Source organism: Streptomyces sp. NPDC059897, from assembly GCF_042730865.1.
GTDB lineage: Bacteria > Actinomycetota > Actinomycetes > Streptomycetales > Streptomycetaceae > Streptomyces.
This window is the reverse complement of sequence record NZ_JBHWKQ010000009.1, coordinates 170546-226256: the sequence shown is the minus strand read 5'-3', so window position 1 is coordinate 226256 and position 55711 is coordinate 170546. Positions and strand designations below refer to the sequence as shown.

At 70.7% G+C, this 55711-nt stretch carries 55 protein-coding genes and 2 tRNA genes (2 of these 57 cut by a window edge); 25 read left to right on the top strand and 32 right to left on the bottom strand.

The genetic code is table 11. The annotated features are described in order from the left end of the window. Window positions 1-94 carry the final stretch of a D-alanyl-D-alanine carboxypeptidase family protein gene (locus ACFV9W_RS13485; RefSeq protein WP_385759303.1) on the top strand. 764 nt of this gene lie to the left of the window's left edge, so only the last 94 of its 858 coding nucleotides appear in the window; its start codon lies beyond the left edge, outside the window; it ends in the stop codon at window positions 92-94. A 104-nt stretch (window positions 95-198) separates the two neighbouring features. On the opposite strand, the gene ACFV9W_RS13480 is transcribed toward ACFV9W_RS13485, so the two are convergent. Genes ACFV9W_RS13480 through pdhA (ACFV9W_RS13470) form a run of 3 tightly spaced genes read right to left on the bottom strand, consistent with a single transcriptional unit; the run spans window position 199 to window position 3948 of the window. Further along, window positions 199-1527, bottom strand: a complete 1329-nt coding sequence (locus ACFV9W_RS13480) for a dihydrolipoamide acetyltransferase family protein (RefSeq protein WP_385759228.1) — start codon at window positions 1525-1527, stop codon at window positions 199-201. Window positions 1528-1543: 16 nt separating this feature from the next. Further along, a complete protein-coding gene (locus tag ACFV9W_RS13475; RefSeq protein ID WP_385759226.1) occupies window positions 1544-2524 on the bottom strand; it encodes an alpha-ketoacid dehydrogenase subunit beta in 981 nt (326 codons plus the stop codon). Window positions 2525-2529: 5 nt separating this feature from the next. Beyond that, the gene (gene pdhA / locus ACFV9W_RS13470) at window positions 2530-3948 is read right to left on the bottom strand and encodes a pyruvate dehydrogenase (acetyl-transferring) E1 component subunit alpha (RefSeq protein WP_385759223.1); all 1419 of its coding nucleotides are present in this window, start codon (window positions 3946-3948) and stop codon (window positions 2530-2532) included. Between the two features lie 193 nt (window positions 3949-4141). Between pdhA (ACFV9W_RS13470) and ACFV9W_RS13465 the strand changes: the two genes are divergently transcribed. Continuing rightward, a complete protein-coding gene (locus ACFV9W_RS13465) occupies window positions 4142-4798 on the top strand; it encodes a response regulator (protein ID WP_385759220.1) in 657 nt (218 codons plus the stop codon). A gap of 148 nt (window positions 4799-4946) precedes the next feature. Beyond that, the gene (locus tag ACFV9W_RS13460) at window positions 4947-5402 is read left to right on the top strand and encodes a pyridoxamine 5'-phosphate oxidase family protein (protein ID WP_385759217.1); all 456 of its coding nucleotides are present in this window, start codon (window positions 4947-4949) and stop codon (window positions 5400-5402) included. Window positions 5403-5424: 22 nt separating this feature from the next. Here the strand turns inward: ACFV9W_RS13460 and ACFV9W_RS13455 are convergent, their stop codons facing one another. Next, window positions 5425-7008 (bottom strand): protein kinase, encoded by a 1584-nt coding sequence (locus ACFV9W_RS13455; RefSeq protein ID WP_385759214.1) that lies wholly within the window; start codon window positions 7006-7008, stop codon window positions 5425-5427. Window positions 7009-7347: 339 nt separating this feature from the next. After that, window positions 7348-7893, bottom strand: a complete 546-nt coding sequence (locus tag ACFV9W_RS13450) for a bacterial proteasome activator family protein (RefSeq protein ID WP_385759212.1) — start codon at window positions 7891-7893, stop codon at window positions 7348-7350. A 160-nt stretch (window positions 7894-8053) separates the two neighbouring features. Between ACFV9W_RS13450 and ACFV9W_RS13445 the strand changes: the two genes are divergently transcribed. Further along, window positions 8054-8458 carry a hypothetical protein gene (locus ACFV9W_RS13445; RefSeq protein WP_385759209.1) on the top strand — a complete coding sequence of 135 codons (405 nt, stop codon included), beginning with the start codon at window positions 8054-8056 and terminating at the stop codon, window positions 8456-8458. 10 nt (window positions 8459-8468) lie between these two features. Here ACFV9W_RS13445 and ACFV9W_RS13440 read toward each other — a convergent pair whose 3' ends face one another. The 7 genes from ACFV9W_RS13440 to pdhA (ACFV9W_RS13410) all read right to left on the bottom strand — a co-directional run bounded on the left by ACFV9W_RS13440 (window position 8469) and on the right by pdhA (ACFV9W_RS13410) (window position 16825). Then, on the bottom strand, window positions 8469-9449 hold the full coding sequence (locus tag ACFV9W_RS13440) for an NAD(P)H-quinone oxidoreductase (RefSeq protein WP_385759207.1): 981 nt from the start codon (window positions 9447-9449) through the stop codon (window positions 8469-8471). Between the two features lie 81 nt (window positions 9450-9530). Then, entirely contained in the window at window positions 9531-10628 is a 1098-nt protein-coding gene (locus tag ACFV9W_RS13435; protein WP_385759205.1) for a potassium channel family protein, read from the bottom strand. Then, window positions 10625-12190 carry a molybdopterin molybdotransferase MoeA gene (locus ACFV9W_RS13430; RefSeq protein WP_385759202.1) on the bottom strand — a complete coding sequence of 522 codons (1566 nt, stop codon included), beginning with the start codon at window positions 12188-12190 and terminating at the stop codon, window positions 10625-10627. The genes ACFV9W_RS13435 and ACFV9W_RS13430 overlap by 4 nt, the downstream gene beginning before the upstream one ends. After that, complete coding sequence (locus ACFV9W_RS13425; protein WP_385759199.1) at window positions 12187-13143, bottom strand: DUF6457 domain-containing protein; 957 nt, start codon at window positions 13141-13143, stop codon at window positions 12187-12189. The genes ACFV9W_RS13430 and ACFV9W_RS13425 overlap by 4 nt, the downstream gene beginning before the upstream one ends. Before the next feature lie 81 nt (window positions 13144-13224). After that, window positions 13225-14661: a dihydrolipoamide acetyltransferase family protein gene (locus tag ACFV9W_RS13420; RefSeq protein ID WP_385759197.1), complete on the bottom strand. Its 1437-nt coding sequence runs from the start codon at window positions 14659-14661 to the stop codon at window positions 13225-13227. Window positions 14662-14675: 14 nt separating this feature from the next. Continuing rightward, window positions 14676-15686, bottom strand: a complete 1011-nt coding sequence (locus tag ACFV9W_RS13415; RefSeq protein ID WP_385759194.1) for an alpha-ketoacid dehydrogenase subunit beta — start codon at window positions 15684-15686, stop codon at window positions 14676-14678. Then, entirely contained in the window at window positions 15683-16825 is a 1143-nt protein-coding gene (pdhA, locus tag ACFV9W_RS13410) for a pyruvate dehydrogenase (acetyl-transferring) E1 component subunit alpha (protein ID WP_385759191.1), read from the bottom strand. The genes ACFV9W_RS13415 and pdhA (ACFV9W_RS13410) overlap by 4 nt, the downstream gene beginning before the upstream one ends. Window positions 16826-16999: 174 nt before the next feature. On the opposite strand from pdhA (ACFV9W_RS13410), the gene ACFV9W_RS13405 reads away from it, so the two are divergent. Continuing rightward, window positions 17000-17509 carry an Lrp/AsnC family transcriptional regulator gene (locus ACFV9W_RS13405; RefSeq protein WP_385759188.1) on the top strand — a complete coding sequence of 170 codons (510 nt, stop codon included), beginning with the start codon at window positions 17000-17002 and terminating at the stop codon, window positions 17507-17509. 16 nt (window positions 17510-17525) lie between these two features. Here ACFV9W_RS13405 and ACFV9W_RS13400 read toward each other — a convergent pair whose 3' ends face one another. Together ACFV9W_RS13400 and ACFV9W_RS13395 are read right to left on the bottom strand one after the other, a co-directional pair. After that, entirely contained in the window at window positions 17526-18134 is a 609-nt protein-coding gene (locus ACFV9W_RS13400) for a TetR/AcrR family transcriptional regulator (RefSeq protein ID WP_385759185.1), read from the bottom strand. After that, on the bottom strand, window positions 18131-19639 hold the full coding sequence (locus ACFV9W_RS13395) for a 3-hydroxyacyl-CoA dehydrogenase (protein WP_385759182.1): 1509 nt from the start codon (window positions 19637-19639) through the stop codon (window positions 18131-18133). The genes ACFV9W_RS13400 and ACFV9W_RS13395 overlap by 4 nt, the downstream gene beginning before the upstream one ends. A gap of 228 nt (window positions 19640-19867) precedes the next feature. Here ACFV9W_RS13395 and paaN point away from each other — a divergent pair, with 228 nt between their 5' ends. Beyond that, on the top strand, window positions 19868-21565 hold the full coding sequence (gene paaN, locus ACFV9W_RS13390; protein ID WP_385759180.1) for a phenylacetic acid degradation protein PaaN: 1698 nt from the start codon (window positions 19868-19870) through the stop codon (window positions 21563-21565). Between the two features lie 4 nt (window positions 21566-21569). Here the strand turns inward: paaN and ACFV9W_RS13385 are convergent, their stop codons facing one another. Genes ACFV9W_RS13385 through ACFV9W_RS13375 form a run of 3 tightly spaced genes read right to left on the bottom strand, consistent with a single transcriptional unit; the run spans window position 21570 to window position 24533 of the window. After that, complete coding sequence (locus ACFV9W_RS13385; protein ID WP_385759301.1) at window positions 21570-22361, bottom strand: TrmH family RNA methyltransferase; 792 nt, start codon at window positions 22359-22361, stop codon at window positions 21570-21572. Between the two features lie 55 nt (window positions 22362-22416). Beyond that, entirely contained in the window at window positions 22417-23604 is a 1188-nt protein-coding gene (locus tag ACFV9W_RS13380; protein WP_385759177.1) for an HTTM domain-containing protein, read from the bottom strand. Between the two features lie 32 nt (window positions 23605-23636). Next, window positions 23637-24533 carry a DUF5819 family protein gene (locus tag ACFV9W_RS13375; protein ID WP_385759175.1) on the bottom strand — a complete coding sequence of 299 codons (897 nt, stop codon included), beginning with the start codon at window positions 24531-24533 and terminating at the stop codon, window positions 23637-23639. A 286-nt stretch (window positions 24534-24819) separates the two neighbouring features. On the opposite strand from ACFV9W_RS13375, the gene paaA reads away from it, so the two are divergent. From paaA to ACFV9W_RS13345, 6 genes are all read left to right on the top strand, one after another. After that, window positions 24820-25839 (top strand): 1,2-phenylacetyl-CoA epoxidase subunit PaaA, encoded by a 1020-nt coding sequence (gene paaA, locus ACFV9W_RS13370; RefSeq protein ID WP_385759172.1) that lies wholly within the window; start codon window positions 24820-24822, stop codon window positions 25837-25839. Beyond that, on the top strand, window positions 25836-26159 hold the full coding sequence (gene paaB / locus ACFV9W_RS13365; protein WP_385759168.1) for a 1,2-phenylacetyl-CoA epoxidase subunit PaaB: 324 nt from the start codon (window positions 25836-25838) through the stop codon (window positions 26157-26159). The genes paaA and paaB overlap by 4 nt, the downstream gene beginning before the upstream one ends. After that, window positions 26156-26911, top strand: a complete 756-nt coding sequence (gene paaC / locus ACFV9W_RS13360; RefSeq protein ID WP_385759166.1) for a 1,2-phenylacetyl-CoA epoxidase subunit PaaC — start codon at window positions 26156-26158, stop codon at window positions 26909-26911. The genes paaB and paaC overlap by 4 nt, the downstream gene beginning before the upstream one ends. Continuing rightward, the gene (gene paaD, locus ACFV9W_RS13355; protein ID WP_385759163.1) at window positions 26905-27465 is read left to right on the top strand and encodes a 1,2-phenylacetyl-CoA epoxidase subunit PaaD; all 561 of its coding nucleotides are present in this window, start codon (window positions 26905-26907) and stop codon (window positions 27463-27465) included. The genes paaC and paaD overlap by 7 nt, the downstream gene beginning before the upstream one ends. Beyond that, window positions 27465-28556: a 1,2-phenylacetyl-CoA epoxidase subunit PaaE gene (gene paaE / locus ACFV9W_RS13350; RefSeq protein ID WP_385759160.1), complete on the top strand. Its 1092-nt coding sequence runs from the start codon at window positions 27465-27467 to the stop codon at window positions 28554-28556. The genes paaD and paaE overlap by 1 nt, the downstream gene beginning before the upstream one ends. A gap of 177 nt (window positions 28557-28733) precedes the next feature. Beyond that, a complete protein-coding gene (locus tag ACFV9W_RS13345) occupies window positions 28734-29894 on the top strand; it encodes an acyl-CoA dehydrogenase family protein (protein WP_385759157.1) in 1161 nt (386 codons plus the stop codon). Window positions 29895-29972: 78 nt separating this feature from the next. Here the strand turns inward: ACFV9W_RS13345 and ACFV9W_RS13340 are convergent, their stop codons facing one another. The 4 genes from ACFV9W_RS13340 to ACFV9W_RS13325 all read right to left on the bottom strand — a co-directional run bounded on the left by ACFV9W_RS13340 (window position 29973) and on the right by ACFV9W_RS13325 (window position 33429). Beyond that, a complete protein-coding gene (locus tag ACFV9W_RS13340) occupies window positions 29973-30302 on the bottom strand; it encodes a rhodanese-like domain-containing protein (protein WP_385759299.1) in 330 nt (109 codons plus the stop codon). Between the two features lie 65 nt (window positions 30303-30367). Beyond that, the gene (locus ACFV9W_RS13335) at window positions 30368-31198 is read right to left on the bottom strand and encodes a hypothetical protein (RefSeq protein WP_385759296.1); all 831 of its coding nucleotides are present in this window, start codon (window positions 31196-31198) and stop codon (window positions 30368-30370) included. A 129-nt stretch (window positions 31199-31327) separates the two neighbouring features. Then, on the bottom strand, window positions 31328-32767 hold the full coding sequence (locus ACFV9W_RS13330; protein ID WP_385759294.1) for a DUF2252 domain-containing protein: 1440 nt from the start codon (window positions 32765-32767) through the stop codon (window positions 31328-31330). 272 nt (window positions 32768-33039) lie between these two features. Continuing rightward, entirely contained in the window at window positions 33040-33429 is a 390-nt protein-coding gene (locus ACFV9W_RS13325; RefSeq protein WP_385759292.1) for a winged helix-turn-helix transcriptional regulator, read from the bottom strand. Window positions 33430-33577: 148 nt separating this feature from the next. Between ACFV9W_RS13325 and ACFV9W_RS13320 the strand changes: the two genes are divergently transcribed. Beyond that, window positions 33578-34231, top strand: a complete 654-nt coding sequence (locus ACFV9W_RS13320) for an FMN-dependent NADH-azoreductase (RefSeq protein WP_385759154.1) — start codon at window positions 33578-33580, stop codon at window positions 34229-34231. Between the two features lie 170 nt (window positions 34232-34401). On the opposite strand, the gene ACFV9W_RS13315 is transcribed toward ACFV9W_RS13320, so the two are convergent. After that, window positions 34402-34484, bottom strand: a tRNA-Leu gene (locus ACFV9W_RS13315). Between the two features lie 334 nt (window positions 34485-34818). Here ACFV9W_RS13315 and ACFV9W_RS13310 point away from each other — a divergent pair. From ACFV9W_RS13310 to ACFV9W_RS13275, 8 genes are all read left to right on the top strand, one after another. Continuing rightward, window positions 34819-35676 carry an FhaA domain-containing protein gene (locus ACFV9W_RS13310; RefSeq protein ID WP_385759151.1) on the top strand — a complete coding sequence of 286 codons (858 nt, stop codon included), beginning with the start codon at window positions 34819-34821 and terminating at the stop codon, window positions 35674-35676. A gap of 10 nt (window positions 35677-35686) precedes the next feature. After that, window positions 35687-36208: an FHA domain-containing protein gene (locus ACFV9W_RS13305; protein WP_385759148.1), complete on the top strand. Its 522-nt coding sequence runs from the start codon at window positions 35687-35689 to the stop codon at window positions 36206-36208. 158 nt (window positions 36209-36366) lie between these two features. After that, a complete protein-coding gene (locus tag ACFV9W_RS13300; RefSeq protein ID WP_385759146.1) occupies window positions 36367-37887 on the top strand; it encodes a Stp1/IreP family PP2C-type Ser/Thr phosphatase in 1521 nt (506 codons plus the stop codon). 25 nt (window positions 37888-37912) lie between these two features. Then, entirely contained in the window at window positions 37913-39340 is a 1428-nt protein-coding gene (locus tag ACFV9W_RS13295) for an FtsW/RodA/SpoVE family cell cycle protein (RefSeq protein ID WP_385759143.1), read from the top strand. Beyond that, the gene (locus ACFV9W_RS13290) at window positions 39337-40797 is read left to right on the top strand and encodes a peptidoglycan D,D-transpeptidase FtsI family protein (RefSeq protein WP_385759140.1); all 1461 of its coding nucleotides are present in this window, start codon (window positions 39337-39339) and stop codon (window positions 40795-40797) included. The genes ACFV9W_RS13295 and ACFV9W_RS13290 overlap by 4 nt, the downstream gene beginning before the upstream one ends. Window positions 40798-40996: 199 nt before the next feature. Then, window positions 40997-42994: a Stk1 family PASTA domain-containing Ser/Thr kinase gene (gene pknB, locus ACFV9W_RS13285; protein ID WP_385759137.1), complete on the top strand. Its 1998-nt coding sequence runs from the start codon at window positions 40997-40999 to the stop codon at window positions 42992-42994. A 207-nt stretch (window positions 42995-43201) separates the two neighbouring features. Next, the gene (locus tag ACFV9W_RS13280) at window positions 43202-43891 is read left to right on the top strand and encodes a restriction endonuclease (protein ID WP_385759134.1); all 690 of its coding nucleotides are present in this window, start codon (window positions 43202-43204) and stop codon (window positions 43889-43891) included. Then, window positions 43843-44253: a restriction endonuclease gene (locus tag ACFV9W_RS13275; protein WP_385759131.1), complete on the top strand. Its 411-nt coding sequence runs from the start codon at window positions 43843-43845 to the stop codon at window positions 44251-44253. The genes ACFV9W_RS13280 and ACFV9W_RS13275 overlap by 49 nt, the downstream gene beginning before the upstream one ends. A 105-nt stretch (window positions 44254-44358) precedes the next feature. On the opposite strand, the gene ACFV9W_RS13270 is transcribed toward ACFV9W_RS13275, so the two are convergent. From ACFV9W_RS13270 to ACFV9W_RS13245, 6 genes are all read right to left on the bottom strand, one after another. Next, complete coding sequence (locus ACFV9W_RS13270; protein WP_385759128.1) at window positions 44359-45102, bottom strand: class E sortase; 744 nt, start codon at window positions 45100-45102, stop codon at window positions 44359-44361. Window positions 45103-45163: 61 nt separating this feature from the next. Next, window positions 45164-46405: a class E sortase gene (locus tag ACFV9W_RS13265; protein ID WP_385759125.1), complete on the bottom strand. Its 1242-nt coding sequence runs from the start codon at window positions 46403-46405 to the stop codon at window positions 45164-45166. Continuing rightward, window positions 46402-47049, bottom strand: coding sequence for an aminodeoxychorismate/anthranilate synthase component II (locus ACFV9W_RS13260; RefSeq protein WP_385759122.1), 648 nt, complete (start codon window positions 47047-47049; stop codon window positions 46402-46404). Before ACFV9W_RS13260 ends, ACFV9W_RS13265 begins: the two co-directional genes overlap by 4 nt. Beyond that, window positions 47046-47207, bottom strand: coding sequence for a hypothetical protein (locus tag ACFV9W_RS13255; RefSeq protein WP_385759119.1), 162 nt, complete (start codon window positions 47205-47207; stop codon window positions 47046-47048). The genes ACFV9W_RS13260 and ACFV9W_RS13255 overlap by 4 nt, the downstream gene beginning before the upstream one ends. 41 nt (window positions 47208-47248) lie before the next feature. Beyond that, window positions 47249-47944 carry a class E sortase gene (locus ACFV9W_RS13250; protein WP_385759116.1) on the bottom strand — a complete coding sequence of 232 codons (696 nt, stop codon included), beginning with the start codon at window positions 47942-47944 and terminating at the stop codon, window positions 47249-47251. A 38-nt stretch (window positions 47945-47982) separates the two neighbouring features. Then, window positions 47983-48750: a DUF881 domain-containing protein gene (locus ACFV9W_RS13245; RefSeq protein WP_385759113.1), complete on the bottom strand. Its 768-nt coding sequence runs from the start codon at window positions 48748-48750 to the stop codon at window positions 47983-47985. Window positions 48751-48903: 153 nt separating this feature from the next. Between ACFV9W_RS13245 and crgA the strand changes: the two genes are divergently transcribed. Further along, window positions 48904-49161 (top strand): cell division protein CrgA, encoded by a 258-nt coding sequence (crgA, locus tag ACFV9W_RS13240; protein ID WP_385759110.1) that lies wholly within the window; start codon window positions 48904-48906, stop codon window positions 49159-49161. A 297-nt stretch (window positions 49162-49458) separates the two neighbouring features. Here crgA and ACFV9W_RS13235 read toward each other — a convergent pair whose 3' ends face one another. After that, entirely contained in the window at window positions 49459-50358 is a 900-nt protein-coding gene (locus ACFV9W_RS13235) for a rhomboid family intramembrane serine protease (RefSeq protein ID WP_385759107.1), read from the bottom strand. A 139-nt stretch (window positions 50359-50497) separates the two neighbouring features. Continuing rightward, complete coding sequence (locus ACFV9W_RS13230) at window positions 50498-51025, bottom strand: peptidylprolyl isomerase (RefSeq protein ID WP_385759104.1); 528 nt, start codon at window positions 51023-51025, stop codon at window positions 50498-50500. A gap of 281 nt (window positions 51026-51306) precedes the next feature. Here ACFV9W_RS13230 and ACFV9W_RS13225 point away from each other — a divergent pair, with 281 nt between their 5' ends. Then, window positions 51307-52005: a DUF5324 family protein gene (locus ACFV9W_RS13225; RefSeq protein ID WP_385759290.1), complete on the top strand. Its 699-nt coding sequence runs from the start codon at window positions 51307-51309 to the stop codon at window positions 52003-52005. 61 nt (window positions 52006-52066) lie between these two features. Here ACFV9W_RS13225 and ACFV9W_RS13220 read toward each other — a convergent pair. Further along, window positions 52067-52139, bottom strand: a tRNA-Ala gene (locus tag ACFV9W_RS13220). 183 nt (window positions 52140-52322) lie between these two features. On the opposite strand from ACFV9W_RS13220, the gene ACFV9W_RS13215 reads away from it, so the two are divergent. Then, window positions 52323-52871 (top strand): helix-turn-helix domain-containing protein, encoded by a 549-nt coding sequence (locus ACFV9W_RS13215; RefSeq protein ID WP_385759101.1) that lies wholly within the window; start codon window positions 52323-52325, stop codon window positions 52869-52871. A 54-nt stretch (window positions 52872-52925) separates the two neighbouring features. Beyond that, entirely contained in the window at window positions 52926-54455 is a 1530-nt protein-coding gene (locus tag ACFV9W_RS13210; RefSeq protein ID WP_385759098.1) for a protein kinase, read from the top strand. A 74-nt stretch (window positions 54456-54529) separates the two neighbouring features. On the opposite strand, the gene ACFV9W_RS13205 is transcribed toward ACFV9W_RS13210, so the two are convergent. Continuing rightward, a protein-coding gene (locus ACFV9W_RS13205; protein ID WP_385759095.1) for a hypothetical protein crosses the window boundary here: on the bottom strand, window positions 54530-55711 show its 3' portion. The gene runs 303 nt beyond the window's last position; only the last 1182 of its 1485 coding nucleotides appear in the window; its start codon lies off the right edge, out of view — the gene reads right to left on this strand; the stop codon is at window positions 54530-54532.

The window sequence follows — 55711 nt, the reverse complement described above, 5'->3', positions numbered from 1 at the left end:
GAAGACCGTGATCGGGACGGTGCTGAAGTCGACGTCCGTCAACGCGCGGACGTCCGACGCCAAGAAGCTGATGGATTACGGGTTCAAGAAGTAGGGCCGGGTAAACCAAGCCCCTCCGGCGATTGAGGAGCGGGGTCCGGGGCAGAGCCCCAGGCCGCAACCCCGTCGCCGGAGGGACAGGCGATCAGGCCCAGGTGATCAGGCCCAGGTGATCAAGCGCTTCGGACGCTCCAGGATCGCCGCGACGTCCGCGAGGACCTTGGATCCCAGCTCCCCGTCCACCAACCGGTGGTCGAAGGAGAGCGCCAGGGTGGTGACCTGGCGCGGCTTGACCTTGCCCTTGTGGACCCACGGCTGAAGCTTGATCGCTCCGACGGCGAGGATCGCCGACTCACCGGGGTTCAGGATCGGCGTACCGGTGTCGACGCCAAACACACCCACGTTGGTGATCGTGACGGTCCCGCCCTGCATCGCGGCCGGGGACGTCTTGCCCTCGCGCGCGGTGGAGACCAGCTCGCCCAGCGCGGACGCCAGTTCGGGCAGGGTCTTGGCCTGCGCGTCCTTGATGTTCGGCACGATCAGCCCGCGCGGGGTGGCCGCGGCGATGCCCAGATTCACGTAGTGCTTCTGGACGATCTCCTGGTTGGCCTCGTCCCAGGCGGAGTTGACCTCGGGGTTCCGCTTGATCGCGACGAGCAGCGCCTTGGAGATGAGCAGCAGCGGGTTGACCCGCAGCCCCGCCATGTCCTTGTCGCCCTTGAGCTCCTCAACAAGCTTCATCGTGCGCGTCACGTCGATGGTCACGAACTCCGTGACGTGCGGCGCCGTGAACTTCGAGTTCACCATCGCCTGCGCGGTCGCCTTGCGGACCCCCTTGATCGGAATCCGGGTCTCGCGGACGGAGTCGTACGAGGCGGGGGCGGTGGCGGGAGCCGCCGTCGGCGCGGGGGCCTGGGCGGGCACCTCGGGCGCGGGCGCGACGGCCGCGTGCACGTCCTCGCGCGTGATGATCCCGTCGCTGCCGGACGGGATCACGGCGGCGAGGTCCACGCCGAGGTCCTTGGCGAGCTTGCGCACGGGCGGCTTGGCGAGGGGCCGGGTCAGCGTGGCCGTGCCGTTGGTGGCGGGCACCGACTCTGACTCGGCCCCCTTGCGGGCGCGGCGCTTCGTGGAGGACTCGGCGACGCCGTACCCCACGAGCACGGGCTGCCGGCCCTGGGGCGCCTCGGCCTCGCCTTCGGTCTCGGCCTCCGGCTCCGCCGCGGGTGCGGCCGGCTCGGGCGCGTCCCCCGCCACGTCCACAGAGATGATCACCTGGCCGACGTCGACCGTGGTCCCCTCGGGGAAGAGCAGCGCCTTGACCACCCCGTCGTACGGGATCGGCAGCTCGACGGCCGCCTTCGCGGTCTCGACCTCGCACACGACCTGGCCGTCCTCGACGGAGTCGCCCGGCTGCACGTACCACTTGAGGATCTCGGCCTCGGTCAGGCCTTCGCCCACGTCGGGCATCTTGAACTCACGAGCCATGATCTACAGCCCCCTCTCAGTACGCCAGCGAACGGTCGACGGCATCGAGCACCCGGTCAAGACCCGGCAGGTACTCCTCCTCCAGGCGCGCCGGCGGATACGGCGCGTGGTACCCGCCGACCCGCAGCACGGGCGCCTCCAGGTGGTAGAAGGACCGCTCGGTGATCCGGGCCGCGAGCTCCGCGCCGGAGCCGAGGAAGACGGGTGCCTCGTGCACGATGACGAGGCGGCGGGTCTTCTCCACCGACTTCTGCACGGTGTCGAAGTCCATCGGCGAGATGGAGCGCAGGTCGAGGACCTCCAGGGACTTGCCCTCCTCCTCGGCGGCCGCGGCCGCCTCCAGGCAGACCTTCACCATCGGCCCGTACGCGGCGAGCGTCAGGTCGCTGCCCTCGCGCGCGACGGCGGCCTTGTGCAGGTCGCCGGGAACGGCCTCGGTGTCGACCTCGCCCTTGTCCCAGTAGCGCCGCTTGGGCTCGAAGAAGATCACCGGGTCGTCGCTCTGGATGGCCTGCTGGAGCATCCAGTAGGCGTCCGACGCGTTCGAGGGGCTGACCACCTTGAGGCCCGACACGTGCGCGAACAGCGCCTCGGGCGACTCGCTGTGGTGCTCGACCGCGCCGATGCCGCCGCCGTACGGGATCCGGATGACGACGGGCGTCTTGACCTTGCCGAGCGCGCGGGCGTGCATCTTCGCGAGCTGCGTGACGATCTGGTCGTACGCGGGGAAGACGAAACCGTCGAACTGGATCTCCACGACCGGCCGGTAGCCGCGCAGCGCGAGGCCGATCGCGGTGCCGACGATGCCGGACTCGGCGAGCGGGGTGTCGATGACCCGGTCCTCGCCGAAGTCCTTCTGCAGGCCGTCGGTGACGCGGAAGACGCCGCCGAGCTTGCCGACGTCCTCGCCCATGACGAGGACCTTCGGGTCGTTGTCGAGCGCCGTGCGCAGCGACTCGTTGATCGCCTTGGCGATCGGAAGCTTCTGTACCGCCATGATCGTCAGGCCTCCCCGTCCGCGAACGACGCCTGGTAGGCGGCGAATTGAGCGCGCTCCTCGTCGACGAGCGCGTGCCCGTCCGCGTACACGTTCTCGAAGATCGCCATGAGGTCCGGGTCCGGCATGGCCCGTACGACATCGCGTACTCGCTTGCCCAACGTCTCGCTCTCGGCGTCGAGTTCCGCGAAGAATCCCTCATCCGTGTCGGTTTGGGACTCCAGGTACGCGCGCAGGCGCAGGATCGGGTCCTTCACCTCCCAGGCGACGCGCTCGTCGTCGGACCGGTACTTCGACGGGTCGTCGGAGGTGGTGTGCGCACCCATCCGGTACGTGAACGCCTCGATCAGCGCGGGGCCCTCGCCCTGCCGGGCCCGGTCGAGGGCCCAGCGGGTCACGGCGAGGCAGGCCAGCACGTCGTTGCCGTCCACGCGTACGCCCGGGAAGCCGAAGCCCTGCGCGCGCTGGTACAGCGGCACACGCATCTGGCGCTCGGTCGGCTCGGAGATCGCCCACTGGTTGTTCTGGCAGAAGAACACGACGGGGGCGTTGTAGACGGCCCCGAAGTTGAAGGCCTCCAGGACGTCGCCCTGGCTGGAGGCGCCGTCACCGAAGTACGCGATCACCGCGCTGTCCACGCCGTCCTTGGCGACGCCCATCGCGTAGCCGGTGGCGTGCAAGGTCTGCGAGCCGATGACGATCGTGTACAGGTGGAAGTTGTTGCTGTTCGGGTCCCAGCCGCCGTGGTTCACGCCGCGGAACATGCCGAGCAGGTTCGTGGGGTCGACCCCGCGGCACCAGGCGACGCCGTGCTCGCGGTAGGTCGGGAAGACGTAGTCGTCCTCGCGGGTGGCCCGCCCGGAGCCGATCTGGGCCGCCTCCTGGCCGAGCAGCGAGGCCCACAGGCCCAGCTCGCCCTGGCGCTGCAGGGCCGTGGCCTCGGCGTCGAAGCGGCGCGTGAGGACCATGTCGCGGTACAGGGCGCGCAGCTCGTCGTCCGTGATGTCGGCGACGTACTTGTCGTACTCGGGGTTCGGGACGCGCTCGCCCTCAGGGGTCAGCAGCTGCACCAGGTCGCTCTGCGGCGCGGCGGCCTCGGCGGCCTTCTTGGTCACCCGCTTCGCGGGGGCCTTGGCGGCGGCGGTCTTGCCGGGGGACTTCTTCGCAGACTTCTTCGCAGCGGTCCGCTTGCGCGGCGGCTGTGCCTTCTGCGCTGCGGCAGTGCTGTCGGCACTGTCTACGGTCACGTGTGCTCCTCCGTCGGTCCGGCCCCGGGATTGCCGGATGGCCAGTCGGCTCGGCTCGCCTGATCCGTCCACGCACGGGGTGGGTGCGAGGTGCCGGCGACAGGCGTGACAAATGCTCCGGCAAGCACCCTTCACCCAGCACGTTACCCAGTGGGTCACACATCTGCGAAACCCCATCTGACCTGCGATTTTGCTTGGATTTCCAAGTAGTTCGTTGGTTGGATTTCCTAGTATCGCGAGGGAAGACGAAGCGTCGCAGGTCACAGCTGTGCGACAGGTACTGGATCTCAGCCTGGCAGGGGGCCGGAACACCGGCACGTTATCCCGGTCACCCAGCGCGCGGGAAGGGTTCGTGTGTGAGACTGAGGCCGTGCGCGAAGACGGAAAAATCCATGTATTTCTGCTCGACGACCACGAGGTGGTCCGCCGCGGCGTCCATGAGCTGCTGTCGGTCGAGGACGACATCGAGGTGGTCGGAGAGGCCGGAACGGCCGCCGACGCCCTGGTGCGCATCCCCGCGACCCGGCCGGACGTGGCGGTGCTCGACGTGCGCCTGCCGGACGGCAGCGGGGTGGAGGTGTGCCGGGAGATCCGCTCCCTGGACGAGTCGGTCAAGTGCCTGATGCTGACGTCGTTCGCGGACGACGAGGCGCTCTTCGACGCGATCATGGCCGGCGCCTCCGGCTATGTCCTGAAGGCGATCCGCGGCAATGAGCTGCTCACCGCCGTACGGGACGTCGCCTCCGGCAAGTCGCTGCTCGACCCGGTCGCCACGGCCCGCGTCCTGGAGCGGCTGCGCGACGGCGGCCGCAAGGACGACGACAAGCTCTCCGGCCTCACCGACCAGGAGCGCAAGATCCTCGACCTGATCGGCGAGGGCCTGACGAACCGGGTCATCGGCGAGCGGCTGCACCTCGCCGAGAAGACGATCAAGAACTACGTCTCCAGCCTGCTGTCCAAGCTCGGCATGGAGCGCCGCTCCCAGGCGGCCGCGTACGTGGCCCGTATGCAGGCCGAGAAGCACTGACGGCTCCCCCGGGCCCCCTGGAGACTCCAGGAGCCTCCAGGGGGCCCGGGAGCATCCCGGGGTCGCCCGCCCGCACAGGACCTATGTCACGCGTCCTGAGGGCGGGCTCCTCTGTTTCGCGGGGGCGCGCGCGGCGCACAGTGGTGACATGCCCACCGATGCGCAGCAGGACCCGCAGGACCAGGACCGCGCCTTCGAGCTGCTCGCCCGCGTGCCCTACGGCCGCGTCGCGACCAGCATGCGCGCCCTGCCCTTCCTCGCCGCCGCCCGCCACGTCGTGGCCGACGGCCGCCTGCTGCTGCGCATGCACCGCGGTTTCGGCTACCACGAGGCGTGCATCGGCAGCGTCGTCGCCTACGGGGCGGACAACCTGGGACAGGAGCGGCCCGGGGACGAGGGCCAGTGGTCGGTGCAGTGCGTGGGCACCTGCGAGCAGATCGAGCCGACCGCGGCCGAGCTGGAGCTCTTCGGGCCGACCCCGCGCACCGCGGACGGCGAGCCCTTCGACCCGGTCCACCTGCGCGTCGCCCCGCAGTTCATGACGGTGCACGAACTGCGGGGCGGGTCGGCTCAGCGGGGCGCATCAAGCCCCTGCGGCGATTGAGCAGCGGGGTGTGGCCGGCGGGTTACTCGCCGGTGTCGCCGCCGCCGACGACACCGGTGCCGCCGTCCGTGGCGGGCTCACCCGTGCCGCCCCCGCTCGCGTCACCGGTCGGCTCGCCCGTGTCGGTCGGCTCGTCCGTCGGCTCGTCGGTCGGCTCGTCGGTGTTCGACGGAGTCGGCTGCGTCGGCTCGTCCGTCGGCTCCTGCGACTGCGTCGGCGACGGGTTGGTGGTCGTCGGCTCCTGCGTCGGCGTGTAGCCGGTGTCGCCGCCCGTGCTCGTGCCCGGCTCCTCCGTGGCCTCCGAGGTGTCCTCCGAGGCCGACTTGCTGGGCTCCGAGGACTTCTCGGACTTGGTGGCGCTCGGCGACTTCTTGTTGCCGGGGTCCTTGTCGCTGCCGTCGCCGCCGCTGAGCGCCCAGGCGACGCCCACCGCGATGGCGATGACCGCGAGCACGGCGACGATCCACAGCTTGCCGCGGCCGCCTCCGCCGCCCCTGTTCCCGTTCCCGTCGAAGCCGCCGTCGTCGCCGCCCGGCGGGCGCAGCATCGGCTGCTGGGCCGTGCCGGAGTCGCCCGGGTGCTGCATCGCCGTGGTGGCGGCGACGCCCATCGCGGGCGTGGAGCCGCCCTCGTGCGCATCGAGGGGGCCGGTGTTCCAGGTGCCGGTGTGGCCACCCTGCTCGTACAGCATCTGGAGCGCGTACTGGACGAGCCCGCGCATCTCCTCGGCCGTCTGGAACCGGTCGTCCGGGTCCTTGGCGAGGGAGCGCATGACGAGGCCGTTCAGCTCCGGCGGCACCTCGTCCAGGACCTCGGAAGGCAGCACGGGGGTGTCCTGGACGTGCTGGTAGACCACGGAGAGCGGGGTCTCACCGGTGAACGGCGGGCGCAGCGCGAGAAGTTCGTAGAGCAGGCAGCCGACGGCGTACAGGTCGGAGCGGTGGTCGACGGCCTTGCCGAGGGCCTGCTCGGGCGAGAGGTACTGGGGGGTGCCCATGACCATGCCGGTCTGCGTCATGGTCGACTGGACGCCGTGCAGGGCGCGCGCGATGCCGAAGTCCATCACCTTCACCGCACCGGTGTTGGTGATGATCACGTTCGCGGGCTTGATGTCGCGGTGCACGATGCCGTGCTGGTGCGAATAGGCCAGCGCTTCGAGGACACCCGAGACGATGATCAGGGCCTGCTCCGCGCCCGGCGGCTCAGCGCTGAGCAGCAGGTCGCGGATGGTGCGGCCCTCGACCAGCTCCATCACGATGTACGGGACGGTGCTGCCGGCGACGACGTCCTCGCCGGAGTCGTAGACCGCCACGACCGCGTGGTGGTTGAGCCCCGCGACCGACTGTGCCTCGCGGGTGAAGCGGGCCTTGGAGACCGGGTCCTCGGCGAGGTCCGCACGGAGCAGCTTGACGGCGACGGTGCGCCCGAGGCGTACGTCCTCGGCGGCGAACACCTCCGCCATGCCACCCCGGCCGAGTCTGCCGGTGAGGCGATACCGCCCATCCCCTACGAGCCCGCCGTTACCCCACATCTCCGGCGCATCTGACATACCGCCGCCAGTCGCCTCGGGGTCGGACGGGCCCTGAGCGCGCTGCTGCTGTGCCATCAGTCCTCGCCGTCGTTTCTGTCCGTGCTGCCGGATCCATACATCGGAGTACGCGCGGTTGCGAAATACCGACTCCGTCGGGCCACGCTACAGGCATCGGCCATGTCGCCGTTCCGAGATGGACCGGACATCCAACCCGTACTCGTGCAGGCCCTGCAAATCGTGAGCAGCATATTTGTAGGCGGCCAGTGGCGATTTCGTGATCACTTGGGGCGATCGGCACCTGTCGCGCGGTGTCCAAGTTCACGCACACGTAGGGGCCCGTCCTGTGACGGGCCCCTACGTATGTGACGGGTGAGCTGCCTGTTGTTCCTGGTGAGCTGTCTGCGGACCAGAGGTCTAGAGGTACGGACCGCCGGAGCGGCCGCCCGCGCGCGGGTCCTCGCCCTCTTCCTCGCCGCCGCCGACGCCGGGCGGCAGCGCCCGGCGCATCTGCTCGAGCTGGGCGCGCGCCGCCATCTGCTGGGCGAACAGCGTCGTCTGGATCCCGTGGAAGAGTCCCTCGAGCCAGCCGACGAGCTGGGCCTGCGCGATGCGCAGCTCGGCGTCGCTCGGGGTCGCCTCCTCCGTGAAGGGCAGGGAGAGCCGCTCCAGCTCCTCGACGAGTTCGGGGGCGAGACCGTCCTCCAGCTCCTTGACCGAGCTGTGGTGGATCTCCTTGAGGCGCTGCCGGCTCGCTTCGTCCAGGGGAGCCGCGCGCACTTCTTCGAGCAGCTGCTTGATCATGCTGCCGATGCGCATCACCTTGGCGGGCTGTTCCACCATGTCGGTCACCGGGATCTCGCGGGACTCGTCGCCGCCACCGCCACCGAGTGCCATGCCGTCCTGGCCCACGACCAGGACCTGCGGGTTGTCCGGCGACTGTTCGTTCCTCGGCATCTCCATGCCGCCATTCTCTCGTACGTCGCTGTCACATCTCGGTGGTGCCCCCGTTCGGAGCTGATCCACCATGCCCGGCGGACCGAAATCCGGCGTGCCTGTTTTATCCGGCTATGTGAGGCTTGGCACAAGCATCTGGACGAACCGGGAGCGGAAGGGGCTGGGGATGGGGCGGCTTCGGTGGGTGGCCGGGCTTCTCTTCTCCGTGCCGCTGTTCCTGGCGGTGCCGGTGGTTCCGGCGCTGCCGGCGGCCCCCTCGTACGCCGCCGAGCCCTCGCCGCACGGGTCCCTCGCGGGCAGCCGGGCGGGCGTGGGCCGGACGCCGCCGGGGCGCGAGCTGCCCGCGCCGGACACCAGCGGGGTCGTGCTGCCCCCGGCCGCCACCGACCCACCGCCCGCGGTCTCGCGGGAGCCGCGCCCCGAGCGACCCGCCTCCGAGCGCCCCGACTCCGCGCGGCAGGCCGTGGGCGAGCCCGGGGCCAGGCCCTTGGTGAACGTGCTGCCACTGGGGGCGGGGCTGCTGCTCACGGGGCTCGGCCTCGGGTTCCTCGCGCTGCGGCTGCGCCGGTGACACGTACCGGCTACTCGTTGGTGAGCAGCACCTTGCCGATGTGACCCGACTCCTCCAGGATCCGGTGACCCTGCGCGGCATCGCTCATCGGCAGCGTGCGGTCCACGATCGGCCGCACATGGCCGCCCTCGACCAGCGGCCACACGTGCTCGCGCACGGCCGCGACGATCGACGCCTTCTCGCCCTGCGGGCGGGCCCGCAGCGTGGTCGCGGTGATGGCGCCGCGCTTGCCGAGCAGCGTGGCGATGTTCAGCTCGCCCTTCACCCCGCCCTGCATGCCGATGATGGCGAGCCGGCCGCTGGTGGCGAGGGCGTCGACGTTGCGGTTCAGGTACTTGGCGCCCATGTTGTCGAGGATGACGTCGGCGCCCGCCCCGCCCGTGGCGTTCTTGATCTCTTCCACGAAGTCCTGCTCGCGGTAGTTGATCAGGATGTCCGCGCCGAGCTCCGCGCAAAAGTCGAGCTTCTCCTTGGTGCCCGCCGTGACCGCGACCTTCGCGCCGACCGACTTCGCCAGCTGGATCGCCATGGTGCCGATGCCGCTGGAGCCGCCGTGCACGAGGAAGGTCTCGCCCGGCCGCAGGTGGGCGATCATGAAGACGTTGGACCAGACGGTGCAGGTCACCTCGGGCAGCGCGGCGGCCGTGGCCAGGTCGAGGCCCTTCGGCACCGGGAGGAGCTGTCCCGCGGGGACGGCGGCCTTCTCCGCGTAGCCGCCGCCCACGAGCAGCCCGCACACCTCGTCGCCGACCGACCAGCCGGAGACTCCGGCGCCGAGCTCGACGATCCGGCCGGCGCACTCCAGGCCCGGATAGGGGGAGGTGCCGGGCGGCGGGTTGTAGAAGCCCTGCCGCTGGAGCAGATCGGCGCGGTTGACGGCGCTGGAGACCACCTCGACCAGGACCTCGCCCTCGCCGGGTACGGGGTCGGGGACCTCCGTCCAGACGAGCGCCTCGGGTCCGCCGGGTTCCGGGATCGTGATCGCATGCATGGCCGCGAGGCTACTCCCGTGGATCAGTCACGGGGAGGTGGCGGGGCAGCCGCGCGTCCGGGGGGGGCGCCGCCCGGGCCATCAGTTGCGGGGCGTCGGCTTCATGTCCGGTGCCAGCTGGGTCATGGGCGTGACGCGGGTGATCGTGATGAGGCGGTCCGTCAGCTTGAGCGAACCGACGGCCGAGTCGTCGTAACCGAGAACCCGGTGCCCCCGGATGACGCTGACGACCAGGTCCTCCGTCTCCTTCGGCTGCAGTCCGACCTCGGACTTCGTGACCGGGCGCTCGACCAGATCGAGGCCGGAGCCCTTCTGGATGAGGTCCTCCATGACCATGCCCGCGTGCGGGCTGAGCACGGAGAGGCCGAGCAGCCGGCCCGCCGCGCTGGCGCTGGTGATGACGGCGTCGGCGCCGGACTGGCGCAGCAGCGGCGCGTTCTCCTCCTCGCGGACCGCGGCGACGATCTTCGCCCCACGGTTCAACTGCCGCGCGGTGAGCGTCACCAGGACCGCCGTGTCGTCGCGCTGCGTCGCGATGATGATCTTCCGTGCCCGCTGCACCTCGGCCTGCAACAGGACCGAGCTGCGCGTGGCATCGCCCGTCACGCCCGCGTATCCATGGGCGTTGGCGCTCTCGACGACCTTGGGGCTGGGGTCGACCACAACGACCTGCTCGGGCTTCAGCCCGCTCGCGCAGACGGTCTCCACGGCGCTGCGGCCCTTGGTGCCGAAGCCGACGACGACAGTGTGGTCACGCAAGGTGGACCTCCAGCGTTTCAGGCGCCATTCCTCCCGCGTCCGCTCGGTGAGGACTTCGAGCGTGGTGCCGACCAGGATGATCAGGAAGAGCACACGCAGCGGCGTGATGACGAAGATATTGGTGAGCCGCGCCGCGTCACTGACCGGCGTGATGTCGCCGTATCCCGTGGTCGAGAGCGTGACGGTCGCGTAGTAGAACGAGTCGAGCAGATCGACATGGCCATCGGAGTTGTCGTTGTAGCCGTCTCGGTCGATCCACACGATGAGCGCGGTGACGACGAGCACGGTGAGCGCTATCAGCACGCGCCGGGCCACTTGGAGGATCGGACGCTCGACGACCCGCCGGGGGAGTTTCACCCGGTAGGTCGCGGTCCGCTCTTCCTCTTGGCGTGCGATGGCGTCATCGCCGGCCAGTTTCACGTGAAACACCCTTCGTTTCCCGCCGGGTTGAGACCGGGCAGGCCGGGGTTCCACGACCACGGAAGGTCGAGGATCTCCACCTCCTGGCCTTCCTTGGCGCCGCCGGGCGGGATGACGGCGAGCCCATCGGCGGCCGCGATGCCACGCAGCATGGCCGGACCGTTGTAGTGCAGAGGCACCGCCCACTCGTGCCCACTGCCGTCGTCCTGCCGCAGCACGATGGGGATGAGGCGGGTGTCGTGGGGGTGGCCGGGGGCCACCGTGTGCAGGGGGGCGGTGTACGCGTCCGCGTTCCGGTCCCCGTCGGACTGCTGGCGCCCGTCGTGCACTTGGCGCTGTGCGGAGCTGTGCGTCTGGTCCTGGGCCCGGCCCGAGAGCACCCGCAGCAGCGGCTCGGCGAGCGTGAGCAGACCGGAGACGGCCGCGAGGGGGTTGCCGGGGAGGCCGACCAGGTGCTGTCCCTCCTTGAGGCGGGCAAGCAGCATCGGGTGGCCGGGGCGGACGGCGACCCCGTCGACGAGCAGTTCGGCGTCGACGGCGCGCAGGGTGGGGTGCACATGGTCGACGGGCCCTGACGCGGTGCCGCCGGTGGTCACGACCAGGTCGGCGCTTGCCTCGCGCACTGCCTTGAGCAGCGCCTTCGCGTCGTCGCCGAGCCTGCGCACGGACGTCACCTCGACGCCGAGGGCGCGCAGCCAGTGCGGGAGCATCGGGCCGAGCGCGTCCCGGATGAGGCCGTCGCGGGGGAGGCCCGAGGTGAGCAACTCGTCGCCGAGGATCAGGACTTCGACCGTCGGCCGCGGGACGACGGTCAGGGTGTCGTAGCCCGCGGCGGCGGCGAGACCGAGGACGGCCGGGGTGACGAGGGCGCCCGCGGGCAGCAGCAGGTCGCCGCTGCGGCACTCCTGGCCGCGCGGGCGGATGTCCTGGCCGTGGGCGACCTCGCGCAGCGGGTGCAGCTGGCCGGCCGCGTCGATGTGGCCGTGCTCGCTGCGGATGACGGCCGTGGCGTCCGGGGGCACGCGGGCACCGGTCGCGATCGCCGCGGCCTCGCCGTCGGCCAGCGGGGCGGGCGGTTCGTGCCCGGCGAGCAGCCCTTCGCCGCCCACGGCCCAGGGGCCCGGGCCCGCGACGACCCAGCCGTCCATCGCCGAGGTGTCGAAGGAGGGCAGGTCCGTCAGGGCGGTCAGCGGGGCGGCGAGGACCAGGCCGAGCGCCTGGTCGAGCGGGACGCCGGTCGCTCCGCGCGGGCCGCGTTCGGCGCGGGCGGCGGTGCGCCGGGCAGCGGGCCAGGAGGTCGCAGCGTGGCGGGGTCGGGGGCGGGGCGGCGGGGTGGAGGTGCCCGGGGCCGTGGGGGCTTGCGAGGTCTGCGGGGCCTGCGGGGCTTGTGACGCTTGTGGGGTGGACGGGGCGGGGCGGTGGGCGGCGGCCCGGTCGTCGCCCGGGCGCCCGCCGCCGGGGCGGTTGTCGTTCGCCAGGGCGAGTGCCTCGTCCACGTCGACGTCCATCGGGTCGACGCCCGCCGGGGCGGCCTGCGCCGACCGCCCGCTGCGGGCGCTCATCCCGCGTCCGGAGAGGCGGCGTCACCGGGCTTGGCCTCGGTCCCCTGCGGGGAATCGGCCTCCTGCGCCCAGCGGTTCGCGAGCTCGACCGCCTTCGCCGCGGCGGACGCCACGGCCTCGGGGCCGCCGCCCGCCTGCGCCGCCGCGTATCCCACGAGGAACGTCGTCAGCGGCGCCGCGGGGCGCGCGACGCCGTGCGCGGCGTCACGGGCGAGGTCGAGCAGGACGCCCGTGTCGACGTCCAGGTCGATGCCCAGTTCGTTCTTGGCTGCGGTGATCCATTCGTCAAGCACTCGTCCATGCTCCCTGATGCGTGACCGGGCGGCGGCGATGTCGTCCCAGGTGTCGCAGTCGAACGACGCGACGGGGTCGGTGATGCGGGTGAGGCTGAGATTACGGGTGAGCAGACGCAGCGGCAGTCCGTTGAGGTCACCGTGTTCGGCCTTGAGTTCACCGAGTACCCGGCGCAGTACCGCGTACCGGTAGGCGGCGACGAGCGGCTGCTCCCGGCCGTCGGCATCGGTGAGCAGGGCGCCATCGGCAAGCGGGGCACTGTCGGTGGACGGGACGCCGTCGGGAAGCAGGGCGCCGTCGGCCGCGTCGCCCTCCAGCGCGGCGAGGAGCCGTCGTACGGTCGGCTCCCCCAGGAACGGCAGATCGGCGGAGAGCACGAGAACGCTCTCCGCCGCCGGGGCCTCCGCGGCCTCGAGCCCCCGGATCCCCGCCTCCAGCGCGGCGAGCGGCCCACCGCCGGGCGGCTCCTCGCGGGCCCAGACGACGGGGCGGCCGGTGTCGCGCGGCTCGGCGACCACCACGGTGGCGCGGGCCCCGGCGCACGCGTGCAGGACCCGGTCGAGCAGCGCGCGGCCGCCGACCCGTACTCCGGGCTTGTCCGCGCCACCGAGGCGCCGCGCGCCGCCCCCGGCGAGGACGATGGCGTCGTACGCGTTCATCCCCCGAGTATGGGCGTACGGGCGATCAATGCCACCAGGCGGGCGGGCGATCCGTGCCGTCCGCCGCGCCCGGCGCACCGGTCACAGCGTGCGCAGCAGCACCGCCGGGTTCTCGACGCAGTCCGCGACGTACCGCAGGAAGCCGCCCGCCGTGCCGCCGTCGCACACCCGGTGGTCGAAGGTGAGCGAGAGCTGGACGACCTGGCGGACGGCCAACTCCCCTTCGTGCACCCAGGGTTTGGCGGTGATGCGGCCGACGCCGAGCATGGCCGCCTCGGGGTGGTTGATGATCGGCGTGGAGCCGTCGACGCCGAACACGCCGTAGTTGTTCAGCGTGAAAGTGCCGCCGGTGAGCTGCGCGGGGGACAGCGTCCCGGTCCGCGCGGCCTCGGTGAGCCGGGCGAACTCGCCGCTCAGCGATTCGGCGCCGCGCGTGTGGGCGTCCCGTACGACGGGCACGACCAGGCCCCGATCGGTCTGCGCGGCGAACCCGAGGTGTACCTCGTCGAGCCGGACGATCTCGCGCCGCTCGGTGTCGACCGTGGCGTTCAGCTCCGGGTAGCGGGCCAGGGCCGCGGTGCAGATACGGGCGAGGAGCGCGAGCACGGAGATCTTGGGCCCCGCGGAGGGGCCGGTCGCGGAATTCATCGCCACGCGCGCGTGCATGAGTTCCGTGGCGTCGGCGTCCACCCAGCAGGTGGCGTCGGGTATCTCGCGCCGGCTGCGGGACAGCTTGTCGGCCACGGCGCCGCGAATGCCGCGCAGGGGCGTGCGGTGTTCCTGCCGGGCGGAGGCCGGGGCGGAGGCCGGGGCGGCGGCCGGGGGCCCGGTCGGCGCGGGGGTGGCGGGCGCCTCGGTGACGGCGCTCGACGCGTTCACCGTGCTCGCCGCGTTCGCCGCCTTCTCCACGTCTCCCCTGAGGATGAGCCCGTCGGGCCCCGATCCGGTCAGCTCTCTGAGGTCGACGCCGCGGTCGCGGGCGAGCTTGCGGACGAGCGGGGAGATCACGGGGACGGGGCCCTGGGCGCGCGGGGCGCTCTCCGGTGCGGCGGGCACGCTGTCCAGCGGCGCGGGCCGCACCCGCCTGCGCCGGGTCGGCGCGGCGGTGGTTCCGTACCCCACCAGCACGTTCCCCGAGCCCTCTGCCTGCTCCGCCTTCTTCGCCGCCCCAGCGGCCTCCTGGCGCCCGTCCTGGCCCGCCTTGGCGGGCTCTTCGGCGGCGTCCGACGACGGCACGGGAACGTCCGAGAGCGGCACCTCCGAAGCCGACCGCGCGCCCACGGCCACCATCAAGAGCGGCGCCCCGACCGGCAGTTCGCTGCCCTCGTCGCCGAAGCGGGCCGTGACCACACCGCCGTACGGGCACGGCACCTCGACCATCGCCTTGGCGGTCTCGACCTCGACGACGGGCTGGTCGACGGCGACGACGTCGCCGACTCCCACCAGCCACTGCACTATCTCCGCCTCGGTGAGCCCCTCCCCGAGGTCGGGCAGCTTGAACTCGAGCACCTGCGCCATTACCCCACCGTCCCTCACTGATCCCATTGCAGCCGCGCCACCGCGTCCAGCACCCGGTCCACTCCGGGCAGATGGTGCCGCTCCAGCATGGGCGGCGGATACGGAATGTCGAAACCGGCCACCCGCAGCACCGGCGCCTCCAAGTGGTGGAAGCAGCGCTCCGTCACGCGCGCGGCGATCTCCCCGCCGGGCCCGCCGAAGCCGCCCGACTCGTGCACGACGACCGCGCGTCCCGTGCGCCGGACGGACTCGGTGACCGTCGCGTCGTCGAACGGCACCAGCGAGCGCAGGTCGACCACTTCAAGATCCCACCCCTCCCCTCGGGCCGCCTCCGCCGCCTCCAGACAGACGGGCACGGACGGGCCGTACGTGAGCAGCGTGGCACTGGTGCCGGGGCGGCGAACCACTGCCGTGCCTATCGGAAGAACGTCTTCCGGGGCCTCCGGGTTCCACGAATCCTTGGTCCAGTAAAGGCGCTTGGGCTCCAGGAAGACGACCGGGTCGTCGGAGGCGATGGACTGCCGGAGCAGCCCGTAGGCGTCCGCGACCGTGGCCGGCGTGACGACGGTGAGGCCCGGCGTCGCCATGTAATACGCCTCGGAGGAGTCGCTGTGGTGCTCGACGCCCCCGATCCCGCCGCCGTACGGCACCCGCACGGTGATGGGCAGCGGCATGGCGCCGCGCGTGCGGTTGCGCATCCGCGCGACGTGCGAGATCAGCTGCTCGAACGCGGGATACGCGAACGCGTCGAACTGCATCTCCACGACGGGCCGCAGGCCGTACATCGCCATGCCCACGGCGGAGCCGAGGATGCCCGCCTCGGCGAGCGGGGTGTCCGTGCAGCGGTCCTCGCCGAACTCCTTCGCGAGCCCGTCGGTGATCCGGAAGACACCGCCCAGGGTGCCCACGTCCTCGCCCATGACGTGCACGGACGGGTCCTCGGCCATGGAGTCGCGCAGCGCGCGGCCGAGCGCCTGCGCCATCGTGGCGGGCTTGGTCTTCGGTGGCCGGGCCACAGTGGTCATGCCTGTCCCCCTTCCGCCTCTGCGTCCAGCTCGGCCCGCAACAGGGCTTCCTGCTCCCTCAGTTGAGGGGTCCGCTCGGCGTACACGTCGCCGAACAGGTCCATCGGGTCGAGCGCGGGGTCCTGGTTCATGCGTTCGCGCAGTGCGGCCGCCTGCTCCTCCGCGCCGTCGCGCACGGCCTGGATGCCGTCCTCGTCGATGAGCCCGCGGCCGGTCAACTCCCGCTCCAGGAGCAGGACCGGGTCGTGCGCGCGCCACATCTCGACCTCGGCGTCGCTGCGGTAGCGGGTCGCGTCGTCGGCGTTCGTGTGCGCGTCCATCCGGTACGTGACGGCCTCGACCAGCGTCGGGCCACCGCCCCCGCGCGCGCGGGCCACGGCGTCGCCGAGCACCTCGTGCAGCGCCGCCGCGTCGTTCCCGTCGACCAGCCGGCCCGGCATCCCGTATCCGACGGCCTTGTGGGCCAGGGACGGCGCCGCGGTCTGCTTGGCCAGCGGCACGGAGATCGCGAAGCCGTTGTTCTGCACGAGGAAGACGACCGGGGCCTGCCACACGGCGGCGAAGTTCAGCGCCTCGTGGAAGTCGCCCTCGCTGGTGCCGCCGTCGCCGACCATGGCGAGCGCCACCACATCGTCGCCCTTCAGTTGCGCGGCATGTGCGAGGCCCACGGCGTGCGGGAGCTGGGTCGCGAGCGGGGTGCAGAGCGGCGCGATCCGGTGCTCGCGCGGGTCGTACCCGGTGTGCCAGTCACCGCGCAGCAGGGTCAGGGCCTGTACGGGGTCGAGGCCGCGGGCGACGGCGGCGAGCGTGTCGCGGTAGCTGGGAAAGAGCCAGTCCCGCTCCTCCAGGACCAGCGCCGCGGCGACCTCCGCGGCCTCCTGGCCGGTCGTCGAGGGGTACACGGCGAGCCGGCCCTGCTTGGTCAGCGCGGTCGCCTGCGTGTTGTACCTGCGGCCGCGCACCACCTCCTCGTACAGGCGGCGCAGCAGCCCGGGGTCGACGCGGGCGGCAGCGTCGGTGCCCAGGACCCGGTGGGGCTCGGCATCGGGCAGCAGCGGCGCGGGATCCGTGCGGGGCTGCCAGGCGGGCGGCGGGACGGGCCTGCCCTCGCGCGCGGCCCGCTGGTCCATGACCGTCATGACGACACCTCCTCGTGGGAGCGGCTCGGACGGCGCGTCGGATGTGATGCGCCTCACCTACCGATTGTTCGGTCGACGGCACATTTTGGCTACAGGCACCTCCAGGCTGTGGACAATCGGTTCTCCACAGCCTGAGATGAACGCAGTACGTCCATGGTAAGGAGGCGGGGGCGGATGGCATCTGAACAAATGGCCGAGGGCTCCGGGAGCCCGGCCCCCGACCCCACGGCCCGCCCGCTGGACGCCATCGATCGGGACATCCTGCAGCTGCTCCTGAAGGACGGGCGCGCGTCGATACGCTCCGTGGCCGAGCAGGTCCATGTGTCCCGGGCGAACGCCTACGCGCGCATCAACCGCCTCATCGAGGACCGCGTGATCCGCGGTTTCGGCGCCCGCGTCAACCACGAGCGGGCGGGCCAGGGCGCCTCCGCGTACATCACACTCAAGATCGTCCAGAACACCTGGCGGACCGTGCGCGAGCAGCTGCGCAGGCTGCCGGAGGCCTCGCACATCGCTCTGGTCAGCGGCGATTTCGATGTCCTGATCCTGGTCCACACGGAGGACAACAGGGCCCTGCGCGAACTGGTCCTCACCAAGCTCCAGTCCATCCCCGAGGTGCTGAGCACGCGCACGCTGCTGGTCTTCGAGGAGGAGGACCTCGAAGCGAGCGCGCCGGACCCGTAGTCTCCGCGGCGGCGGTTCAGGCGGCCTTGCGCAGCCCCTGGAACACCAGCTCGACCACGGCGTCCGCCACCTCACGGTCACCGAGCCCGCCGCCGTCCGGCCGGTACCACTCCACCAGCGAGTTGATCATCCCGAAGACGAGCCGGGTGGCGAGCCGCACCTCGATGTCGCCGCGCACGTCCCCGTCGGCCGCGGCCGCCCTGAGCAGCTGGGCGACCTGGTGGTCGAACTCCCTGCGCCGCTCCATCGCCCACCGCTCGGTGTCGGTGTTGCCGCGCACCCGCAACAGGAGCGTCACGTACGGCAGTTCGCCGGTGAGCACCTCGACCATGCGCCGCGTGACGTGCTCCAGGCGCTCGATGGCGCGTCCCTCGCGCGCGGGCTGCTCGTCGAGGATCGCGAAGAGGCCGTCGAGCGCGCGGCTCACGGCGCGGCGCAGCAACTCCTCCTTGCCCGCCACATGGTGGTAGATCGACGACTTGGAGATGCCGGCCGCCTTGGAGAGGTGCTCCATGGACGTGCCGTCGTAGCCGCGCTCGATGAAGACGGTGACCGCGACGGCGAGCAGGCTGTCGGGCGTGTAGGTGTCGCGGCGCGCACCCGTGTCCCGTCGGGCGGTGGTCATGCGGAGCCCTCCCACTTCTTGGGGGTGTACGAGTGCCGGAAGAGGGCCAGGGACGGCGCATGCCGCCCCGAGGGGTCGCGTTCGTGCAGTTCCTCGAGCAGCCCGCAGGCCCAGCCCCGGCCGAGCCTGCGGCCCCACTCCAGGGGCCCCATCGGGTAGTTGACGCCCAGGCGCATCGCGGTGTCGATGTCGCCCTCGGTGGCCACCCCGCGCGCGAGGGCGTCGTGCGCCAGGTCGATGATCCGTGCCACGGTGCGGGCCACGATCATGCCCGGCACGTCGCCGATGACGCTGACATCCTTGCCGAGCGCCTGGAAGAGGCCGACGGCCTCCGCGAGGGTGCGCGGGTTGCCTTCCTGGCAGGTGGCCAGGGCGATGCGGGTCGCCTTGCGGTAGTCGAAGGCGAGGTCGAAGTAGACGACGTCGCGGAACTCGACGGACGTCTGGCCGTCCGCCTGCACGAGCTGGCCGCCGCTGGGCAGCACGATGCGCGTGCCCTTGCCCTCGTCCTCCCGGACGACCTCGATGCCCGCCTCGCGCATCATCGGGACCAGCTCGCCCGCGGATTCGAGGTCACCCTCGACGGTCACGCGCGCGGGCGGCTCGGCCGGGCCCGCGGTATGCGGCTCGGGTCGCTCCTCGCCCTCCCCGTACGCGTACCAGCCCTGACCCGACTTGCGCCCCAGGCGGCCGGCCTCGACGAGGCGGCGCTGGGCCAGCGAGGGCCGGAACTTCGCGTCCTGGAAGAAGCCCTCCCACACGGAGCGCGTCACGGCCTCGTTGACGTCCTGCCCGATCAGGTCGGTGAGCTCGAAAGGACCCATCCTGAAGCCACCGCTCTCGCGCAGCACGGCGTCGACGGTGGCGGGGTCGGCGCCCTGCTCCTCGTACACGGCGAACGCCTCGGCGTAGAAGGGCCGCGCGATCCGGTTGACCAGGAACCCAGGGGTGTCCGCGCAGGCCACCGGGGTCTTGCCCCAGGCGCGGGCGGTCTCGTACGCGCGCGTGGCCGCGGTGACGTCGGTGGCGGCGCCGGAGACGACCTCCACCAGCGGCATCAGCGGCGCCGGGTTGAAGAAGTGCAGCCCCACGAAGCGGCCGGGCCTGCGCAGCGCCCCGCCGATCGCCGTCACGGACAGGGACGAGGTGTTGGTCGCGAGCAGACAGTCCTCCGCGACGACGTCCTCCAGCTCGCGGAACAGGTCCTGCTTGACGTCGAGCCGCTCCAGGACGGCCTCGACGACGAGCGTCGCGGGCGCCAACTCGCCGATGGTCTGCGCGGGTTCGAGCCGGTCGACCGCGGCCGCCCGGTCCCCGGCGGCCATCCGGCCCTTCTCGACGAGCCGGTCCAGACGCGCGGCGATCGCCTCCGCGGCGCTCCTCGCCCGCCCCGGCACGGCGTCGTACAGCCGGACGGGATGGCCCGCGACCAGGGCGATCTGGGCGATGCCCTGCCCCATGGTGCCGGTGCCCACCACGCCGACGAGACGGTCATGTGCTGTCATGCACGTGATCCTCCCGTATCGGGCCCGGCTCGGGGGCCCGGGGGCTCGGGCGGCTGATTTCCTCCGGCTTTTCCACAGCTTTTCCGCACCCCCTTGTCCCGACCGATCGTTCGGTTACTCTAACTCTGTTGGTTCGTTCCTGCCCAGCCCAGCCTGCACAGATCCGTCCAGACCCGCCCAGCTCGCCGGCTCGACGAGGAGCCGCAGCCCAGGAGGAGTTGGTCCCCCATGGCCGCCGCCGAACTCACCGCGCACGACCTGATCGCCAAGCACCGGCCGACGCTCGACCAGACGCTGGAAGCGATCCGCACGCGCGCGTACTGGTCCCCGCACCCGGAGCACCCCAAGGCGTACGGGGAGGGCGGGAGCCTGAGCATGCCCGAGGGCAAGGCCGCCTTCGACGCCCTGCTCGGCACCCGCCTGGACCTCGACCAGCCCGGTACGGACGATTTCGTGGGCGGCGAAGTGTCGCCGTACGGCATCGAGTTGGGTGTCACGTATCCGCACGCCGACATCGACGTGCTGCTTCCGGCCATGCGCGCGGGCATGCGCGCGTGGCGCGAGGCGGGCGCCGAGGTGCGCGCGGTGACGTGCCTGGAGATCCTGGCCCGGATCAGCGCGCGGACGCACGAGTTCGCGCACGCGGTCATGCACACGAGCGGCCAGGCCTTCATGATGGCGTTCCAGGCGGGCGGCCCGCACGCGCAGGACCGCGGTCTGGAGGCGGTGGGGTACGCGTACGCGGAGCAGGTGCGGACCCCGGACACCGCGGAGTGGTCCAAGCCCCAGGGCAAGCGCGATCCCCTGGTCCTGACCAAGGAGTTCACGCCGGTGGCGCGCGGCATCTCGCTGCTGATCGGCTGCAACACGTTCCCTACGTGGAACGGGTATCCCGGCCTGTTCGCCTCCCTGGCCACCGGAAACCCGGTCCTGGTGAAGCCGCACCCGCGCGCGGTGCTGCCCGTCGCGCTCACCGTGCAGGTGGCCCGCGAGGTCCTCGCCGAGGCGGGCTTCGACCCGAACCTGGTGGCGCTGGCGGCCGAGCGGCCCGGGGAGGGCATCGCCAAGACCCTGGCCGTACGCCCCGAGATCAAGATCATCGACTACACGGGTTCCACGGCCTTCGGCGACTGGCTGGAGACGCACGCGCGTCAGGCGCAGGTCTATACGGAGAAGGCCGGCGTCAACACGGTCGTCATCGACTCGACCGACAACTACAAGGGCATGCTGGCGAACCTGGCCTTCTCGCTGTCCCTCTACAGCGGCCAGATGTGCACCACGCCGCAGAACCTCCTGGTGCCGCGCGAGGGCATCGGCACGGACGAGGGCCCGAAGGCGTACGACGAGGTGGTGGCCGACCTCGCGAAGTCGGTCGGCGGCCTGCTCGGCGACGACGCGCGGGCGAACGGCCTGCTCGGCGCGCTGGTCAACCCGGACGTGAAGGCGCGGCTCGACGCGGCACCCGGCATCGGCGAAGTCGCCCTGCCCGCGCGGGAGATCAGCAACCCGGACTTCCCGGACGCCGTGGTCCGTACGCCGGTGATCGTGAAGCTGGACGGGGCCAAGCCGGACGCGGAGGCCGCCTACATGAGCGAGTGCTTCGGCCCGGTCTCCTTCGCGGTCTCCGTCGACTCGACCGGTGACGCCGTGGACCTGCTGCGGCGCACGGTGCGCGAGAAGGGCGCCATGACGGTCGGCGCGTACACCACCTCCGAAGAGGTGGCGCGGGCCGTCGAGGACGTCTGCCTGGAGGAGTGCGCGCAGCTCTCGCTCAACCTGACGGGCGGGGTGTACGTGAACCAGACGGCGGCGTTCTCCGACTTCCACGGCTCGGGCGGCAACCCCGCGGCGAACGCGGCGCTGTGCGACGGCGCCTTCGTGGCGAACCGCTTCCGGGTGGTGGAGGTGCGCCGGGAAGCCGCCTGAGTCGCTAAGGCGCATTCGTGCTGTGCGCGCTCCAGTGGAAGAGCGTCATGCCGACGCTGGTGGCCAGGTTGTAGCTGGAGACCTGGGGCCGCATCGGCAGCGACACCAACTGGTCGGCACGCGCGCGCAGTCCGGCGGACAGGCCGCTGCGTTCGGAACCGAAGGCCAGCAGGGCGTCGTCGGGCAGCTTCAGCCCGCGGATGTCCGCGCCTTCGGGGTCGAGCGCGTACAGCGGCCCGCTCGGCAGCTCCTCGACCGCGAGCCGCTCCACGGCGGTCGCGAAGTGCAGCCCCGCCCCGCCCCGTACGACGGTGGGGTGCCAGGGGTCGAGGTCGCCCGTGGTGACGACCCCGGTGGCGCCGTAGCCGGCCGCCAGGCGGATCACGGCGCCCGCGTTGCCGAGGTTGCGGGGGTTGTCGAGCACGACGACGGGGGTGGTGCGGGCCTCGCGTCCCAGGGCGGCCAGGTTGGCGGCCCGCGCCGGGCGCCCGGCGAGCGCGGCGACGCCGGTGGGGTGCAGGCGCGGCACGAGCCCGCGCAGCACCTCTCCGGGAACCTCCACAAGGAGCCGCGCCAGGTCCTCTGCGACATCGGGGGCGAGCTCGTCGGCCAGGGCGAGCGCGGCCGCCCGGTCGACGGCGAGCGCGACCTGGACGTCGGCGCCGAAGCGTACGGCGTGCTTGAGGGCGTGGAACCCGTCGAGCAGCACCGCGGAGTCCGCGAGCCGCCGCCAGGCGCGCACGGAGTCCTCGGCGGCCCCCGCGCCCCGCGGGCCCTCGGGCCGCTCGTCCCGCATGCCGCCCGCGCCGTCCGCGCCGCCCGCCGTACTCGTCCCGTTCACGCCAGGAAGCCTACGTGCGCACGGTCGACTGTTCCGCCGCCACCGGTTCGCCTTCGGCCTTCACGAGGCGGTCCGGCTCGGCCACCGCCTTCTTGGGCTTCATAGGCGGGAAAACGCGACCACGCGCGCGTGCCACCCAGCCGCCGACGCGCACCAAGAAGGACGTCGGCAGGAACACCGCGTCCGCGGCGATCATCGCGAGCGAGAAGAAGGGCAGCCCGAGCACGACGGCGATGACCGCGTGCTCCAGGATCATGACCACCAGCAGGACGTTCTTGAGGCGCCGGTTGAAGACCGTGAACGGGAAGGCGACCTGCACGGCCACGGTCCCGTACGTCACGAGCAGCACCATCGGGCCGTAGGTGGTCAGCAGCTCGCCCAGGGCGGGCCAGGGCGAGAAATAGTCCAGGTGGAGCGGGTAGTAGACCGCGGTGCCGTCCTGCCAGCGGCTGCCCTGGATCTTGTACCAGCCCGCCGTCGCGTAGATCAGACACGCCTCGACCATCACCACGAGCAGTCCGGCGTTGTGCATCAGGTTGGCGACGACGTCGCACAGGAGACGGGAGTCGCCCCGCGGGTCGCGGCGGTTCACGGACCACCACAGCGCCTGGGCCGCCCACATGCCCCAGAAGAGCAGCAGCCAGCCGCCACCGGCCTTCCCGGTGAACGTGATCGCGGCGAGGACGAGCCCCATGACCCACCACAGCACGACGCCGAACCGGTCGTCGGTCCCACGGCGCGCCCTGCGGGCGTCCAGCGACCAGACCTGGCCGCACCGCGTGAAGACGAGGTAGATCGACATGAGGTGGATGACGTTGTCGCCGCCGTCCCCGATGAACACGCTGCGGTTCTGCAGGGACAGCACACCGATCATGAAGACGACCGACATGGTGCGGGTGCGCCAGCCCAGCATCAGCAGCGCCGACGACACCACCGCCACTATGTAGACCAGTTCGAACCAGCCCTGGCCGTCGGACCACATGAGCGCGCTGAACGCGTGGTTGTCCGCGGTGAGCTGTTGCGCCATGCCCCAGCTCCACGGCCCGTCGGGGCCGTACATCTCCTGGCGGTGCGGGAACTCGCGCAGCAGGAAGAGCAGCCAGGTCGCGGAGAACCCGATGCGGATCACTGCGCTCTGGTAGGGCGCGAGCGCGTTCGCGGTGATCCACTGCAGGCCGTCGGCCAGCCTCTGCTGCATGCGGTCGATCCGCCCGACGGGAGCCGCGCCGTTCATCGGTCACCACCCGCCGAGTAGTCCACTGCGGAACCCGCAGCGGAGTCGGCGGCGTTCGCCGGGGACTGCGCCCGCCCGCGCACGGTGCTGTCGAGCGGTGCGTCGCTGGAGGTGACCGTCCACCACGGCACCTGCCGGTACACCGGCTTCTGGTTCACCTTCTCGTCACTCCACTTCGGGGGCGCGACACTGGTCGTCTTCGACCGGATCTGGACGCGCTCGACGGTCTCGCCCTTGCCCGCGGCGCCGAGCCGGTCTAGGCGCAGCACGAGGATGCGGCGCAGGTACTGCTCGGACAGGGTGCCGCGCAGGCCGTTGGGCCGGTTCTGCGCGTCGTGCGTGCCCGTGTAGATGTCCCAGGCGCGGCGCAGCTCGTTCTGCTGGGTGTGGCTGGGCAGCAGGTTCCCGTCGATGGCGACGCCGTCCTGCGCGGACAGTCCGTACCAGCGGGTCGCGCGCAGCTCGCCGTCGGGCGTGCGCACTTCGGCGCGGGCCTGCACCGCGATGTTCTGCTGCAGCGGGTTGGGCGCGAACAGCTTCCAGTTCTGCTCGAACTCCGGGTAGATCCACGCGCCGACGAGCTCACCGTGCTGCTTGGTGATCGTGTTCGTCGGCGCGACGTGCAGGAACACCATGAGGATGTGCACGCCGGTGACGAGCGCGACGCCGATGAGGGCGAGGACGGCGGTCAGCTGATGGCCGGGGGAGAGCGCCGCGAGCCCGCGCCGCTCTCCCGCTTCCCGCGACTCGGGGCCCGGCCCAGACGGCTCGGACTCCGGCCCTGACGGCTCGGACCCGGGTCCCGATGGCTCGGACAGACGGGGTCGCGGCGGAGCCGCCGGCTCCGTCGTGAGCCGGGCGCCCTCGTCCGCGGCGCCTGCTTCTGTCTCCATCGGTACTCCCCGATCCCGATCCGGTTCCGCCGGCGCCTGGTCATCCGCCGTTCGGCGCCCCCGCGACGAACCGGTTCCGAGCCGTCGCCGCGCGAGACGACGCACCGGAACCGTACTGGGGAGCGCCCGCACGGCACAGACGTCCGAGGTTATCCACAGGCCGACCGCACAGGGTTGACACCTTACGGCGCCGAGACCCACCATTGAATCCGACGAACCGAACGATCGGTCGGGAGCATGGAGCCCCCGCCCGAGGTCGGGCACCCAAGGTCGAGGGGGACCGGGCATGGCGACAGCAACCCCGCACCACCGCGCAGCCGAGGCACGGACGGACGGCACCGCCGAGCCGGGCGACGCCGCGTTCCAGGCCGTGTTCGACGCGGCGGTGGCGGCCGACGAGCGCATCGAGCCCCGCGACTGGATGCCCGACGCCTACCGCGCGACGCTCGTGCGCCAGATCGCCCAGCACGCCCACTCCGAGATCATCGGCATGCAGCCGGAGGCGAACTGGATCACGCGCGCCCCGTCCCTGCGCCGCAAGGCGATCCTGATGGCGAAGGTCCAGGACGAGGCGGGGCACGGCCTCTACCTCTACAGCGCGGCGGAAACCCTCGGCACCGGCCGCGACGAGCTGCTCGACAAGCTGCACAGCGGCCGCCAGAAGTACTCCTCGATCTTCAACTACCCGACGCTGACCTGGGCCGACGTGGGAGCGATCGGCTGGCTCGTGGACGGCGCGGCGATCACCAACCAGGTGCCGCTGTGCCGCTGCTCGTACGGGCCGTACGCGCGGGCGATGGTCCGCGTCTGCAAGGAGGAGTCCTTCCACCAGCGGCAGGGGTACGAGCTGCTGCTCGCGCTCAGCCGCGGCACGGAGGCCCAGCACGCGATGGCGCAGGACGCCGTGGACCGCTGGTGGTGGCCCTCCCTGATGATGTTCGGCCCGCCCGACGACGAGTCCGCGCACTCGGCCCAGTCGATGGAGTGGAAGATCAAGCGCCATTCGAACGACGAGCTGCGCCAGCGCTTCGTGGACATCTGCGTCCCCCAGGCCGAATCCCTCGGACTCACGCTCCCCGACCCGGAACTGAAGTGGAACGAGGAGCGGGGGCAGCACGATTTCGGACCGATCGACTGGTCGGAGTTCAAGGCCGTTCTCAAGGGCAACGGCCCGTGCAACGAACAGCGCATCACCCAGCGCAGGCGTGCCCACGAAGAGGGCGCGTGGGTGCGCGAGGCCGCCGCGGCCCACGCGGCCAAGCACTCCCCATCCAGCACGGCGACGCGAGAAGGCAGGGCGGCATGAGCGACACCCCGAGCAGCGCCACCGGTGGGGCCCCCGGCACCGCGGACTGGCCCCTGTGGGAGGTCTTCGTGCGCTCCCGCCGCGGCCTCTCCCACACGCACGCCGGCAGCCTGCACGCCCCGGACGCGGAGCTGGCCCTGCGCAACGCGCGCGACCTCTACACCCGCCGCGGCGAGGGCGTCTCCCTGTGGGTCGTGCCGTCCGCCGCGATCACCGCCTCGTCGCCGGACGAGAAGGACCCGTTCTTCGAGCCCGCCGCCGACAAGCCCTACCGGCACCCGACGTTCTACGAGATCCCGGAAGGGGTGAAGCACCTGTGACGCAGCCCGAGACGACACGGCCGACCGCCCGAGGGACGACGGACTCCGTGTCCGCCGCCGCCCTGGCCCTGGGCGACGACGCGCTGGTGCTCTCGCACCGCCTGGGGGAGTGGGCGGGCCACGCACCGGTCCTCGAAGAGGAGGTGGCCCTCGCGAACATCGCCCTCGACCTGCTCGGCCAGGCCCGCGTCCTGCTGAGCCTGGTCGGCGATGAGGACGAGCTGGCGTACCTGCGCGAGGAGAGCGCCTTCCGCAACGTCCAACTGGTCGAGCAGCCCAACGGGGACTTCGCCCACACCATCGCCCGGCAGCTCTTCTTCTCGACCTACCAGCAGCTCCTCTACGCCGAACTGGCCGATGCGGAGTCCGAGTTCGCTCCCCTGGCCGCCAAGGCGGTCAAGGAGGTCGCCTACCACCAGGACCACGCCCGGCAGTGGACGCTGCGCCTCGGCGACGGCACGGAGGAGAGCCATGGCCGCATGCAGCGCGCGGTCGACGCGCTGTGGCGGTACACCGGCGAGCTGTTCCAGCCGGTCCCCGGTCTGGACGTCGACCCGCAGGACCTGCGGGCGAGGTGGACCGAGGCCGTCACCGGCACGCTGCGAGAGGCGACACTCACCGTGCCCAAGGGGCCGCAGCTCGGCGCCTGGAGCGCGGGGGCCGGGCGGCAGGGCGTGCACACCGAGTCCTTCGGCCGGATGCTCGCCGAGATGCAGCATCTGCACCGCAGCCACCCGGGGGCGTCATGGTGACCACGGCGCACACCCACCGGGAGACACCGCTCGAGGCCGAACTGCGCAGGCTCGCCGGGTCCGTACCCGACCCCGAGCTGCCCGTCCTGAACCTGGAGGAGCTGGGTGTGCTGCGCGCCGTGCACACGCGCGGGCCCGGCCGCGTGGAGGTCGAGCTGAGCCCCACGTACACCGGGTGCCCCGCCATCGGGACCATGTCGGCCGACATCGAGCGAGTGCTGCACGAGCACGGGATTCCCGAGGTCACCGTCCGCCCGGTGCTCTCCCCGGCCTGGTCGACGGACGACATCACGCCCGAAGGCCGCCGCAAACTGCGGGAGTTCGGCATAGCGCCGCCGCGCACCACACGCGACCCCGCGGGCCCGGTCGCCCTGTCCCTCGGCCCGACCCGACACACCGCCGCCACCTTGCCACCCGACGCCAAGCCGATCGCCTGCCCGCACTGCGGGTCTACGGACACCGAGCTGCTGAGCCGGTTCTCCTCCACCGCCTGCAAGGCGCTGCGCCGCTGCCTGTCCTGCCGCGAACCCTTCGACCACTTCAAGGAGCTGTGATGGCCAACGAAGGGGGACGCGCCCGCTTCCACCGGCTCCGCGTCGCGGCGGTCGACCGGCTCACCGACGACTCCGTGGCGCTGGCCCTCGCCGTGCCACCAGAGCTGCGCGAGGCCTACCGCTTCACCCCGGGACAGCACCTCGCCCTGCGCCGCACCGTGGACGGAGCGGAGATCCGGCGCACGTACTCGATCTGCTCGACCGCCCCGGCGCACGAGGCACCGAGCAGCCTGAGAGTGGGCGTGCGCCTGGTCGACGAAGGCGCCTTCTCCACGTACGCGCACAAGGAGATCGCCGTCGGGGACGAGCTGGAGGTGATGACCCCGGCCGGCCGCTTCACCCTCGACCCCACTTCCGACACCGCCTCCGGGCACTACGCCGCGGTGGTCGGCGGCAGCGGCATCACCCCCGTCCTGTCCATCGCCGGCACCCTCCTGGAGCGGGCGCCGCACGCGCGGTTCTGCCTGATACGCAGCGACCGGACCACCGCGTCGACGATGTTCCTGGAGGAGGTGGCCGACCTGAAGGACCGGTACCCGGACCGGTTCCAGCTGGTCACCGTGCTCTCCCGGGAGGATCAGCAGGCGGGCCTGGCGTCCGGCCGGCTCGACCAGGAGCGGCTCGCGGCGCTGCTGCCAGCGCTGCTGCCGGTGGAGCGGGTGGCGGGCTGGTACCTGTGCGGACCGTACGGGCTCGTGCAGGGCGCCGAGCGGGCACTGCGCGCCCTCGGTGTGCGGCGCGATCGCGTCCACGAGGAGATATTCCACGTGGACGACGGCCCGGCCAAGGAGCGCCGAACCGTTCCGACGCCCGCGCACAGCACGGTGACCGCGCAGCTCGACGGCCGTGCCGGGACCTGGCCCGTGCAGGACGGCGAGTCCCTGCTGGAGACCGTGCTGCGCAACCGGCCGGACGCGCCGTACGCCTGCAAGGGCGGCGTCTGCGGGACCTGCCGCGCGTTCCTGGTCTCCGGTTCGATCCGCATGGACCGGAACTTCGCGCTGGAGGCCGAGGAGACCGAGGCGGGCTATGTGCTGGCCTGCCAGTCGCACCCGACCACGGAGAAGGTGGAACTGGACTTCGACCGCTGAGCCCGGCGCACCGCTGCCGGGGCGCCTCCAGGTCGCCCCCAGGTCGCCCGCCGGGCGCTGTTCCCTTCTCGTAGAACCTGTTCTATCTTGACGACCCGTCAGATCGCGGGCGCGGTACGACAGGCACGCCGGCTGTGCCAGGAACGGCGGAAACGGCAGCAACGGGAGGAAAGGCCAGTGGACTTCACCTTCTCCGAGGAGCAACAGGCGGCCGTCGAGGCGGCGCAGGCGGTGTTCGGGCCGGTCGCGCCGGACGGTGTAACCAGCCCCTCGCTCACCTCGGGCGCGGTCGCCGAGGACTTCGACCGGGCGCTGTGGGCGAAGGCCGCCGACGCCGACCTGCTCAGCCTGCTGATCGGTCCCGAACACGGCGGAGCGGGACTCGACGCCATCGCGCTCTGCCTGGTGCTGCGCGAGTCGGCGAAGGTCCTCGCCCGGATCCCGCTGCTCGAACACAGTGCGGCCGCGACGGTCGTACAGGCCTGCGGCGGAGCCGAGTTGCGGCAGGAGATCCTCCCGGGCGCCGCGCGCGGCGAACTCGCGCTGACCGTCGCCGCAGCGGGCCGCACGGGACACGACCCGGCCGAACTGGCCGTCACCGCACGCAAGGAGAGTGACGCGGGCCCGGCCGCCTGGGTGCTCGACGGCGTGCAGACAGCCGTGCCCTGGGCCTTCGGCGCCGACCGGATCCTCGTCCCGGCCCACACCGGCGAGGGGGAAGCGGTGCTCGCGGTGCTCCCCGGCCCGTTCTCCGACGTACCGGTACCGGGGCTCACGCTCGCCGAGCAGATATCGACGACCGGCGAGCGTCAGGCCGAGCTGCGCCTGGACGGCGTGCGCGTCGAGGAGCGGCACCTCATCGAGGACGCCACGGCCTGGTCCCGCCTGCACGACCTGCTCGCCACCGGCACCTGCGCGCTCGCGCTCGGCCTCGGCGAGGGCGTCCTCAAGATGACCAGTGACTACGCGGGCAAGCGGGAGCAGTTCGGCCACCCCATCGCCACGTTCCAGGCCGTGGCCGTGCAGGCGGCCGACCGCTATATCGACCTGCGCGCCATGGAGGCCACCCTGTGGCAGGCGGCCTGGCGGATCAGCAGTGGAGCGAGCGGCCCGCTACCGGTCGCGGGGGACGTGGCGGTCGCCAAGACGTGGGCGTCCGACGGCGTACGCCGCGTCGTGCAGACCGCACAGCATCTGCACGGCGGCTTCGGCGCGGACACGGACTACCCGCTGCACCGCTATCACGCGTGGGCCAAGCACCTGGAACTCTCGCTCGGCCCGGCCGCCGCCCACGAGGAGGCCCTCGGCGACCTGCTGGCGGCGCACCCCCTGGGCTGATCAACCCGGAGATCAGCCCTCCGAGTCGACCACGGCCGATCACGGTCAATCACGGCCGATCGCCTCGGCGATCAGCCCTCAGGCCACTCCGCCCGGCTGCCCGTTGTCGTCCACGACGGGGCGGCCGGCGGCTTCCCAGGCCTGCATGCCGCCGTCGACGTTCACGGCGTCGACGCCCTGCTGGGCCAGATACATCGTCACCTGGGCGGAGCGTCCGCCGGAGCGGCAGATCACGTTGACCCGGCCGTCCTGCGGCGCCGCCTCGGTCAACTCGCCGTAGCGGGCGACGAATTCGCTCATCGGAATGTGCAGCGCGCCCGCCGCGTGACCCGCCTGCCACTCGTCGTCCTCACGGACGTCGAGGAGGAAGTCCTCTTCCTTGAGCTCGTCGACAGCGACCGTGGGCACACCAGAACCGAAAACCATGCCCCCGACGCTACCCCCTCGGGCCCCGGGCCCCCGCACCACCGGCCTCAGGAAGCGGTCAGCCGCTCCAGCTCGGCCTCCTGCGCGGCGACCTGCGCGAGCAGTTTCTCGGCGATCTCGTCGAGCAAGGTGTCCGGGTCGTCGGGCGCCATCCGCAGCATCGAGCCGATCGCGCTCTCCTCCAGCTCCTGCGCCACCGCCGTGAGCAGTTCCTTGCGCTGCGCCAGCCACTCGAGGCGGGCGTACAGCTCCTCGCTCTCGCTCGGCTGCTGCTCGACCGGCGCAGGCCCCTTCTCCCACTCCTCGGCCAGCTCACGCAGCAGCGCCGCGTCGCCCCGGCCGTACGCCGCGTTCACCCGGGAGATGAACTCGTCGCGCCGCTCCCGCTCCCGGTCGTCCTGCGCCAGGTCCGGGTGCGCCTTGCGGGCCAGCTCGCGGTAGAGCTTGCGGGCCTCCTCGCTGGGCCGCACCCGCTGCGGCGGCCGCACCGGCTGATCGGTCAGCATCGCGCTGGCCTCGGGGAACAGCCCGTCCCCGTCCATCCACCCGTGGAACAGCTCCTCGACGCCGGGCATCGGCATCACCCGCGCTCGCGCCTCGTCGGCCTTGCGGCGGTCCTCGGGGTCACCGCTGCGGGCCGCCAGCGCCTCCGCGATCAACGCCTCCAGCTCGTCGAGCCGCGTGTACATCGGCCCGAGCTTCTGGTGGTGCAGGCGCGAGAAGTTCTCCACCTCGACCCGGAAGGTCTCCACGGCGATCTCGAACTCGATCAGCGCCTGCTCGGCAGCGCGCACGGCCCGCTCGAGGCGCTCCTCGGGCCGCTCCGCGGCCTGCTCGGCGCTCCGCTGTTCGGCCCGCTCGCTGAGGCGCTCCTTCAGGCGGTCCTTGAGGCGCTCCCGAGGTTGCTCCTCCGGCTGCCCTGCCACATCGTCGGTCTCCGGGGTCGTCACACGACCAGCGTAGGGCACGGTGTTGACCGTGCCGGAACGGCCGCGGCGGCCCGCTCCTCAGACGCCCGCCTCGGCCGCCACCCGCCCCTCGCGCACGGCCCGCACCAGCTCCCCGTGGTCCGCCTCGGTCCGGTCGGCGTAGGCGACGGCGAACGCGGCCACCGCCTCGTCCAGCTCCTCGTTCTTGCCGCAGTACCCGGCGACGAGCAGCGGGTCCGCGCTGTGCGCGTGGGCGCGGGCGAGCAGGGCGCCGGTCATCCGGGCGTAGTCGTCCATCTGGTCGGCGGCGAGGGCGGCCGGGTCGACGCTGCCCTTGCGGTTCCTGAACTGCCGCACCTGGAAAGGCCGTTCGTCGACCGTGGTCCAGCCGAGCAGGATGTCGCTGACGACCTGCATGCGCTTCTGCCCGAGCACCACCCGCCGGCCCTCGTGCCCGACGGGCTCCGCCGCGAACCCGGCCACCGGCAGATGCGGGAGCAGCACCGAGGCCCGCGCCTCCTTCACCTGGAGCACGAGCGGCTCGCCCCGGTGGTCGAGGAGCAGCACCACGTAGGAGCGGGTGCCGACGCTGCCCGTGCCGACGACACGGAACGCCACGTCATGGATCGCGTACCGCCCCAGCAGCGGCAGCCGGTCCGTGGACAGGGTGTCCAGGTAGGGGCCCAGCGCGCTCGCGACGGCCGCGGCCTCCCCGTCGGGCACCGAGCGCAGCACCGGCGGCGCGTCCACGAACCGACGTCCGCCGCCTTCGACGGCGACCGTGGACTTGGCGGCGAACCGTCCGCTGGTGTTCCTGCTGGCCTTCTCGGAGACCCGCTCCAGGGTGCCGAGGAGGTCGCGGGCGTTCGCGTGGGAGACGAGCTCCTCGTCGGCGATCGCGTTCCACGCCTCCAGGGTGGGCAGCTTGGCGAGGAGCCGCATGGTGCGCCGGTAGGCGCCGACGGCGTCGTGCGCCGCTTCCTCGCAGGTGTCCTCGTCGGCCCCCGCCTCCCGGCCCGCGAGCACGAGGGACGTGGCGAGCCGCTTCAGGTCCCATTCCCAGGGGCCGTGCACCGTCTCGTCGAAGTCGTTGAGGTCCATGACGAGGCCGCCGCGCGCGTCCGCGTACAGGCCGAAGTTGGCCGCGTGCGCGTCACCGCAGATCTGGGCGCCGATCCCGGTCACGGGTGTGCGCGCGAGGTCGTACGCCATCAGCCCCGCGGAGCCGCGCAGGAACGCGAAGGGGGTGGCGGCCATGCGGCCCACCCGTATCGGTGTGAGCTCGGGGATCCTGCCCCGGCTCGACTCCGCGACGGCGGCGGGCCCGTCCGGCCGGTCCGGGTCCACCGAGAAGTCCCGGTGCGTGCTGCGCGGCACCTTCCCGCGCAGCGCCTTGCCCTCCGCCTTGGGCGAGCCGCCCGACTCCCCGGCGACCGCCGCGAACCCCGGCACCCGCGGCAACCGCCGCGCCCCGGCCTTCTCGGCCTCCGCCGCCCCGCTCTGCCGCGGCACCGCCACGTGATCCGATCCGCCCACGACCGACCGCCTCCCCCGCCCCGTACGAATGTCACGCACGGGGCCGTCCCCGCACGTCGCGTGCAATCGGTCACGACCGTACCGCCGGTCCGGAAAACCCGTCAGGGCCTGTGGAAAACCCTCAGCACGTGCACAACTCGCTCACTCCGCGGGCCCGCTGTCTCCAGCCCCACCAGGCCCAGGCAGGTCCAGGCAGGTCCAGGCAGGCCCGAGCACACCCCTCTTTACGGAACTCCTCCATCTACGGAACCCCTCTATTTACGGAACTCCTCTGGGCACGTCCCGCCCTCGGCCCCCAGATACTTCCCGGCCCAGTCCCCCAGCTCCCGCAGCGCGGGCTGCAGCGCGGCACCCGCCGCCGACAGCCGGTAGGAGACCCGCAGCGGCGGCCCCTCGTCGACCTGCCGCACGACGAGGCCGGCCCCACCGAGCTCGGTCAGCCGGTCGGAGAGCATGCGCTCGCTGATGCCGGGGATGGCCCGGCGCAGATCCGCGAAGTGTCTCGGGCCACTCATCAGGACGGACACGATCAGCCCTGTCCAGCGCTTGCCCAGCAGTCCGAAGACGCGCGTCATGCCGATGTCGACCGTCGAACACCTTTGGGGTTCGTGGGTCACGGCGCCTCCCGCGCACGCCTCGCTCATGTCTTCCCCGCTGCCCACCATGCCTCCAGCGTACTGCGTTCTCGTATGGGGATGAAAAAAAGTAAGCCGCTGTGCTATTACTAGTTACATACTCAATTACCGCGCCCCCATCCTCGCGGAGCGCACTCAACCCTCACGGGAGAGAACCATGGCCACCCTCCTCCACATCGACTCCTCCGTCTTCGACGGCCAGGCCTCCGCGTCCCGCGCCGTCACGGACGCCTTCCGCAAGGCCTGGCAGGAGCAGCACCCCGAGGGCACCGTCGTCTACCGCGACCTGGCCGCGAGCCCGGTGCCGCACATCACCGCCGACGCCCACCTGGCCGGCTTCGTGCCCGCCGACGCCCACACGCCGGAGCAGGCCGCCGTCTTCGCCGAGCGCGTCAAGCTCATCGAGGAGCTGGAGCAGGCGGACGCCATCCTCATCGGCGCCCCCATGTACAACTTCTCGATCCCCTCCACGCTGAAGGCGTGGCTGGACAACGTGATCCTCATGGGCCGCACCTCGGGCCCCGAGACCCAGTCCGCCAAGGGCACCCCGGTCACCGTCGTCGCCAGCCGCGGCGGCTCCTACGCGCCGGGCACCCCGCGCGAGGGCTTCGAGTACGTGCAGAACTTCCTGGGCGCGGCCCTGCGCGACGGCCTCGGCCTCGACCTGGACTTCATCGTCCCGGAGCTGACCATGGCCCCGCAGAACCCGGCGATGGCCGAGCTCGTCCCGCTCTTCGAGGCCTCCCGCGACAAGGCCCTCGCGGACGCCGAGGAGAAGGGCAAGGCACTCGCCGCCCGCTTCGCCGCCTGAGCACGCGAGCACGCGAGCACGCGCGCGTAGTGGCGTGACATAACCCACAGGGCCCCGCGACCGGTCGGCCGCGGGGCCCTGTGGGTTTGCGCACCCGCCTTCCGGCACCCGCCTGCCGACAGGCAACGCAAAAGCCCCGCAGATCCGAGGATCTGCGGGGCTTTTCGCTGTGCGCGAGGGGGGATTTGAACCCCCACGTCCCGAAGGACACTGGCACCTGAAGCCAGCGCGTCTGCCGTTCCGCCACTCGCGCAATCGAGTGTGTCTTCCGAACCCTGTGCCCTTGCGGGCCCTGTGCCTTCCGACGAACAAAACATTAGCACGCTGCGGAGGGTGGATTCACACCCGTTCCCGCGGGCCATCGCAGGGCACCCGAGGCCTGGATCGCCCACGGCCCACAGCCGCGTACGGGACACTGTCTGGAGGCCACCTCTACGATCCCCAGACAAGGGGCCCGGTTGAGGGGCTGTGAGCGTCGACACTCATCGAGCAGGCGGACAGGGGGAACCAGCCGATTTCCCGACGCGTGGATACGATCAGTAAGCAGTACCAAGTAGGCAGGACGGCAAAGAAGGAGGAGGTGCCCCATGGGAGTCCTGAAGAAGTTTGAACAGCGCCTGGAGGGGCTGGTCAACGGCACCTTCGCCAAGGTCTTCAAGTCCGAGGTGCAGCCCGTCGAGATCGCGGGCGCGCTCCAGCGCGAGTGCGACAACAACGCCACGATCTGGAACCGGGACCGGACCGTCGTCCCCAACGACTTCATCGTGGAGCTCAGCGCGCCCGACTACGAGCGGCTGAGCCCCTACTCGGGCCAGCTCGGTGACGAGCTGTCCGGCATGGTGCGCGACTACGCGAAGCAGCAGCGCTACAGCTTCATGGGCCCCATCAAGGTGCACCTGGAGAAGGCGGACGACCTGGACACGGGTCTGTACCGGGTACGCAGCCGCACCCTCGCGTCGTCCACCAGCCAGGACAGGCCCCAGCAGCAGCGCCCCACCCCGGCCGCCCGGCCGAACCAGGCGCCCGGAGGCTACGGATACCCGCAGCCCACCGCGGCCCCGCCGATGCCCTCGGCGCCGCCGCCGGGCCGCCCGGCGCAGGCCCCGCAAGCGGCACCCGCGGCACAAGGACAGCAGCCCGACGCGGGCCCGCTGCCCGGCGCCCGCGTGCGCCACTGGATCGAGATCAATGGCACACGCCACCAGATCTCCCGCGCCACCCTCGTGCTCGGCCGGTCCACCGAGGCCGACGTGCGGATCGACGACCCCGGCGTATCGCGCCGGCACTGCGAGATCCGGACCGGAACGCCCTCGACGATCCAGGATCTCGGATCCACCAACGGCATCGTGGTGGACGGGCAGCACACCACCCGCGCTACGCTCCGCGACGGCTCGCGGATCGTCGTGGGCCAAACCACCATCGTTTACCGGCAAGCCGAAGGGTGAAGCGGGGGCAATGTCAGAGCTGACCCTGACGGTCATGCGGCTGGGTTTCCTGGCCGTTCTGTGGCTGTTCGTGATCGTGGCCGTCCAGGTCATCCGCAGCGACCTGTTCGGTACGCGCGTCACCGCACGCGGCTCGCGCCGTGAGAGCGGGCGCTCGCAGCAGGCCGCACGACAGGCCGCCGCGCCTCCGCAGCAGCGGCAACAGCAGCAAGGGGGCGGTGGCCGCCAGCGCCGCGGCGCCCCCAGCAAGCTGGTCGTCTCCGAAGGCACGCTCACCGGAACCACGGTGGCGCTCCAGGGGCAGACGATCACGCTCGGCCGTGCGCACGACAGCACGATCGTGCTCGACGACGACTACGCGTCGAGCCGTCATGCCAGGATCTACCCGGACCGGGACGGCCAGTGGATCGTCGAGGACCTCGGGTCCACCAACGGCACGTATCTCGACCGGACCCGCCTCACGACGCCCCAGCCCATCCCGCTGGGCGCGCCGATCCGCATCGGCAAGACCGTCATCGAGCTGCGGAAGTAGTGCTACGTCATGAATGAGCGCGAGCGGAGCGAGCGGGCCGACGCGGACGTCCGGGGCCTTGCCGGCCCGGACACCGGCGCGCTCCCGACCGGAGGGTGGGCAGTGTGGTTCGACACGACCGGCTGTACCCGGAGTCTGAGCCAGCTGGGCAGGTGCGCATGAGTCTGTCACTGCGCTTCGCCGCCGGATCACACAAAGGCATGATCCGCGAGGGCAACGAGGACTCCGGCTACGCCGGCCCCCGGCTGCTCGCGATCGCCGACGGCATGGGCGGCCAGGCCGCAGGTGAGGTCGCCTCGTCCGAGGTGATCTCCACCATCGTCGCCCTCGACGACGACGTGCCCGGCTCCGACATCCTGACCTCGCTCGGCACCGCCGTGCAGCGGGCCAACGACCAGCTCCGGATGATGGTCGAGGAGGACCCCCAGCTCGAAGGCATGGGGACCACCCTGACCGCACTGCTGTGGACGGGCCAGCGACTCGGCCTCGTACACGTCGGAGACTCGCGCGCCTACCTGCTGCGCGACGGCGTCCTCACGCAGATCACCCAGGACCACACGTGGGTGCAGCGCCTCGTCGACGAGGGCCGCATCACCGAAGAGGAAGCCACCACGCACCCGCAGCGCTCGCTCCTCATGCGCGCGCTCGGCAGCGGCGACCACGTCGAACCCGACCTCTCCATCCGCGAGGTCCGGGCCGGCGACCGGTACCTGATCTGCTCCGACGGCCTGTCCGGCGTCGTCTCCCACCAGACGATGGAGGAGACCCTCGCCAGCTACCAGGGCCCGCAGGAGACCGTCCAGGACCTGATCCAGCTGGCACTGCGCGGCGGCGGCCCCGACAACATCACCGTGATCGTCGCGGACGTCCTCGACATCGACAGCGGGGACACCCTCGCCGGCCACCTCTCGGACGCGCCCGTGATCGTCGGCGCGGTCGCCGAGAACCAGCAGGCGCTGCACGAGGGCAACGCGATGGAGACGCCCGCGGGCCGCGCCGCCGGACTCGGCCGCCAGGCCCACGGCGGATCCGCCGGCGGTGGCGGCGAGTTCGGCCCGCCCGACAGCGGCCCCGTGGACGGCTTCTCCTACTCCGACGAGGACTTCGTGAAGCCGCGGCCGCGCCGCAGGTGGCTCAAGAGATCCCTCTACACGGTCCTCGCGCTGGCCGTCATCGGCGGCGGCCTCTACGGCGGCTACCGCTGGACGCAGACGCAGTACTACGTCGGCACCAACGAAGAGCACGTGGCGCTGTACCGCGGCATCAGCCAGGACCTCGCCTGGGTGAGCCTGTCCAAGGTGGACAAGGACCACCCGGAGATCCAGCTCCAGTACCTGCCGCCCTACCAGCGCAAGCAGGTCGACGCGACCATCGCCGAAGGCGACCTGGCAGCCGCCCAGGACAAGATCCAGGAACTGTCCGCGCAGGCCACCGCATGCGAGAAGCAGGCCGCACGGGACAAGGCCGAGAACGAGAAGAACGCGAAGACCGGCGAGGGCGAAGCAGGCGGAACCACCACAGGAGGTACGGCGTCCAAGGCCTCGTACCGCTCGGAACCCGCCACACCCACGCCGAACCCGTCCTCGTCCGGCAAGTCCAAGACCTCTCCCACGCCCACCCCTGGCCCCACTCTTTCCGAGGAAGAGCAGCAGCTGGCCAAGGCGTGCGCACAGCAGTAGAAGCCGTTGGGGGCCTCAGCACGCCATGAGTAGTAACTCCACGACCCATACGTCGACCATTGGAGCGATCGGAGCACCCAGCCGGCGCAACACCGAGCTGGCACTGCTCGTGTTCGCCGTGATCATCCCGGTGTTCGCGTACGCCAATGTCGGCCTCGCCATCGACGGCGAGGTCCCCGCGGGCCTGCTCGGCTACGGGCTCGGCCTCGGCCTGCTCGCGGGCGTCGCCCACATCGTCGTACGGAAGTTCGCGGCGTACTCGGACCCCCTGATGCTGCCGCTGGCCACGCTGCTCAACGGGCTGGGCCTGGTGGTCATCTGGCGGCTCGACCAGTCGAAGCTGCTCCAGTCGATCGACCAGGCGGGCAGCGCCGCACCCAAGCAGCTGATGTACACGGCCATGGGCATCGCGCTCTTCATCGTGGTCCTGTTCTTCCTCAAGGACCACCGCGTCCTGCAGCGCTACACCTACATCTCCATGCTCGGCGCCGTCGTCCTGCTGCTGCTCCCGCTCGTTCCCGGCCTCGGCCAGAACATCTTCGGCGCACGCATCTGGATCAACATCGGCGGCTTCTCCATCCAGCCCGGCGAGTTCGCGAAGATCGTTCTCGCGATCTTCTTCGCCGGCTACCTGATGGTGAAGCGCGACGCCCTGGCACTCGCCTCGCGCCGCTTCATGGGCCTGTACCTGCCGCGCGGCCGCGACCTCGGACCGATCCTCGTCGTCTGGGGAATCTCGATCCTCATCCTGGTCTTCGAGACCGACCTCGGCACGTCGCTGCTGTTCTTCGGAATGTTCGTCATCATGCTGTACGTCGCCACCGAGCGGACCAGCTGGATCGTCTTCGGTCTGATGATGTCCGCGGTCGGCGCCGTCGGCGTCGCCACGTTCGAACCGCACATCCAGCAGCGCGTCGACGCCTGGCTCGACCCGATGAAGGAGTACATGCTCAGCCGGCAGGGCGTGCCCGGCCACTCCGAGCAGGCGATGCAGGCACTGTGGGCCTTCGGCTCCGGCGGCACCCTCGGCACCGGCTGGGGCCAGGGCCACTCCGAGCTGATCCGCTTCGCCGCGAACTCCGACTTCATCCTCGCCACCTTCGGCGAGGAACTGGGCCTGGCAGGCCTGATGGCCCTCCTGCTCATCTACGCACTGATCGTGGAACGCGGCGTACGCACCGCGCTCGCGGCCCGCGACCCCTTCGGCAAGCTGCTCGCCGTCGGCCTGTCCGGCGCCTTCGCGCTCCAGGTCTTCGTCGTCGCGGGCGGTGTCATGGGCCTCATCCCGCTGACCGGTATGACGATGCCCTTCCTCGCGTACGGCGGTTCCTCCGTCATCGCGAACTGGGCGCTCATCGGCATCCTGATCCGGATCAGCGACACCGCGCGGCGGCCCGCCCCGAGCCCGACGCCAAGTCCCGACGCCGAGATGACCCAGGTGGTCCGACCGTGAACAAGCCCCTGCGCCGCATCGCGATCTTCTGCGGCCTGTTGATCCTGGGCCTCCTGATCCGCGACAACTGGCTCCAGTACGTGAAGGCCGACTCGCTCGCCTCCGACAAGGAGAACCGCCGCGTCGCCATCGAGCGGTACTCCACGCCGCGCGGCGACATCATCGTCGACGGCAAGTCCATCACCGGCTCCAAGGCGACCACCGGCACCGACCTGAAGTACAAGCGCACCTGGAAGGACGGGCCCATGTGGTCGCCCGTCACCGGCTACGCCTCGCAGGTCGTCGGCGCCAGCCAGATCGAGAACCTCGAGGACGGCATCCTCAGCGGCAACGACGACCGCCTCTTCTTCCGCAACACCCTCGACATGATCACGGGCAAGCAGAAGGAGGGCGGCAACGTCGTCACCACCCTCAACGGCGCGGCCCAGAAGGCCGCCTACGACGGCCTGAAGAACCGCGGCAAGGGCGCCGTCGCCGCCATCGAGCCGTCCACCGGCAAGATCCTCGCGCTCGCCTCCACCCCGTCGTACGACCCCTCGTCCTTCGCCGGGAACTCCACCGAGGACGGCAAGACGTTCTCGCAGCTCGACAAGGACAAGGACAAGCCGCTCCTGAACCGCGCGCTGCGCGAGACGTACCCGCCGGGTTCGACGTTCAAGCTGGTGACGGCCGCGGCCGCGCTGGAGAGCGGCAAGTACCAGCCGGACCAGAAGACCGACACCCCGCTGCCGTGGATCATGCCGGGAACCACGACCCCGTTGAAGAACGAGGGCAACATCCCGTGCGAGAACGCGACGCTGCGGGACGCCCTGCGGGTCTCCTGCAACACCGTCTTCGGCAAGATCGGCTCGGACCTCGGCGTCGACGCGATGCGTGAGCAGGCCGACAAGTTCGGCTTCAACAAGGAGCAGTTCATCCCCGTCCGTTCGAACGCCTCGAACTTCGACGACGACATGAACAAGTCGGAGACCGCGCTCTCCTCGATCGGCCAGTTCAACACCGCCACGACCCCGCTGCAGATGGCGATGGTCGCCTCCGCGGTCGCCAACGACGGCAAGCTCATGGAGCCGTACATGGTGGACGAGCTGAAGGCCCCGAACCTCGACACCATCGAGAAGACGGACCCCAAGGAGATGAGCCAGCCGCTCTCCGAGGAGAACGCGCAGAATCTCCAGTCGATGATGGAGACGGTCGTCAACGACGGCACCGGCGCCAACGCCAAGATCCCCGGCGTCACCGTCGGTGGCAAGACGGGTACCGCCCAGCACGGCGTCGACAACAGTGAGAAGCCTTACGCCTGGTTCGTCTCCTACGCCAAGACCGACTCCGGTTCGCCGGTGGCCGTGGCCGTGGTGGTCGAGGACGGCAGCGCCAACCGCGACGACATCTCCGGCGGCGGCCTCGCCGCCCCGATCGCGCGAGACGTGATGAAGGCGGTCGTGGACAGCAAGAAGTGAGCCGAGGGAACCCGGTTTCACCACGCCTTGTGAGCACGGTCACCCGTCGTTCACATAGATGCACGTGGCGATACCGGTCCTGTCACGGGTCACGGTGGCGGCCAGGTCACGCTGGGCAGGCCGGGTACCGTATGGCCCGGACAGCACACCGCCCGACCCGAACGGGACGGTCGGGACCGACGGAGAGGGCTGGTAGGTAATGGAAGAGCCGCGTCGCCTCGGCGGCCGGTACGAGCTGGGCCAGGTGCTCGGCCGTGGTGGCATGGCGGAGGTCTATCTCGCCCATGACACCCGGCTCGGCCGCACCGTGGCGGTGAAGACGCTGCGGGTGGACCTCGCGCGCGACCCGTCGTTCCAGGCCCGGTTCCGCCGGGAGGCCCAGTCGGCCGCCTCGCTCAACCATCCCGCGATCGTGGCGGTGTACGACACCGGCGAGGACTACGTCGACAACATCTCCATCCCGTACATCGTGATGGAGTACGTCGACGGATCCACGCTCAGAGAGCTGCTGCACTCCGGCCGCAAGCTGCTGCCGGAGCGCGCCATGGAGATGACCGTCGGCATCCTCCAGGCCCTCGAGTACTCGCACCGCGCCGGCATCGTGCACCGCGACATCAAACCGGCCAACGTCATGCTGACCCGCACCGGCCAGGTGAAGGTCATGGACTTCGGCATCGCCCGCGCCATGGGCGACGCCGGCATGACGATGACGCAGACCGCCGCCGTCATCGGCACCGCCCAGTACCTCTCCCCGGAGCAGGCCAAGGGCGAACAGGTCGACGCACGCTCCGACCTGTACTCCACCGGCTGCCTGCTGTACGAGCTGCTGACCGTACGGCCGCCGTTCGTCGGCGACTCCCCGGTCGCCGTCGCGTACCAGCACGTCCGCGAGGAGGCCCAGGCCCCGTCGGTCTTCGACTCCGAGATCACGCCCGAAATGGACGCCATCGTCCTCAAGGCGCTGACCAAGGACCCCGACTACCGCTACCAGTCGGCCGACGAGATGCGCGCCGACATCGAGGCCTGCCTCGACGGCCAGCCCGTCGCCGCCACCGCCGCCATGGGCGCGGTCGGCTACGGCGGGGGCCACCCCGACGACCAGCAGACCGCGATGCTGCGCCCGCAGAACGGCGCGGGCCAGACGTCGATGCTGCCGCCGACCAACCCGGACGACGGCGGCTTCGGCTACGACGAGCGGGCCGACCGGCGCCGCCAGGGCAAGAACCGCACGTCGACGATCTTCCTCGTCCTCGCGGGCATCCTGGTGCTCGTCGGCGCCGTCCTGATCGGCAAGTGGATCTTCGGCGGCGACAGCGTAGGCAACGAGTCGTTCAAGGCCCCGAACTTCGTCGGCAAGACGGTCGGCGAGGCCGAGAAGATGGCCGAGAACCGCGACCTCAAGCTGGACTCCAGCAAGTCGGGCCCCTGCGAGGACTACCCCAAGGGCCAGATCTGCTCGCAGACCCCGGAGTCCGGCACCACCGTCGAGAAGAACGACACGGTCACGGTGTCCGTCTCGACGGGCGCCCCCAAGGTCTCCATCCCGGACGTCACGGGCCTGTCCTACGACGAAGCCGTCTCGGAGCTGAAGGACAAGGGCTTCGAGAACATCAACCGGGAGACCGAGGAGTCCGAGCGGACGCCCGGCACGGTCACCAAGCAGGACCCCTCGAGCGGCAAGGTCGAGAAGGGCACCGAGATCACCCTGACCGTCGCCAAGAAGAAGGCACTCGTCACCGTCCCGAACGTGGCCGGTGGCAACCTCTCCTGCGACGAGGCCACCAAGCAGCTCCAGGACAGCAACCTCCAGGCGACCTGCACCGAGGAGGAGAGCACCGCGGCCGAGCCCGGCAAGGTCTTCGCCCAGAGCCTCCCGGCCAACAGCCAGGCGGAGCCCGACTCCACCGTCACGCTGAAGGTCGCCAAGGAAGGCGCGCAGACCCCGGTCCCGAACGTGGTCGGCCAGACCGTCAAGGACGCCAAGAAGATCCTCGACGACGCCGGCTTCAAGAACGTCCAGTTCGCCGACGGCGCCGACCAGAGCGACGAGGCCCGGGTCATCACCCAGGACCCGGCGGCCAACACCGCCTCCGACCCCGCCAACACCACGGTCACCCTGACCACGGTCGGCGGCGGCGGAAACGGCAACGGCGGCAACGACAACGGCGGCATCTTCGGCGGCAACCTCGGCGGCTGACACCCGCCACCCGCTTACGGCCGGAGCCCCGGTCCCCTCCACGTGAGGGGGCCGGGGCTCCGGCCGTTCGGCATGTTCGTCATGAACGACAACCCGGAGGAACAACCACACACGGTTGCGAATGTCGACCGTATCTTCATATGTCCCGATTCGTTGATCGAGGTGCGGAGGAGTATCCGAACTCCTCGCGATGAAAGGACACTTGTGATGATCAACGAGACGGCTCTGATCGAGTCGAGGGCCTTCCGTGACAGCATGCTCGAACGCACGGACACTCTCGACAAGGTGAAGGCCCTGTCGCTGCTGCCCGACGGGATGCATGTGACGACGGCGATGATCGCCGCCTACTTCGGCGTCACCACCGACGTAATCCGGCAGCTCAAGCGTCGGCACCACCAGGAGCTGACCATCAACGGAATGGTCACCCTCCAGGGCTCTGACCTGGAACAATTCAAGCGTGACACCCTGTCACGCTATCCAACGAGTTATCCACAACCTCGTTCCAGCCTCACTCTCTACTCCCGCCGAGCCGTCCTCAACGTCGCCATGCTCCTGCGCGACAGCGACGTGGCCCGCCAGGTCCGCGCCTACCTCCTCGACATGGAATACCTGGCACGCACCCAACCAGTCAGCGCTCCGGACGCGGCAGGCATCGACACACTCGACGCCCGCATCGACCAGCGCATCGCCGACACCCTCGGCAAAACCGTCGTCCCCATGTTCAACGCCCTGATCGAAACCTCCGGCGAACACCGCCGCGAACTGATCGACCTCCGCGCAGGCATCCAGCACGTGGAACACCGAATGCGCCGCCACCAGGCCCGGCTCCAGAGGCTGGAGGCATCCCCGTGGCCAGCAGCACCCACACCGTCACCATGGCGGCCATGGACGCGATGACCGGCTCGGAGTTCGAGGACCACGTCGCCGCCCTGCTCCGCCGCGACGGCTGCACCGATGTCGTCGTCCGAGGCGGCCGCGGAGACCGCGGCGTCGACATCACCGCCCTCACTCCTGACGGCCGACGTGTCGCCGTCCAGTGCAAGAGGTTCGCCCCCTACCTCTCGATCACCAGCGCGGACATGCAGAAGTTCCTCGGCGGCGCCAAGGTCCTTCGCGTCTCCGACATCTCCCTCTTCGTGGCCACATGCCGCTTCACCACAGACGCAGTCGACATCGCCGCGGAGACCGGCGTCACGGCCGTACCCCGAGGCCTGCTGGAGGAATGGAGCACGGGAGCTCCCCTCACCATCCTGAAGTGACCTCACCGAACGCGCCGAACGCCGGCACCGCAGAAGACAAAGGGCCCGAAGCCGCAAGAGAAAGTTGCGGCTTCGGGCCCAGCTCTTGTCGGGAGTGACGTCCTGTCACTCCCGCAGTTCCTTCGGCGGCGTCCGATCCGCGTCCACCTTGTCGACCCGCTCCAGCTCGCCCCACACCACGTACCGGTACGTGGACGTGTACACCGGCGTGCACGTCGTCAGCGTGATGTACTTCCCGGGCTTCTTCTTGCCCGACTCCTCGGGGACCTTGTCGAGGACGTCCACGTTGTACTTCGAGGTCTCCGGAAGGATGTCGTAGACCTTGTAGACGTACCAGTCGTCCTTCGTCTCGAAGACGATCGGGTCGCCCTTCTCGATCTTGTCGATGTTGTGGAACTTGGCGCCGTGCCCGTCCCGGTGCGCCGCCAGCGAGAAGTTGCCGTCCTTCCCGTTCGTCGGCAGCGCCGCCTTCACGGGATCCGTGTAGTAGCCGGCGACCCCGTCGTTGAGGATCTTGGCGTCCGTGCCCTTCTCGACCAGCACCTCACCACCGCTCATCGCGGGCACGTGCAGGAAGCCGATCCCGTCCTTGGTGTCCAGAGCACCGGGGCCGCCGTTGCCCTTCCACTGGTCGCGGATCTTGTCACCCTGCTTGCCCGCCGCACGATCCGCGACGACATTCGTCCACCACAGTGAATAGGCGACGAAAAGACCAAGGATCACACCCGCGGTGATGAGCAGCTCACCGAAGACACTGACAGCCGTCGCGATCTTGCCGCGCCGGGGTGCGGGCGAGCGCGAGGGGTCCTTCGGTGCGGCTTCTTCCCCATGGTCGGTCGTCGCTGCCACTGCGTCATGCCCCGTCTCTGTGCGCCGTACTGCCCGATGCCTGGTGCCCGGTGGTCCCCGGTTATTCGACGAGCGCGTCCGGCTTGCCCTTGCTCCGCGGACGCTCCTCGACCATCTTGCCCCAGACGATCATTCGATACGTACTGGTGAATTCCGGAGTGCACGTCGTCAGAGTGATGTACCGCCCCGGCTTGGTGAATCCGGAGTCCGCCGGGATCGGGTTCAGCACGGCCGTGTTCGACGGCATCGTCTGCGGAAGGATGCTCGCCATCTTGTACACGTAGTACTTGTCCTGCGTCTCGACCACGATCGGATCGCCCGGTTCGAGACGGTTGATGAACCGGAACGGCTCTCCATGCGTATTCCGGTGCCCGGCCACCGCGAAGTTCCCCTGCTTCGCGTCCGGCATCGCGGTCGGAATGCTGTCCTTGTCGTAGTGCCCGACCATGCCCTTGTCGAGAACCTGCGGCTTGCTGATGCCCTCCGCGATCGGCACCACGACATCCAGCTTCGGAATGTAGAGAATCGCGAAGCCCTGCCCCGGCTCGAACGCGCCCGGCTTGCGCTCCCCGTTGGCCCACTCGTCCTCGAGGCTGTGCCGGGCACTGCCGGCGATGTCGTGGGCCCTTATGTTCGACCACCACAGCTGATAGGTGACGAACAACAGCATCAACACCCCGATGCTGATGAACACTTCACCGACCGCCCGGCTCGCGATCACCCCCGCACCCGGCTTCGCCGCACGCGCCGCGGCCCGCGCCTCGACCCGGGACAGCGGCTTCCCGTCCGCTCCCGTCTCCGAGCCCTGCTCCTGCTCCGTGGCCGTCGCCGCCGAGTGCCGCCCACCGCCCCGCTTGGCAGCCCTCCTACGCGCGGCACGGCCACCAGTCGCCGGCGGCGTCTCGACTATTCGCCGAGTGTCCGCGGTGCGCAGGGCAACGGTCTCGTCGTCCCGCACCGGCCCGGGCTCCGGCTCCTCCCGCACGGGGGCGTGGACGGGCTCAGGCACCGGCTCCGAAACCCGCTGCTGCTGTGTCCCGCCGCCGTACCAGTCCTGCGCATACCCCTGCGGGTCGTACCACTCGGGCTCCGGCTCAATGCGGCGCTTCGATTCCTCCACCCGCGGCCGCTCCTGCTGGGACTCCGGCTGCGCCCCCTGCTCCTGCTCCTGCGCCCCCGACGGCCGGAACCACGGCGACGGGTGCTGCCCCGGCAACGGGTCGTTCAGCGGGTCGTCGAGGCGACGCACGGCGTCCTCGAACCCGCCGGCCTCACCGTCCTGCTCGGGGCGCAACGCGGTCACGCCGAGGCCCTGCCCACGACCGGCGCGAGCCCCGCCGATCTGGCCACAGCGCCCGTGTCCCCGCACTCGACAAGCCAATTGGCGAGCATCAAGTGCCCGTGCTCGGTCAGTACCGACTCGGGATGGAACTGCACACCCTCGACAGGCAGTTCACGATGCCGCAGCCCCATGATGATGCCGTCCTCGGTACGCGCCGTGACCTCCAGCTCCTCCGGCACGGTGCCGGGCTCCGCCGCCAGCGAGTGATAGCGGGTGGCCGTGAACGGGTCGGGAAGGCCCGCGAAGACCCCCTTGCCCTCATGCCCGACGAGCGAGGTCTTGCCGTGCAACAGCTCCGGAGCGCGGTCCACGACGCCCCCGTACGCCACCTGCATCGACTGCATCCCGAGGCAGACACCGAACACCGGCACCCCCGTCGCCGCACAGTGCCGCACCATCTCGATGCAGACACCGGCCTGCTCCGGAGCACCCGGACCCGGGCTCAGCAGCACACCGTCGAAACCGTCCTGCGCATGCGAGGTCGTCACCTCGTCGTTGCGCACCACCTCGCACTCGGCACCCAGCTGATACAGGTACTGAACGAGGTTGAAGACGAAGCTGTCGTAATTGTCGACGACGAGAATGCGGGTCTTGCTGGTGCTCACTGGCCGTTCACCGTCACATCGTTGAAGGGCAGCAGCGGCTCGGCCCACGGGAAGATGTACTGGAAGAGGACGTACACGACCGCCAGGACGAGCAGGACGGAGATCCCCGCCCTCACCCAGGTGTTCCCCGGCAGATGCCGCCAGATCCAGCCGTACATGCCGGGCTCCCCTTCCACCGTTCTGCGATTACGGCACCAGACTAACGGCGCAGCGCTTTCGGTTTGCCTGCCTCCACAGGCTGAGTGGCATCGAGATGCGCCCAGACGATCAGCCGGTGACTGTGACCCCACTCCGGCTCACACGTCGTCAGTGTGAGATAGCGCCCGGGCTCCTTGTAACCGGACTTGGCCGGCACCGGGTCGATCACACCGACATCGCTCGGCAGCGTCTTGTACGGCTTGGTGTCGATGACATACGTGAACCAGGTGGTCCCATCGGTGATCACCACCGGGTCCCCCGGCCTCAGCTTCGGGAAGTCCTTGAACGGGTCACCGTAGGTACGCCGATGCCCCGCGACCGCGAAATTCCCCTTCTCCCCGAGCTGAGCCGTACTCGCGTAGTGCCCGAGCCCCTTCTTGAGGGTGTCGACCTTCGTGTTCTGCAGCACGGGCTTGTTCCACGTGAAACCGAGCCGCGGGATGTACATCACGCCGAACGGCTCGCCGTCCTTGTACGGACCCTGCTCCGGCGGCGCCGCACTGGTCCCGCCACCCGGCGCCGCACTGGCCACCGGCCGCTTCGCCCACTGGTCCTGAAGCTCGTCGATCTGACCGCCCATCGCACTGTCGGCCTTCACACCGGTCCAGAACAGCACGTACGCGACGAACAGCACGATCAAGCCGCCGACGGTGATGCAGAGTTCGCTGAACGTCCTGATGACGACACGTACCGACACAGACCCCCCAGTACGGCAGTACGGCGGCTACTCCATGGCTAGTTCACGGGCTTCGCGTAGTGGAGATCCACTGTGCCCGAGTAACCGGGAAGAGTCATCGGCCCGTCGTCCTCGACTTTCCAGCCGAGCCCGTACGCGTTGACGTACAGCATGTAGTTCTGGATCTCCGGCGAGGCCGCGACCGCCTGCTTCAGCTTCTCCGGGTCCCCGACCGCGGTGATCTTGTACGGGGGCGAGTAGACGCGGCCCTGGAGGATCAGGGTGTTGCCGACGCAGCGGACGGCGGACGTCGAGATGAGGCGCTGGTCCATGACCTTGATGCCCTTCGCTCCGCCGTGCCACAGAGCGTTCACCACCGCCTGCAGGTCCTGCTGGTGGATGACCAGGTCGTTGGGCTGCGGGTCGGGGTAGCCGGGGAGCTTGGGGGCGGCGTTCGGCGGGGCGTCGTCGAGTGTGACGGAGATCGCCTCACCCTTCAGCTTCTTCGTCCCGGACGCCTTCTCCAGACCGGACAGCTTCTCGTCGTCGGCCTCCGTGGACCCGTTGTCGCGCTCGGCGAGGCGCTCGACGTCGCCGCGGACCCCACTGTTGACCGCTTCCAGGTCCTTGTTCTTGCGGCTGCGCTCCTGGATGAGGTCGGAGAGCTTCAGCAGGGACCCGTCCGTCCGGATATTGGTGCCCTTGGCCGTATTGAAACTGGTGAAGAAGATGAGGCCGGCGAGCGCGAAAACGCCGACGGTGAGCAACCGCACGGGCCGCAGGCGCCCACGAGCGGAACTCTTGGCAGAGTCGGCGGAATTGCTCAACGTACCCTTATCTCCTTCGACGCCACGGAAGCACTACGCTAACGGACGCCCGGAGGAGCACGGGGAATCCCCACAACTTCCCCTTGTACGCTGCTCCGGAGCCAGCCCACGTACTCTGCGCGGCCACGCAGCGCATCGACAGGAGAGACCCTCGTGCCGAAGTCACGTATCCGCAAGAAGGCCGACTACACGCCGCCGACGGCGTCGAAGCAGGCAGCCAATATCAAGCTGACCAACCGCGGCTGGGTGGCACCAGTGATGCTGGCGCTGTTCCTGATCGGGCTCGTCTGGATCGTCGTTTTCTATGTGGCCGACGGCACGCTGCCGATCAAGGCGCTCGGCAACTGGAACATCGTCGTGGGCTTCGGCTTCATCGCCGGCGGCTTCGGCGTCTCCACCCAGTGGAAGTAGCCGCACCAGCCCCTCCGGCACGACCGTGGACCAGCTCTCCCCTGAGCTATCCACTGAGTTATCCACAGACTCCGATTGTTTGTCCACAGCCGTGGAAAAGGTCGCATGATCTGTGGATAACCCCCCACCCGTTGACGCCGGTGTGACTACCCCAACCCCGCTCGACCACCTGTTCGCCCCTTGTCCCTCCTGGTCAAACCCAGGTTGATGACGAGGGGCACAGCTGTTCCCCACAGGATGCACAAGATCCGCCACACGCTGTGGACAACCTTGCTCATCATCCGTGGACAACCGGTCTCAGGTGAGCTGCGCGGTCCTGACGACGACGGTGACCAGCACGGCGAGCAGAACGAGCGCACAGGCCCCGTACTGCACGAGCGCGCGACGCTCTCGCGGGGCGTGGACCATGGCGTAGCCGACGATCAGTCCGCCGACGAGGCCGCCGATGTGGGCCTGCCAGGCGATGTTGAAGGCCGGGTTGAACGTGAAGATCAGGTTGATCACGAGCAGCGCGATGACCGGCCGCAGATCGTAGTTGAGCCGCCGCATCAGGATCGCCGTCGCACCGAACAGGCCGAAGATGGCACCGGAGGCGCCGAGCGAGGGCTGGTTCTGCGCGGCGAGCAGATAGCTCAGTGCGCTGCCGGCGAGGCCGGAAACGAGGTACAGCGCGATGTAGCGGGCGCGGCCGAGGGCCGCTTCCAGGGGGCCGCCGATCCACCACAGGCTGAGCATGTTGAAGGCGATGTGGATGTAGGAGCCGTGCAGGAACATCGCGGTGAGCAGCCGGTACCACTGGCCTTCTGCAACGCCTTCGAGGCCGCCGAGGTCGGGTACCCAGGCGAGGCCGAGCATCTCGAAGCGCTCGGTGAACCGCTCGCCGACCGTCATCTGCACCGCGAACACGGCCAGACAGATCCCGAGCAGCACCTTCGTGACGAGCCGCGGGTCGGAGGTGATCGTGCCGCCCGCCATGGTCCTCGGCTGGTTGGCGTTGGGTGCGTGTCCGGTTCCCGAGCCGTTGCGGACGCACTCCGGGCACTGGAATCCGACGGAGGCGCTGACCATGCATTCGGGGCAGATGGGCCGCTCGCAGCGGGTGCAGCTGATGCCGGTCGGGCGGTCCGGGTGCCGGTAGCAGCCGGGCAGGTCCTGGGCGTCCTTCGGTTCCTGTGGGCTGCCGGGCGCCTGGTCCATGGCGGTCGTCCCCTCGGGTCTGTGGTCGAGCGGTCGGGTGTGCGTTCGTCGTCGTTGCGCGGCCGCGCAACGCACCGCCCCGCTCCCCGTGCCTATGAACAGGCGACGGACGAGCGGGGCGAAAAGGTTCCCTGCGGGGTTACCGGGTCTCTACGGAGACGGTCTCGATCACGACGTCGTTGACCGGCCGGTCGGTGCGCGGGTTGGTCCGCGTGCCGGCGATGGCGTCGACGATCTTCTGGCTGGCTTCGTCGACGACCTCGCCGAAGATGGTGTGCTTGCGGGTCAGCCAGTCGGTGGTCTGGACGGTGATGAAGAACTGCGAGCCGTTCGTACCGGGTCCCGCGTTGGCCATCGCGAGCAGGTACGGCTTGGTGAAGGCCAGGTCGGGGTGGAACTCGTCCTCGAACTGGTAGCCGGGGCCGCCCGTGCCGTTGCTCAGCGGGTCGCCGCCCTGGATCATGAAGCCGCCGATGACGCGGTGGAAGATCGTGCCGTCGTAGAGGGGCGCCTTGGACTTCTCCCCGGTCTCCGGGTTGGTCCATTCACGCTCGCCCTTGGCGAGCTCCACGAAGTTCTTGACCGTCTTGGGGGTGTGGTTCGGCAGCAGCCGGACCTCGATGTCGCCCTGGTTGGTCCTGAGAGTGGCGTACAGCTGCTCGGCCACGATCTGCCTTCCGTTGACATTTGTGCCCCCCGATCCTCGCACGGCGCACTCTCGGTGGCCCCGGGCGGACTTGTCAGGGTTGTGCGGGGGTTTCAGCAGCCGAAAACCGGTCTACTCGCAGTCGAAGAGGCGCGCCCCGCCACGATCCGTGGCATTGTCGTCGCCAAGTCCCTTTATCTAGCCGTACCAAGCCTTACCACCGCATTGACGCTCCCGGCAGGCATGATCCGCGAAAGGGTGGAAAGGTGAAAAACCTGTACGCCACCGAGGAGGAGGATCCCGTGACCCGCATCGACAGCGTGCGTGCCGCGACCGGCTCGGCGAAGGACAGCGTCCTGCACGCCGCGGAAGTGGTGGCGCCCTACGCCGAGTCGGCGAGGGACCGTGCCACGACGTACGCGCAGGAGGCGCGCGTCGCGCTCGGTCCCAAGGTTTCGCAGGCCGCGCACCAGGCGCGTGTCCAGTACGACGCGCATCTCGCTCCGCGCCTCGAGCAGGCGCGGACGCATGTCCCGCCGAAGCTCGACCAGGCCGCGCATGACGCGGCGTCCCGTACCCGTGAGGCTGCCCGGCAGGCGGCGGCGTACTCGAAACCGCGCATCGAGCAGGCGGTGGCCGCTTCCGAGCCTGTGCGCAAGGAGGCCGCGGCGCGCGGCAGCGCCGCCTATTCGGGGCTGCGTGGCGATGTCTCGCCGAAGGAGATCCGCAAGCTGGTGCGCAAGCACGAGCGGCGGGCCCGCTCGGGTCGTGTCGCCAAGCGTCTTGTCGTGCTCGGCATCCTCGCGGGCGGCGCGTTCGCCGCGTGGAAGTGGTGGGACAAGCAGGCCAACCCGGACTGGCTGGTGGAGCCGCCGGCGGCCACCGAGGTTCCCGACAGTGCTCCGCTGACTTCTGTGGACGGCAGTGGCCGAGACATTCTCGATCCCGAGGTGCAGGCGAAGCAGGCCGAGGCGGACACGTCCGTGGAGGACGAGCGCTGAGGTCGGATACGGCGAAAGCCCCTCTGACCAGGGAGAACCTGGTCAGAGGGGCTTTCTGCTGTGGAGCCTAGGGGAGTCGAACCCCTGACATCTGCCATGCAAAGACAGCGCTCTACCAACTGAGCTAAGGCCCCGGAAACGGTGCGTTCCACCGGAAGTTTCACGCTCCGGTTCGGCACCGCAGACCAGAGTACCGGGTCACCCCCTGAATCCTGCAAAAAGATTGGGGGTCCCGGCGGGCGACCACTCTCCGTAAGATGCCCCACGTGCTTCGCGGCAGCGAAGGACCGTACTTGGGGAAGCGATGGGGAGACGCAATGGACGCCGCACAACAGGAAGCCACCGCAAGAGCCAGGGAGCTCCAGCGGAACTGGTACGGGGAGCCGCTGGGGGCGCTCTTCCGTCGGCTGATCGAGGATCTCGGGCTCAACCAGGCCCGCCTCGCGGGGGTGCTCGGGCTTTCGGCCCCCATGCTGTCGCAGCTGATGAGCGGTCAGCGCGCGAAGATCGGTAACCCTGCTGTGGTGCAGCGTGTGCAGCTGCTGCAGTCGCTGGCGGGTCAGGTCGCCGACGGCAGCGTCAGCGCGGCCGAGGCCACCGAGCGGATGGAAGAGATCAAGAAGTCGCAGGGTGGTTCGGTGCTCAGCAACACGGGGCAGGCGCCGAACAGTTCGGGTGCGCCGACGGTGAAGCGTGTGGTGCGCGAGATCCAGTCGCTGCTGCGCTCCGTCTCGGCCGCGAGCGACATCATCGAGGCGGCGGACTCGCTCGCCCCCAGCCACCCCGAACTGGCAGAGTTTCTCCGGGTGTACGGCGCGGGGCGCACCTCCGACGCGGTCGCCCATTACCAGTCGCACCAGAGCTGACCCCGGTCTGGCGCGGCACTGTGTCCGGCTCCGGGAGGGGAGCGACGCACGACCATGGGTGAGGTCTTCGCCGGCCGGTACGAACTGGCCGATCCGATCGGCCGCGGGGGAGTGGGCGCGGTCTGGCGCGCCTGGGACCACCGGCGCCGCCGCTATGTGGCGGCGAAGGTCCTGCAGCAGTCCGATGCCCACACGCTGCTGCGCTTCGTGCGGGAGCAGGCGCTGCGCATCGATCATCCGCATGTCCTGGCCCCGGCCAGTTGGGCCGCGGACGACGACAAGGTCCTTTTCACCATGGATCTGGTGGCCGGGGGCTCGCTCGTCCATCTCGTCGCGGACTACGGGCCGCTGCCGCCCCAGTTCGTCTGCGTTCTCCTCGATCAGCTGCTCGCGGGGCTCACCGCGGTGCACGCCGAGGGGGTGGTGCACCGCGACATCAAGCCTGCCAACCTGCTGCTGGAGGCCACGGGTACCGGGCTGCCGCATGTGCGCGTGTCCGATTTCGGCATCGCGATGCGCAAGGGCGAGCCGCGCCTGACGGAGGCGGACTATGTGGTGGGTACGCCGGGGTACTTCGCGCCGGAGCAGGAGATGGGCGCGGAACCCGATTTTCCCGCGGATCTGTTCGCCACGGGGCTCGTCGCGCTCCACCTCCTGGAGGGCGCCAGGCCCGATTCCAAGGCGCTGATCGAACACTTCGAGGAGCACGGCACCCCGCGGGCGCCGCAGGGCGTGCCGGGGCCGCTGTGGGGCGTGCTCGCCGGGCTGTTGCAGCCGGACCCCGATACGCGGTTCCGTACCGCGACGGGTGCCCGCAAGGCTCTCCTCGCCGCCGCCGAGCTCCTCCCGGAGCCGGGGCCCGACGACGAGCTGATCGAGGTCTTCGACCAACTCGGCCCGCTTCCCCCGGGCTTCGGCCCCGGCGGCCCGGCGGTACGCGGCCGCCGGGCCCGGCCGGTGAGCGGGGGTGCTGGGGCCGGAACCGGGAGCGGCGCCGGGTCCGGTACGGGCGGTGCCGAGTCCGGGGCAGGCCCAGCCATGCCGCATGTTCCGCCACCACCCGCCAACACCCCGCTCCCACCACGGCCTTCGGCGCCACCGGAGCCCATGGCCTTCGCCGAGCTCGCGGCGTCCCGCGAGGAGGCGGCGCCCGGTGATTCCTTGGCGTTCCCGGGGGGCATCGCTTCCTCCACGCACTCGGCCCCTCCGGCTCCACCCGCGCCCCACGTACCTCCCGTGCCCGAGATGCCCCCAGCGCCACCGACCGGCCTCGCCCCGCCGCCGGCCGCGCCCACGCCACCACCGCTCCCCCCGGAACCGACGCCCACGCCCGCCCCGGGCCCCGTACCTGCGCCCGTACCGGTACACGCCCCGGAACCGGCCCCCGAACAACCGCTTCTCGCTCCGCACCCGTCTGCCCCCTCCCCGCTCGACCCTCCCCAGGTCCGTCACTCTCTGTACGCATCCGGCGACGGAGAAGTTCCCCAGGTCCGGCCGGGACCACCCGCGAGGGTGACGATTCCTGTGCTGCTCGTGGCTCTGGCCTGTTTCGCGGTGGGCATCTGGGCGCTGACCCGCCCCTGACCCGCCCCTGACCCGCCCCTGACCCGCCCCTGACTGCCCTTGACCGCTTCAGCCGCGCCGGGGGCGCGCCCCGCTCACCCCTGCGCCCGCTGCAGCTTCCGCACCTTCCGCACGGCGACCATCCGCCACACCCCCAGCCACAGCACCAGCGCGCTCCCGGTCCCGACCCCGGACACCCCCACCACCGTCATCAGGCCGTCCCCCGACGCCGCGGACGAAGCGACCGCACCTTCGGAGGCATCGCCCCGCCCACCCGCGGCACCGGACCCGGACCCGCCCCCGGAATCCGCACCCGAACCCGAGTCGGACCCGGCACCGGAGCGGGACCCCGCCCCGGTGCCGGAGTCCCATTCCGCACCGCCCTCCCCCCGCTCGGCGGCCGCCAGGTCCTCGGACGTCACCTGGAACTCCCCCGGGTCCCGCACATAGTCGGGCGCCTGCTTCGCCTCCCCGTCGACGGCCACCCGCAACGTCATCCCGAGGCCCCCGGTGCCGGCCTTCCCCGCCATCGCCGGGTTGAGCGTGACCTTGAGCCAGTACCAGCCGGCGAGCCCGGTCGCCGCCTCGTCCCCGCGCGACAGCAGCCGGTTCCCGTACGCGACGGGCGGCAGCGGCTCGAACGCGGCCTCCGCCGTGCCATCCGAGTACGTGGCGCCCTTCGCCGCCACCGGCGCCCGCGCGGGGTTGTACAGCTCCATGTCGAGCGCCCCCGGGACCGTCCCCCGGGCGCCGCCACCGGTCGGCCCGTCCAACTCGGCTCCGAGGGCGAGCTGTTGCCCCCAGTCCACCGGCACCCGGTAGAAGTGGCTCTGCCCCGGCCCGATCCGGTCCTTCCAGGTGCCGGACGTCAGCGCCCTCGCGTCGTTGAACCCGGTGCCTCCGCTGCGCCGCGCCCCCGAGCCCGACGGCAGCGCCCCTGGTTCCGACGGCCAGGACCGTGCCCCCGCGCTCGGGGCGGCGGACACCAGGCCCGGCTCGGTGGCCACCCGCAGTTCGAGTCCCCAGTCCCGTTCGCTCGACCCGGCCGCGGCCGTCCGTTCCACGACCACGTAGTACGTCCCCGCCGACTGGCACCGCAGCTCTCCGGGGCGTACGGGCCGCTCGACCGCTGCCGCGACCGGCCGCGGATAGGAGCCGGAGCGGAACGTCGCCCGCTCGGCATCGCACTGATTCCCCTGGTGGTCCCTCAGCGACACCGCGATGCCGTCCGCGGCCGTCGCCTTCATCCCCGAGCCCAGCGGCGGCACGGCCACGGC

Coding starts and splice junctions, on each gene's coding strand:
- ACFV9W_RS13460 (WP_385759217.1), top strand. CDS start 4,947: ATGCCCACCGATGCGCAGCAGGACCCGCAGGACCAGGACCGCGCCTTC.
- ACFV9W_RS13255 (WP_385759119.1), bottom strand. CDS start 47,207: ATGTACGGCTGGATCTGGCGGCATCTGCCGGGGAACACCTGGGTGAGG.
- ACFV9W_RS13430 (WP_385759202.1), bottom strand. CDS start 12,190: ATGAGCGCCCGCAGCGGGCGGTCGGCGCAGGCCGCCCCGGCGGGCGTC.
- ACFV9W_RS13375 (WP_385759175.1), bottom strand. CDS start 24,533: ATGGAGACAGAAGCAGGCGCCGCGGACGAGGGCGCCCGGCTCACGACG.
- ACFV9W_RS13400 (WP_385759185.1), bottom strand. CDS start 18,134: ATGACCACCGCCCGACGGGACACGGGTGCGCGCCGCGACACCTACACG.
- ACFV9W_RS13295 (WP_385759143.1), top strand. CDS start 37,913: ATGAGTAGTAACTCCACGACCCATACGTCGACCATTGGAGCGATCGGA.
- paaD (WP_385759163.1), top strand. CDS start 26,905: ATGGTGACCACGGCGCACACCCACCGGGAGACACCGCTCGAGGCCGAA.
- ACFV9W_RS13310 (WP_385759151.1), top strand. CDS start 34,819: ATGGGAGTCCTGAAGAAGTTTGAACAGCGCCTGGAGGGGCTGGTCAAC.
- ACFV9W_RS13380 (WP_385759177.1), bottom strand. CDS start 23,604: ATGCAGCAGAGGCTGGCCGACGGCCTGCAGTGGATCACCGCGAACGCG.
- ACFV9W_RS13325 (WP_385759292.1), bottom strand. CDS start 33,429: ATGAGCGAGGCGTGCGCGGGAGGCGCCGTGACCCACGAACCCCAAAGG.
- paaB (WP_385759168.1), top strand. CDS start 25,836: ATGAGCGACACCCCGAGCAGCGCCACCGGTGGGGCCCCCGGCACCGCG.
- ACFV9W_RS13475 (WP_385759226.1), bottom strand. CDS start 2,524: ATGGCGGTACAGAAGCTTCCGATCGCCAAGGCGATCAACGAGTCGCTG.
- ACFV9W_RS13440 (WP_385759207.1), bottom strand. CDS start 9,449: ATGCATGCGATCACGATCCCGGAACCCGGCGGACCCGAGGCGCTCGTC.
- ACFV9W_RS13480 (WP_385759228.1), bottom strand. CDS start 1,527: ATGGCTCGTGAGTTCAAGATGCCCGACGTGGGCGAAGGCCTGACCGAG.
- pdhA (WP_385759223.1), bottom strand. CDS start 3,948: ATGGGGTTTCGCAGATGTGTGACCCACTGGGTAACGTGCTGGGTGAAG.
- ACFV9W_RS13455 (WP_385759214.1), bottom strand. CDS start 7,008: ATGGCACAGCAGCAGCGCGCTCAGGGCCCGTCCGACCCCGAGGCGACT.
- ACFV9W_RS13385 (WP_385759301.1), bottom strand. CDS start 22,361: ATGCGGGACGAGCGGCCCGAGGGCCCGCGGGGCGCGGGGGCCGCCGAG.
- ACFV9W_RS13415 (WP_385759194.1), bottom strand. CDS start 15,686: ATGACCACTGTGGCCCGGCCACCGAAGACCAAGCCCGCCACGATGGCG.
- ACFV9W_RS13395 (WP_385759182.1), bottom strand. CDS start 19,639: ATGACAGCACATGACCGTCTCGTCGGCGTGGTGGGCACCGGCACCATG.
- ACFV9W_RS13450 (WP_385759212.1), bottom strand. CDS start 7,893: ATGGAGATGCCGAGGAACGAACAGTCGCCGGACAACCCGCAGGTCCTG.
- ACFV9W_RS13445 (WP_385759209.1), top strand. CDS start 8,054: ATGGGGCGGCTTCGGTGGGTGGCCGGGCTTCTCTTCTCCGTGCCGCTG.
- pdhA (WP_385759191.1), bottom strand. CDS start 16,825: ATGACGGTCATGGACCAGCGGGCCGCGCGCGAGGGCAGGCCCGTCCCG.
- ACFV9W_RS13305 (WP_385759148.1), top strand. CDS start 35,687: ATGTCAGAGCTGACCCTGACGGTCATGCGGCTGGGTTTCCTGGCCGTT.
- paaN (WP_385759180.1), top strand. CDS start 19,868: ATGGCCGCCGCCGAACTCACCGCGCACGACCTGATCGCCAAGCACCGG.
- paaE (WP_385759160.1), top strand. CDS start 27,465: ATGGCCAACGAAGGGGGACGCGCCCGCTTCCACCGGCTCCGCGTCGCG.
- ACFV9W_RS13215 (WP_385759101.1), top strand. CDS start 52,323: ATGGACGCCGCACAACAGGAAGCCACCGCAAGAGCCAGGGAGCTCCAG.
- pknB (WP_385759137.1), top strand. CDS start 40,997: ATGGAAGAGCCGCGTCGCCTCGGCGGCCGGTACGAGCTGGGCCAGGTG.
- ACFV9W_RS13420 (WP_385759197.1), bottom strand. CDS start 14,661: ATGGCGCAGGTGCTCGAGTTCAAGCTGCCCGACCTCGGGGAGGGGCTC.
- ACFV9W_RS13405 (WP_385759188.1), top strand. CDS start 17,000: ATGGCATCTGAACAAATGGCCGAGGGCTCCGGGAGCCCGGCCCCCGAC.
- ACFV9W_RS13320 (WP_385759154.1), top strand. CDS start 33,578: ATGGCCACCCTCCTCCACATCGACTCCTCCGTCTTCGACGGCCAGGCC.
- ACFV9W_RS13210 (WP_385759098.1), top strand. CDS start 52,926: ATGGGTGAGGTCTTCGCCGGCCGGTACGAACTGGCCGATCCGATCGGC.
- ACFV9W_RS13425 (WP_385759199.1), bottom strand. CDS start 13,143: ATGAACGCGTACGACGCCATCGTCCTCGCCGGGGGCGGCGCGCGGCGC.
- ACFV9W_RS13235 (WP_385759107.1), bottom strand. CDS start 50,358: ATGGACCAGGCGCCCGGCAGCCCACAGGAACCGAAGGACGCCCAGGAC.
- paaA (WP_385759172.1), top strand. CDS start 24,820: ATGGCGACAGCAACCCCGCACCACCGCGCAGCCGAGGCACGGACGGAC.
- ACFV9W_RS13300 (WP_385759146.1), top strand. CDS start 36,367: ATGAGTCTGTCACTGCGCTTCGCCGCCGGATCACACAAAGGCATGATC.
- ACFV9W_RS13280 (WP_385759134.1), top strand. CDS start 43,202: ATGATCAACGAGACGGCTCTGATCGAGTCGAGGGCCTTCCGTGACAGC.